We start from the raw sequence: 52,157 nt of genomic DNA on the forward strand, positions 1-52,157 counted from the left end.
TTTTAAAATACGAGCCATAAAACGCACCATCAACGCTACCTCTCTATTATATGCAACTTCACATAAAATTGGTATCAGCTAAGTAACAAATAGCCGACTGAGTGCCACCCAAAGGTTTGCAGTAAGGAGTTTCAATGTTGTAATCCCAAGTATAAGTATCGAGAAATCCGATTTTCATTGTGGCAATTATCCGCCGATTTGTGAACTAGATTTATTCTCTTTAACTGCAGAGGACGCAGAGTACCCAGAGAAAAAAGAGAGAAATTCCCACTTGAAATAATTTGCGAGTTACCTCTCTTCTGCTTCTTCCTCTCTGCGTTCTCTGCGTTCTCTGCGGTTAAATAAATCCATAATAAATGGTATAATCTTAAAACTATTGAGGAGTACCGAAGATGACCACAGAACAAGATCCCGTAAAATTGATGAAACAGCAAGTCGGCTTTGCTGCCGCCGATCGCGTACAATCTGGTATGATTGTCGGACTCGGCACCGGGTCAACTACAGCTTATACTATTCAAGCATTGGGCGATCGCATAAAATCAGGTCAACTCAAAGATATCAAAGGAGTGCCCACATCTTTTCAATCAGAAGTGTTAGCCAAACAGTACGGAGTACCGCTGACAACACTAGATGAAATTGACAGAATTGATGTGGCTATTGACGGCGCTGATGAAGTAGATCCCCACCTCAACTTAATTAAAGGTGGCGGCGCAGCCCACACCCGCGAAAAAGTAGTCGATTACCTCGCAACTCAGTTTATTGTAGTAGTTGACAGTTCCAAAATCGTAGATAAATTGGGTTCGACTTTTCGCGTACCCATCGAAGTTATACCGATGGCATTAACGCCAGTGATGCGCGCCATAGAAAAATTGGGTGGCCAACCCGAACTCCGCATGGGCGTGAAAAAAGCTGGCCCGGTAATTACCGATCAAGGTAATATGGTAATTGATGTCAAATTTGATGACATTGCCAACCCCGGAGAAATGGAAAAAAGCTTGAATAACATTCCCGGTGTGTTAGAAAATGGTTTGTTTGTAGACTGTACAGATTTGGTTTTAGTCGGCGAAATCACAGACGGCAAACCAGTAGTACGGGAGATTTCTAAATAGTCAAAACTGCCCCAGTGGTGGTCAAAAACTCTTTGTGGAACAGGCATCTTGCCTGTTCAGGACAATGCTGCAATATGCGAGTTAAGCTGTTGGGCATCTAAATTGTATTTTTAGGGCGGGCTTTCTGGCCCAACCCCTACTCCCCACAAGACTTTTCTTAAATTTGACTATACAATTTAAATGCACTTGGGCTTACCTTGACTTTGATTGTCAAAATTCAGGGGTTTAAACTCCTGTATGACGGAGGAATATTTTTAGGGTGGTTTATAAATCTCTATCCTAAAAACCAGGCGATTCAACTGTCAACTGTTAACTGTCAACTGTCAACTGTCAACTGTTTATGATGCAATATCGCCGATTCGGTCGCACAGAATTATCCATGCCCGTCTTTTCCTGCGGTGGCATGAGATATCAGTACAAATGGCAAGACGTGCCAGCCAATGAAATTCCCCCAGACAATCAACAAAATTTAGAAGCGACGATTCGCTACTCGGTTGAATGCGGCATTAATCATATAGAAACTGCTCGCGGTTACGGCACTTCTGAGATGCAATTGGGGCAGATTTTGCCGAACTTTCCCCGCGAAAACTTGATAGTGCAAACAAAAGTTAGTCCCAAACCGAACTCCCAAGAGTTTCGCGAAGACTTTGATAAATCCTTAGCTTATTTGCAACTAGAATACGTCGATTTACTGTCGCTACACGGCATTAATACGTGGGAATTGCTAGAGGAGTCTATGCGTCCGGGTGGCTGCATGGATGTGGCGAAAAAATTGCAAGCAGAAGGCAAAGTTCGGTTTATTGGTTTTTCAACCCACGGCCCGACGGATGTGATTGTCAAAACAATTGAAACTAATCAATTTGATTATCTGAACTTGCACTGGTACTACATTAATCAAATTAATTGGCCGGCTATTGAAGCTGCTAAACGTCACGATATGGGCGTTTTTATCATCAGTCCTTCCGACAAAGGCGGTCAACTTTACAACCCGCCGCAAAAATTGGTAGACTTGTGCTATCCGCTGAGTCCGATGGTGTTTAATGATTTGTTTTGTTTGTCGCATCCGCAAGTACACACTTTAAGTTTAGGCGCAGCGAAACCTGAAGATTTTAACGAGCATCTGAAAGCTGTAGAATTGTTAGATAGAGCCGATGAAATTTTGCCTCCGATATTAGAAAAGTTAGAAAAAGCAGCAATTGATAAATTAGGAGAAGATTGGTTTAAAACTTGGCACGTAGGTTTACCAACTATCGAAAATACTCCCGGAGGTATTAATATTTATGTGATTCTGTGGCTGTGGAATTTGGCGCAGGCTTACGATACGATCGACTATTGCAAGATGCGCTACAACCTTTTAGGTAATGCCAGTCACTGGTTCCCCGGCCAAAAAGCCGATCGCCTCAATGAATTAGACTTGCGCCGCCCTCTAGCCCACAGTCCCCACGCTGCTAAAATTCCCGGTATTCTTCAAGCAGCCGATCGGCTTTTTGGAGGCGAAGCCATCCAACGCTTGTCCCAAGAATAATCAAAAAAAACCCGGTTTCGAGACAGAAACCGGATTGGTGAACCGGAGCACGTGAGTTAGTTACGCGCACACAATTAGCCTATACTTGAGAAACTCTCACAACCATCGCCCATCCGTCTCATCCATTCGGGCGATACAACTTTTTTTCTCAACTCACTCCCATTTTGCTTTAATCTGAGATAAAACAGTTAATAATTCACTTAGGTACTTTTTATGACTCTCAAACGCCGAGATTTCTTGTATTTAGTGACAGCAACCGTCGGAGCTATTACCGCAGGTGCTTGCCAAGCGTCAGGAAATAATGTATCGCAAGCAAGCCCAGTTGCAGAAAGTCCAAAAATAGCCCAAACTCCGGGGCCTTTTACACTGCCACCTCTGCCCTACGAATACAATGCTTTAGAACCGCACATCGATGCGCGGACAATGCAATTTCACCACGACAAACACCACGCTGCTTACGTTAAAAACCTCAACGATGCTGTCAGCAAATATCCGCAACTCAAAAATATGAGTGCTGAAAATATGCTGCGAGATTTGAGCAAAGTGCCGGAAGATATTCGCACAACCGTGCGTAACAATGGCGGCGGACACCTAAACCACACTATGTTTTGGGAAATCATGGGTCCCAACGGCGGCGGCGAACCCACAGGGGCAATTGCAACAGCAATTCAGCAAAATTTCGGCAGTGTTGACGATTTTAAAACAAAATTTAACGATGCCGGCGCCAAGCGTTTTGGCAGCGGTTGGGTTTGGCTAGTCCGCAATAAAGCTGGCAAACTTGAGATTACAACTACGGCAAATCAAGACACTCCTTTGATAGATGGCAACTATCCAATTATGGGTAACGATGTTTGGGAACACGCTTATTATCTCAAATATCAAAACCTTCGCGCCGACTACTTAAAAGCTTGGTGGAATGTTGTTAATTGGGCAGAAATTAACAAGCGCTACGAAAAGGCGATATAATTTTTTACAACCGCAGATAAACGCAGATAAACGCCGATGGAATTTTATCTGCGTTCATCTGTGTTTATCTGCTACTATCTGCGGTAACAAAATCCCAATCTAATAACTACAAATTTATTCAACTTTCCGCAAGTAAACGCAGTGCCGCGCCCCCTGACTCGTCGGCGTTGTGAATGCTTCGACTGACTCAACTGTGCCGCCCAAATGCTCGATCGCCCTTTGCAACTCTGTTTCTTCCTCCACCGTCCAATTCCCACGGTAAAGTACAGCCAAACCGCCATTTTTAAGGAATGGCAGCGCGTATTTAGCACAAATAGAAGCTGCTCCAACTGCTCTAAGAAGTGCTAGATCGTAAGCTTGTTTGTGATGCGGCCCTCGGGCCATTTCATCAGATCTACCCAACAAAGTCGCCGCATTTCCTATCCCTAAAGACGGCACAACTGTTTCCAAAAAAGCAATTTTTTTGCGCGTAGAATCGAGCAAGGTAACTGATAAATGCGGCAGGGCGATCGCGATCGGCAACCCCGGAAAACCCCCTCCTGTCCCAATATCGATCGCTTTCTGCACCGACTCGGCGGACAATTCGGGATTTTCCGCCAAATTGTGATTAGTTGGCAGCAGTCTGGCAATTCCCCGCAGAGAATCCCACAAATGTTTTTCCCAAAACTCCATCGGCTCAGTAATTCGAGTTAAATTCAAGGAGCGATTTCCCTCGACAATTAACTCATAAAGTCGCTGAAATAGTTGTTGCTGCAACTCATCCGGCTGCCAATTCAGCGTTTTTTGCCACAACTCGTTCATCTGGGGCAACACAGACATTTTAACCTCATTTATCATCTAGTTCTATTCTCACTTTTTTCTTGCTGTCTGCTTAGGCGGACTTCGTTTGTATAGACGCGAATTCTATTCGCCGGGAAACCATTGGAAACGCCAAAAAACTCAAACGCAACTCGTTTCCTTAGCTTCTAACTTAGCGCGATCGACCTCTTGCAAATCGCCGTGATCTAAAGTCCAAAATCGATCGGCAACGCTCAACAAATCGCTAGCATCGTGAGTTACAATCAACAAAGTCCAGTGACTTTTCAACTTACTCAACAAGCTTACTAACTGCCGCCGCATCGACCAATCCAAACCCGCTGTCGGTTCGTCCAATAGTAGCAAATGCGGCTGCCGAATTAGCTGCACCGCCAGGGCTACCCTGCGCTGTTGTCCGCCGCTCAAAGCGTGGGGAGAAGCGCGCAGCGGCAAATGTCCGAGCCCCACTTCTGCCATTGCTGAGTTAATTTGTTCTTGTCCCAATTCAGGATGCCCCAACCGCAATTCTTCTAAAATTGTGCCCCCGCAAAAATGCCTTTCTGGAAACTGAAACACTAAACCTCCTAACTGTTGCAAGTGTTCCGGTGTTAATTCCTGTTCCCGCCAACGGATGTCGCCGCTAGTTTTTTCCGCTAAACCTGCTAATATTTCTAATAGCGTACTTTTGCCTGAACCGCTGCGACCCACAATCAGCCCCATTTGCTGCGAGGGCAGTTCTAAGTTAATATTTTTCAGAATAGGATTCGGACAGGCGGTAGGATGATATACTAAGTTTTTTAGATAAAGCATTAACGCAATTGGTAATTGGGGAGAAGGAAGGCACTACACGAATTTTGACACGGATACACCGATTAATTATCCAGCCTCAGCGATTTGTTTCTAGGTTGGGCCGATCGCACACAATTATTTTACATAAATCTTTACAAAAATTTCCTTCTTTTTCAGGATAGGTGTTTGATTTTTAGGTTTTTTCATGGTATATTTTAATAATGGGAATCTGTCCTTTAATATATTACAAGTCACACTTCCATTATTAAAATATACCTCAACAACCACAAAAAATCAAGCAAATTTCACTCGTTTTTTGGTCGCGGCCCGAAAGTCTGAAAATTTAACTCTCTTGTTTCTAGTTTACAGTATATTACATTGAGAGAATTGACGATGAGGAAAACCCCTTTAGCATCGCTTGGCAAGCAAATGTTAAGTTCTAAACAGACAGTGCGGGCGATCGCCAGTGCAGGAGCGATCGCCCTGGGCCTCTGCATTAACTCAGCAGTAGCGGGCGATCCCTTTCGCACCAGCAACCCGCAGGCGATCGGGCCCAACACCGAAACCGCTTTCAAAACAATGTTTCAGCAAGGAAACTACAAACAAGCAAAAACTCAAATTCAACAAGCACTATCAGCCGAACCAAACGAACCGCTAGCCTATGCAATGGCAGCCTCCCTATCCTACATCGAAAAAGACTTCAACTCGATGAATTCGTACGCGCAAAAAACCCGCGAAGTCGGAGAAAACTTGACTAAAACTAATCCATTGCGCGGCAACATCTACACAGCAGCCGGTCACTTTCTAGAAGGGGCGAACATTATAGCCAAAGAAGGAACAGCCAAAGGCGCGCCCCAAGCTTTGAGTAAATTGCGAGTAGTATTTCAATACCTAGAGGCCGCCGATAAAATAGCGCCCAACGACCCCGAACTCAACCTGATCAAAGGCTACATGGACTTAATGCTAGCCACAAACCTGCCATTTTCAAACCCCAACGAAGCAATTCAAAGACTCGAACAAAAAGCCTCTCCCCGCTACTTAGCTTATCGTGGCATGGCAGTAGGCTATCGAGACTTGAAAAAGTACGATCGCGCTTTAGAATTTGCCAACAAATCTTTAGCAGAAACGCCAAATAATCCAGAAGTTCTCTATCTAAAAGCACAAATCTTGTTTTCCCAATCCCAGGGGAAAGACGGCAACAAAACCTTACTTGAGGAAGCCCGAAAAAACTTCGATGCAGCCTTAGCACAACCCGACCAACTGCCACGCAGTTTAGTAGCCGAAATTTTCTTTCAGCAGTGCAGAACCCGCAACCGTCTCGACAGCCAATCTCGCGCCTGTGACCCGATGCGCGATAAAATTAGAGATGCAGATGGGATCTGGGGGCCCGCGGCCTTACCACCACTATAAAAACACCAAAAAACGATGCAAGTAGAGTTTCGCGAGTTTAACCCCTTTGACCTCTGGATTTGGCTGAAGTTCAGCAACGTGCCTTCAAACGGTGAAAAACAGTATGTTGAAGAAGTGTTTGACTCTTGGTTTTTCTTGGGAAAACTGGGAGGATTTAATGCGGAAAATTTGCAAGTTCAAGATGAAGGCTTAGATATCAGTCAGATGAATTACGATGTTAATCTAGCCGACCAAAGTATGATGGCTTTGATGCACAATATGGGAGACATGGAGTATCAAGGTTCTTGGGCTCGCTGCTGGTTTGATTTGGGCACTAGCGATGCGATAGGCCTCGATGTTTTGATTAATGTTTTCCAGCAACTCAGCAAAGAATTCGTAACGATTGAAAAACTCATTATTGGGGGGGAAAATACAGACTGGCCCGTTGATAACAGTCGCCGTCGAGAGGCTTTTGCTGCTGATAATTAAACGTTGGCACGACACGGATGACACGGATACACGAATAATGAGTGATTAAAAGGGCGGGTTTTTGAGATTGTCAATTATTAGCAGGTATTGTTCGTGAACCCGCCCCTACCTGATTTCGGGTAATCGACCGGACATAATATCAATGGCAAAAAACCTGCTGATTGGGCGAAGTCGAAACCCGGTTTTTTTTGTTTTGGTGTTGATGCTTCATGACTGATGACTAATGATTGATGACTGATGACTAATGATGCAAGGTACAATTCGCGTAATTGTTTTAGGATTAATTCAATCGGGCGATCGCATTTTCGTGTCAGAATGCGAAGATCCGGTCAAACAAGACACATTTTACCGAGCTCTGGGCGGTGGTATAGAATTCGGAGAACACAGCATCGACGCTTTGCAAAGAGAGTTTCAAGAAGAAATTCAAGCCGAGTTAACAAATATCAAATATTTAGCTTGTTTGGAAAATTTTTTTATTTTTAATGGTCAGGCCGGACACGAACTAATACAACTCTATCAGTGCGAATTTGTCGATCCCAAATTTTATCAATTGGAGAGTCTAGCCTTTACAGACGGAGAGTGGGTATTTACCGCACTTTGGATGCCGGTCGAGCGCTTTCGATCGGGCGAATTGCGCCTCGTTCCAGAGCAATTTATCGACTACTGCGAAGGCTAAAAACTCAACCAATCCCAAAAAACAAATACCTGATATGGGGGAATTAAATCTAAAATATTTGCCCTAGGGGCGTGTTTCACCTGAAATATTGGCGATAACTAACAGGATGAATAAACCCGCCCCTTCCTTCCGTCCCCCGCATTACTCCGAGCTACCTTACCTTACACTAGGCAGAGTCCGCAACAGCTCATAGAGCAAAGAGTTAATAAAACCGAGGGCTATAGCACCCAGCAAAGCACTCCAAATTCCCCACCGCAAGCGAAATCCATCCACTAGCCAAGCCGCCAATCCAAAGATAACAGCGTTGATAACTATTATCCACAAACCAAAAGTTACCAACAGCAATGGAAAACCCAAAACCACAAAAAGCGGCCGCACCAAAGCATTCAGCAATCCAAAAACCGCCGCCGAAATCATCGCTCTTTCAAAAGTGTCAATGTCCACCCCGATGGGCAACTTGGAAATGATAAAAAAGCTCACAGAAGTAACGAGCCAAGCAATTACCAGCGAAATGATATCCATGTGCCAATCTCCTTAAAAAAGCTAAACATTAAATCGGAACAACAGCACATCCCCCTCTTGTACAATATACTCTTTTCCTTCACTGCGAACTAACCCTTTTTCCTTAGCCGCATTCATCGCGCCCGTAGCAACCAAATCTTCATAACTCACAGTTTCGGCCCGGATGAAACCCCGTTCAAAATCCGAGTGAATCACCCCCGCAGCTTGCGGTGCTAACATTCCCGCGATAATCGTCCAAGCGCGAGTTTCCTTGGGCCCGCTAGTAAAATAAGTCCGCAAACCCAATAATTCGTAAGTAGCTCGAATCAGAGATTTCAAGCCACCTTCTTTTACCCCCAGAGATTCTAGGAAATCCGTTCGTTCTTCCTCCGATAACTCCACCAATTCTGACTCAACTTGCGCCGAAACTATGACAACCTTAGCATTTTCTGCTTCTGCTACTTCCCGCACTTGTTCGACATAGCTATTTCCCGTTGCTAAGTCGTCCTCAGACACGTTAGCAGCATAGATAATTGGTTTGTTGGTGAGTAATTCCAAACCTTTAACTAATTCAGCTTCTTCATCTGTGAAATTGTACTGCCGCGCCGGTTTCCCCGCATTCAAAACCACGACTAATTTTTCGAGGACATCCACTTCGGCCTGAGCTTCCTTATTGTTGCGGGCGAGCTTGCGAGTGCGATCGAGCCTGCGTTCAATTTGAGCTAAATCTGCTAAAATTAATTCGAGATTGATAATGTCAATATCTCGGATCGGATCGACAGAACCCGCAACGTGAATGATATCGTCATTCTCAAAACAGCGGACAACGTGGACGATCGCATCTACGGCCCGGATGTGAGATAAAAACTGATTTCCCAGTCCTTCCCCCTGACTCGCCCCCTTCACCAAACCCGCAATATCCACAAATTCCATCCGCGTCGGCACAGTTTGCACGGAATTGGAAATATTGCTCAGCACCTTCAACCGTTCGTCTGGCACTGCCACGATACCCGTATTTGGCTCGATCGTACAGAAAGGAAAATTAGCAGCAGTCGCCTTGGCATTAGCAACCAGAGCATTAAACAAAGTAGATTTGCCAACATTAGGCAGTCCGACAATTCCGGCAGTAAGCATAGCTATTTAGAAACATATCACTGTTTCAAAATATCATAAGGAATAGCAATATATCTGACTTGTGTGTTATAACTTCCACAGCTAAGCTTGAATAAATATACAACTTGAGGTAGATGGCTCAATGGTTAACCAGTGGTTAAGCAAAGTAACGATCGCTGTGGGGCTGTCGCTACCCCTGTTAGCGCTCACAGCAGCTAGCGTTTTCGCTCAGATGGTCAAAATTTCGGTGATTAACAACAGTGGCAAGACGATGACAGCCATCTATATGTCTCCTCCCGATAAGGAGGCTTGGGGAAAAAACGAGTTAGACGCCCCGATTGCCGATCGGGAAAAGGCAGATTTTGAGTGGAATCAAGCTGACTACGAGGGTTCGGATGCGGGCTGTGTTTTTGATGTCATGGCCGAATACGATGACGGCAAATGGACTGCTTTGGGTGCTGTTGACCTTTGTAAAGAGACTGCCCTTAACTTCAAGTAATCGATAATTTACGCAAAAACCGAGTTTTTTCAAGTCTGATATTCATCAAAAAGATTGGGGACTTGGTAGAAAGTCGGTTTTTGCGATCGGCCTGACAAACAATCTTAAATTTCGCGATCGACTAAAACATAATTTAAACAGGTTCAGGGATTGTCTGAGGAATAGGTTCCGGCACTGTCTGAGGAATTGGAGAGGGTACAGTTTCCGGCACCGGTTCGGGAATTGGCTGGGGAATTGGCGCAGGTACCGGTTCCGGTACTATCCCGGGAATCGGTTCGGGAACGGGGCCCGGCACTGGTGGGGATGCGGGTATAGTCGGCAGCCCCGGTTCGGTACTGGGAATCTGCGGGCCTGGAAATGGAGTAGGGTTGGGAAAAATCACGGCAATTCTATTAATAACTCAATACAATCATCGTATATAAAAAACTAAAAATACGACATCTATCTAAATAGTTAAAATTTATTAAAATTGATATTTTGCACCCTTTTAATCAGCTTTTTGGAGTAGACGATAGCAACCGGATTTATCTGTATTTAATTTTTTATCCTAACCGAAAGCAATTTGGTCACAGCCCCCCGCTACAGGCCGTGAACCCTTGAAAAAAGCGTAGCGTATTCATCACCTGCGATCGCTACAGCCCGTGGGAGCAATTCTAAAATCTAAAATCTAAAATCGCGCAATCGCCCTCCGAAAAGCCTTGCCAGCCTGTAGTTTTGGACGACACCTAGCCAAAAGTACAGGTTCTGTCCTGTACTTACCGCCAGTTAGGAGGTAGCCTTTTGGCTAATTTAAGACTCAACTAAAAGCTAGGAACTTTTTAGGGATGATTCTCCTACTATTGAACCTACGCTGTCACAGATTTTGAGGATTAAGCAAAAAGTTTCTCCCAATCCAAATCTGTTTCGGCCTATGCAACAATGAAAACCGAGGCATAAAGGATGCATCTCCAAGATTTTGTCGATACAAATATTAAATACGATGTCAGCCAAATAGTAGCAGATCGAGAGTTAAGCTTGGAAATCCAAGAGATTCTGATAGCTCAAGGGCTACTCTCTCCCACAGTAGAAGATATCTTTGGCCCTGTTTCTATTGCAGTTTTAAAACGCTTCCAAAAACTAAATCGCTGCTATGAACCAGGATTTATGGGGAAAAGAACAGCTACCGAACTCCTCGAACTTGATAAAGTAGCAACGCGAGGAGCCGAAGGTGTTCCCTCAATTCTGGTTAAAATTATCCAAGATACTCTCCTTAAAAATAAACCGTTGCAATCCGATGCTTTGTTGCCCGCAGAAAAACAGAATCTCAAAGCCGATGTCACCCTCAGAGTTGCCTCATTTGAAGTTGAGCGCGGTCATTTAAAAATCACCTTAGCTGATACTCCAGTTGAAAATACTTGGACTGGATATATTTTTGGAGAACACGCCGAAGTTTTTGAAGGCACTAGCATAATTTATCCAAAACGCGATGAAGTTAAATTGCCGGTTCCTTACAAATCTCAGAGAGATAATGAAATGAACCCTGATGGTTCTTGCAATGTTACTTCAATAGCGATGTGTTTGGAGTATCTAAAAATTCCTCGTCGGCATAGTGAGGGGTACTTTGAGGATGAGCTTTACAACTATGCCTTAGATCAAGGATTAAGTCGGCATAGTGGTTATGATCTTGCTCAAATTGTTCGCGACTATGGAGCCAAAGATAACTACAGTGAAATGGCCACCATTGAACAACTTAAAGATTGGTTAGCGACTGGAAACCCAGCAGTTGTACACGGTTACTTTACTCAAAGTGGCCACATTATCGCAGTAGTTGGATATGACAGCGCCGGCTTCATTGTTCACGATCCTTATGGGGAATGGTTCGCCGATGGCTACGATCGCAATGAGCCAGACGGCAACGATGAAAAGGGTAAATTCCTGCATTACTCCTACGGAATGATTAAAGATAACTGCATCCCCCCCGATGGCAGCTTTTGGGTACATTTTATTTCCCGCTAGTGAGAGTTAGTGTCATTTCTCCATTTCCTAGAATCGTTAATAGCTAGAAAATCTTAGGTATTAACGATTAAAACCCATTTAAACAGTTTAATAAAACAAGGCAGTTATGGCAAAAAACATTTACGCGCTGTTAGTTGGTATTGACAACTATTCTCCCGCATCTAATCCTCTCGTTCCTCCCTTAAAAGGTTGTGTTAACGATATTAAAGCTATAGAAGCTTATCTGGGAGAGCGAATTACTCAAGATAGCGAATGGAAACTGATAGAGCCTACAGACCAACCTTGGATACTGCTCAATCAAGATGCCACTCGTCAGGCAATTATCAACGGTTTCCAGCAGCATTTGTGCAACGCTGACAGCGAAGATGTGGTCTTATTTTACTATTCCGGTCATGGCGCTCAAGAGAAATCACCAGAGGAATTTTGGGAATTAGAGGCAGACCGCTTAGATGAAACTTTAGTGTGCTATGACAGCCGTGCAGAAAATGGTCGGGACTTAGCTGATAAAGAACTAGCCTACCTCATATCCAAAATAGCCCTAAAAGAACCCCGCATTGTGGTCATTCTTGACTGCTGCCACTCCGGTTCGGGAACCAGAGACTTACCCCCCGAAACAACAGTGAGGCGCGCCTTAGTAGACTCGCGGGAGCGACCGTTAAGCACGTTTATTTTTGCCGAAGATGCACCAGCAATTCATGAAATACTAAGCACTGCTAAACAATCAGAAAAAAAGACAACAGGTGTGATTTTGCCCAAAGGAAAACACATTTTGTTCTCTGCCTGTAGAGACTACGAACTGGCCAAAGAATACAAAACTGAGGATGGAGAAAATAGAGGAGCTTTCTCTTACTTTTTGCTGCAAACACTACAGCGAACAAATGGCAGCATAACCTATCGAGATTTAGCGAGAAATATGAATGCTCTCGTGACCGGAAAAGTCAAAGAACAGTCGCCTCAAGTAGAAGCAACAGACAGGAACGATTTAGACCAACCTTTCTTGGGCGGTGCTATTAAAGAACGACCTCACTACTTCACCTTAACTCACAGTCAAAACCTTCGGAATTGGGTAATTGATGGAGGGTCTATTCACGGAATTCCTAAACCCTCTAATGGGGGAGATACTCGACTAGCATTTTTTCCCTATGGCAGCAGTGCCGAAAAATTGCGCCAACTTTCAGAAGCTTTAGGCGAAGCACGAGTAACTCAGGTATTGCCACAACGCAGCCAAGTAGAAATTATTAACGGTCAAGACAGCTTATCAGAAACTGATAGCTATTGGGCAGTGGTGACAAGTTTGCCGTTGCCAGCGTTGAAAATTTACATTAAGGGCGAGGAAAGTGAAGTCCAAGGCATCAAACACGTCGAACAAGCACTGTCAAAAGCAGCAATTGGCAACAAACCTTCCTTGTATGTGCAGCAGGTAAATGAAGCTAAAGATGCCGATTACCATCTGTTAGTCAGTCAGGGTCAGTATTGGATTTTACAGCCTGATAATAACCGCCCTTTAGTTGCTCCGATTCCCGAAGAACAAAATCAGCCGGGATACACAGAGGAAATTGCTTTACAGGTGATTTATCGTTTAGAACATATTGCCCGTTGGAATAACATTTTACAACTCTCCACTCCTGCGACCAGCCGCATTAAAACCGACGATGTGGAAATGGAAATAATCCTGCTTTGCGGCCAGCAAGAATCTTCGCCAGGGGACAGAGACGGAAACATCTCGTCATCTGAAATGCGTGTCGATTACGCCTATGATAATGGGGAGTGGCAAGCCCCAAACATCCAAATAAAACTGACCAATAAAAGTGACAAAAAATTGTATTGCAATGTTATCGATCTTTCCGAAAGTTTTGCCGTAGACACTCCATTTTTTGACAGAGATAGCAGTATCTTGCTCCCACCAAACAATTCAGCAAATTCCTCTAGTATTACCAGCTTTGATGATATTATATTTCAAGTTCCCGACGCATATTTTGAACAAGGCATTACTGAATACAAGGATATTCTCAAGCTAATTGTGTGTACCACAGAATTTGATGCTAGCTTGCTAAAACAAGATGGACTAGCGCCCCCTAAAGTGACTCGTTCTGTTGGAGAAACAGAGGGAACTCTGAATAGCTTGATGGCACAAGTTAATACTCGCGAAGCCGTGAGAGCAAAGGGAAATTATGATGATTGGATGACAAAGGAAGTCACGATTACAATTGTCCGACCTCAAGATGCTCAACCAATTAAGGCTAATCGCAGCACTGCCTTACAACAGGGTGCCGTCGAAGTTCAAGCTCATCCAACTTTAAAAGCGAAAGTGAATCTCACCACTGTACCCCAAGCGAGTCGAGATTTAGGGAATTTGATTTTACCTGCGATTTTGCGGCAACAAAATCGCGTGAGTGAATCTTTCCAATTTACAACCAGCCGAGGCACTGATCCAGGGTTAAGTGCTTTGGAGTTAAGTGATGTAGAAGATTATGAAGCGGTGACGCCAACAACCCCTCTCAACTTGTTGGTAAATCAAGAATTAGCGGAAAATGAGCATATCTTACCTTTTGCTTATGATGGAGAATTTTTCTTGCCATTAGGAAGAGGGGCGAGAACTGAAGATGGCAAAACAGAGATTACGCTGGAACGCTTACCCAAACCAACAGTTAGCAGTCGCAGCCTTCACGGGTCAATCCGAATTTTCTTTGAAAAAGTCGCCCATCAAAAATTGGGAAGACCTTATGAATATCCTATTTTAGCTGTAGCAGAGGCCAGCGAAAAAGGTGATGTCAGCTACGAAAAAAATCCAGATCAAGTTAAAGCTAAAGTTGCCAAAGCCCAGCGAATCATTCTCTACATTCACGGGATTATAGGGGACACGCAAAGTATGGTTCCTAGTGTCAGACAGACGGTAGTAAAAGTGGATGGACAACAGCGACAGATTGCAGAACTTTATGACTTAGTTTTGACTTTTGACTACGAGAATATCCAAACAACCATCGAGGAAAATGCCCGCCTATTAGGCCAAAGATTGCAAGCAGTTGGTTTGGGAGGAAATCACGGCAAGCAGTTGCATATTGTGGCTCACTCAATGGGGGGTTTGGTTTCTCGCTGGTTTATTGAGCGAGAAGGTGGGAATCAGGTTGTCCAGCACTTGGTGATGTTAGGAACACCTAATGGGGGTTCTCCTTGGCCTACAGTACAGGATTGGGTTTTCACAGCGCTTGGGATAGGGTTGAATCAACTTTCAAAAATTATTTGGCCGACCAAAATAGTTGCTCAATTACTGGAGTTTTTAGAAGCAAATGATTACTCGCTAGAGCAAATGCGACCCGATTCTCCTTTTCTGAAAAAACTTGCCGAAAATCCCGACCCAGGGGTTCCCTATACAATTATTGCGGGCGATCGCTCAATTGTTTCAAAAGCTTTAGAATTTCAACCAGATAAGGAATCAACTCCCTTACAGCGGTTATTGAGCAACCTTTTTGGTTCAACTAAAGACAGAGTTGTAGAATTGGCATTTTTCAGTCAACCCAATGATATTGCTGTTGCTTTAACTAGCATCAAAAATGTCAGTGCTAACCGCTATCCTGTGCCCAAAATCCTATTACCGGATACTGCGTGCGACCATCTTAGCTACTTTACAGACCAAGCTGGGTTAGATGCTCTGGCAGCGGCTCTTTTCCCAAGTCCAAATGGCAATAGCCAGTTATTAGTAAAGTCTTTGGCTACCTTAAAAGTAGATGATGAGCGAGAGAGTATGAATTCTCAGCCTGTGGTTAAAAATACAGTCAACCATTTACCTGTTGCAGAACAGCTTGCCAAAAATCCCGTAGAAAGTCCCTCTCCAGCCTCGAACAATCTCACCAGTTCACATTCAGTTGGCTCGGATACGCTAAACGTTCAACCACAAAATAATTCCAGGATAACAGGTTTAGTAATTGGGCTAGTTGGGTTTTTAATTGCAGCCGCTATTGGCTTAATTGGTCTCTGGCCTCGTTCTCCCGTGCAACAACCAGTGAATCAAAAATCAACGAGTCAGTCAAAGGAAATCTATCAGTTTAAAAAAACTAGCAATTAGTTTTTGGTTGACAATTTTGTCCGAATTAAACTGAAACTTGAAATAAATTAGTCGGGGGAATTAAAGAATGTCGGAGATTAAACGCAGTCTGGCAGTGGTGATTGGTATCGATCGCTATGTTAACAACATTCCCCCGCTGCAAACAGCAGCCAATGATGCTCAAAAACTGGCCAATCTGATCGAGGAAAAGTATCAATACCAAGTTTTGTTACTGTTAGATACAGATGCCACTCTGTCTAATATCAGCGAGCTCTTGGCAGGCTTTGCCGAGAAAATACTTGTTTTTCCAGATGGAAATAAAGTGCAAGTTGCAGCGGACGATCGCATTTTGTTCTACTTTGCGGGACATGGCATCGCCTTGGACGGACTCGACAATGCAGAGGGGCCGGCTGGCTTTTTGATTCCTCAAGATGGTGAACGAGATGATAGCGACACTTGGCTGTCGATGCAGCGATTGCACGATAGCTTAATCCAACTGCCATGTCGCCATTCGTTAATTATTCTGGATTGCTGCTTTGCTGGCACTTTTCGCTGGGCGGCAGTTCATCGGGAGGCGGTGCGATCGCAAAAAGTATATCGCGAACGGTACGCTCGCTACACATCAGGCTGCGCCCAGCAAGTCATTACCTCAGCAGCGCATGATGAAAAAGCTGCCGACTCGCTGTATCGATTTGGACAGCGAAGCGAAAGTTCCAATCACTCTCCCTTTGCAGAACTTTTACTCAAGGCGCTTGAGGGAGAAGCAGACCTTACCAAAGATGGCGTGATTACCGCAACCGAACTCTATGCCTATTTACAATCAGAATTCGGCAAAATAGCAGCTAAACAAACCCCTGGTTTTGCACAGTTAAAACACCATGATAAGGGCGAATATATTTTTATTCTTCCTGGTTTTGACGTTAATCAATTGCCCCCCGCTCCCAAACTCAATGAAAACACCAATCCCTACAAAGGATTACAATCATTTGAAGAAGCAGATAGCGACAAATTCTTTGGCAGACAGGCTTTAAATGAAAAATTAGTTGAATTCGTCGCAGAACATCCCTTAACTGTGGTTCTAGGCGCATCTGGTTCAGGGAAATCTAGCTTAGTAAAAGCGGGATTACTTCCCCAATTGAAAAAAACTCAACCCAACTGGCGCCTCCTCTCTCCTATTCGTCCGGGTGAGTCTCCTTTCAGTGCTTTAAACTCTGCCCTAGGAAACGAAAATTTTTCAGAATCACTTATCTCTAACGAGCTGGTTTCTGACAAAGACTTACAAGAAGCTAGCAGTAGCTCTGTAGGTTTACAAAAAGGACAAATCTTGCAAAGCTTGTTATACAAACTCAGTGCATGGAAAAACGTTAATTCTCACACCAAATTGCTGTTAGTGATTGACCAATTTGAAGAAGTAGTGACTCTCAGTCAAGATAGCCAAGAACAAGAGAAATTTTTAAATTGGTTAGCAAAAGCCTTAGAAACACTCCCGAATTGGTTGCGAATTGTCATAACTTTACGTTCCGATTTTGAACCTCAATTTAGAGATACAGCCTTAAAACCCTATTGGAAAAAATCACGATTTGTTGTTCCCGCCATGACACGGGAAGAATTACGCCAAGCGATTGTCGATCCTGCTGCTGCTAAGGTAATGTATTTTGAACCCGCCACCTTGGTAGAGCAATTAATTGATGAAGTCGCCCAAATGCCCGGAGCACTACCTTTACTTTCTTTCACTCTGAGCGAACTTTATTTTAACTATATTAAAAACGTCAGAGAAGGGCAAAGAAATAATCGGGCAATTACTCAAGAAGACTATGAAGAATTGGGCGGAGTTACACGCAGTCTCACCCAAAGAGCTGACTCGGAATATGAGGAATTAGTTAAAAGCGATCGTGCTTATGCAAAAACCATCCGCCACATCATGCTGCGAATGGTTGCTGTAGGCGGTGGTGAATTAGCTCGCCGGCGGGTATTAGATGAAGAATTAATTTATCCCCAACCGGAAAATCAGCGAGTCCAAACAGCGATCGAGCAATTTTGTGCCGCACGTCTATTAGTAAAAGGACGAGATACCGAAGGCAAAGGTTATGTTGAACCGGCCCACGATGTCTTGATGCGAGGATGGCAAAAACTAATAATTTGGGAACGAGAACATCAAGAAAATTTAATTTTGCAACGGCGGCTAACCCCAGCAGCTATCGAGTGGAAAAAAAAAGAAAAACCGCTGAAATTTCAAGAAAAAATAGAACCAGTTGTTATTTTTTTAGACCGTAGCTTCGTTTATTGTGAAAACTTGTTTTACCAGATGAATGTAACTTTAACTAAACTATGGAAGCACAAACCCAGCCTCCAAAAACGCAGCCAAGACAAACAAGAAGACTTTCTCTGGGATACAAACCCTTATCTGACAGTATTAGACGAACATCTCAAATACGATGAAAATTGGTTTAACGAAGTAGAGGCAGAATTTTTACAGCGCAGCCTCCGCCGCCGACGTAACAACCTCCGCCGCAAAATTAGCCTGATTGCTACAGCCTTTGCTGTGACATTAGGATTTCTCTTTTATCAATGGAATCAAAATCTACAAGCCCAAAGCAGAAGCTTAGCGCTATCGGCTGAACAACTTTTTAGCTCCGAGCGAGAATTAGAGGCTTTGATAGAAGCTTTAAAAGCCCAAAAAATAATGAAACAGGCAGTTTGGGTTTCTTCAAACACGCAGGAGGAGGTTGTGTCAGCCCTGCAATCTGTTATTTATCGCATCAGAGAATCCAATCGCTTGAAAGGTCACAAAGCTCCTATTTATAACATCACTTTTAGTCCTGATAATCAAATTATTGCCTCTGCTAGTGCAGACAATACGATTAAACTTTGGAAAGCAGACGGCACTTTACTCAATACCCTTTCGGGACATACCAACGAAGTTTATAGCATTAGTTTTAGCCCAGACAGTCAAATTATTGCCTCTGCTAGTGCGGACAAGACGATTAAAATTTGGCAAGCCGATGGCACTTTGATTAAGACGCTTTCTCAGCATAAAAATGAGGTTATTAATGTTAGTTTTAGACGGGATGGTCAGATGTTTGCTTCGGCTAGCACTGATGGAACAATTAAGCTTTGGAAACCGGATGGCACTTTGATGAGAAGCATTCAGGATAAAGCGCCGGTTAGTAGTGTTAGTTTTGGTCGAGACGGACAGATGATTGCCTCTGGGAGCGCAGATGGAATGGTTAAGCTTTGGAAACTCGATGGCAGTTTAGTGAAATTTTTTTCGGGTCATAAAGCGCCCGTTATAAGTGTTAGTTTTAGCCCGGATGGTAAGGTTATCGCTTCATCAAGTCAAGACAAGACGGTAAAAATTTGGAAACTTGATGGCACTTTAGTTAAAACTCTTGAGCATAATACTCATATTTTCAAGGTTAGTTTTAGCCCCGATAATCAGTTACTCGTCTCATCGAGTGCTGACAATATTGTTAAAGTTTGGAAACGCGATGGTACTTTGCTGAACACTTTAACTGGACGGAGCCCTTCTTTTAGCCCGGACGGTCAAATGCTTGCCTTTGCCGGCCTCGATCATAGCATTGAAATCTTGAAGTTAAATAATAGCTTACGCCAAACTTTGACTGGCTCGTCGGATATTGTTTTGGGTGTTAGTTTTAGCCAAACAGGTGACATATTGGCTTCAGCAAATGCTAACAGATTGGCTCAACTTTGGAAACGAGATGGCTCTTTATTTAAAACGCTTTCTGGGCATCAAGCGCCGGTTAATAGCGTCAATTTTAGCCCCGACGGTCAAATGATTGCCTCTGCAAGTTTAGATACGAAAGTGAAACTTTGGAAACAAGATGGCAGGTTGCTGAATACTTTTTCTGGTCATCAAGCTCCTGTTGTTAGCGTTGTTTTTAGCCCCGATAGTCAAACAATTGCCTCTGGAAGTTATGATGGCACAGTTAATCTTTGGAAGCCAGATGGTACGTTGCTTAATACTCTACATAGCCGTTTAGTTACTAGCCTGAGTTTTAGTCCTGACAGTAAAACTCTTGCTTCAGCCAGCCTTGATAAGACGGTCAGACTGTGGAAAATGGATGGAACTTTGCTAAATACTATGAAGCATGAGGCTCAGGTTTATAGCGTTAGTTTCAGCCCAAATGGTGAGACTCTTGCCTCGGCTAGCAATGATGGCATGCTTAAAGTTTGGAAAACAGATGGCACTTTGCTCAAAAGCTGGACGGGGCACAGGGTGGCAGCTAATAGTATCAGTTTTAGCCCGGATGGCAAAATATTAGCTTCGACGGGTGACGATAAGACGGTGAAATTCTGGAAACCGGATGGCACTGGGATCGCTACTCTGCCGGGGCATACTGCGCCGGTTCGCAGTCTTAGTTTCAGCCCTGATGGTAAGACTTTGGTATCGGGTAGCGATGATAGGACGATGATTTTGTGGAATTTGGAGGGATTAGAACTCGATGCTTTATTAAAGCATGGTTGCTTTTGGATGCGCGATTATTTCAATAATCCTAATGTCAATCTTAGTAAAGAAGAGCGCGATTTGTGCGATCGCATAAATCGCAGATTTTAGATTGTCAAAGTAGAAGCATCTAAATATTATTCATGGTTAAGGGAGGCAATCAGCTATGGCATTTAAGGCGATATTTCGCCAACAAAAACGGCACAAGTTTTTCAGGGAATTGACTGGGTTTTATAGTTTAGCATTGATATTAGCGTCTTGCTTGACAGGGTGGCAGTGGCGATCGGTAGAAAAAGCGACAATTAAGATGCGTAGTATTGATGCAAATTTACTTTTTAATCAAAAAACAAGATTGCGGTCTTACAGAATTATTCAAGTTCAGGATGTGGCACAGAGCCACCAGATCGATCCCTCGGCAGAGCAACAGCGTTCTGTTTGGAGTGTCGCTTTTAGTCCCGATGGTAAAACCCTCGCTACTGGGAGTTTCGACCAAAGTATCAAATTTTGGGATGTGGCTACTGGCACAGTTATTAAAACTTTCAGAGGCGCTCAGAAAGGAGCTTTGAGTGTGGCTTTTAGTTCGGATGGCAAAACTCTCGCTTCTGCAAGTTTCGACAACTCGATCGAACTCTGGGACATGGCTACTGGTAAATCTATTGACACGTTAACGGGTCATAAAAATTGGGTTTTGAGGATTGCTTTTAGTCCTGATGGTAAAACCCTTGCTTCTGCCAGTAGCGACAAAACTATCAAACTCTGGGATGTGGCTACTGGTAAACTCATTCACACCTTGACCGGTCATCAGAGTTGGGTTGAGAGTTTTACCTTTAGTCCCGATGGTAAAACTCTTGCTTCTGGGAGTAGCGACAAAACTATTAAAGTTTGGGATGTGGTTACGGGTAAACTGCTCCGCGCTTTGACCGATGGCAAGAATTGTGTTTTGAGTATTGCTTTTAGTCCTAATGGTAAAACTCTGGCTGTTGGCAGTTTTGACAACAAAATCATACTGTGGGATCTGGCGGCGGGTCAAATTTTTGCAAGCTTGAGGGGTCATCACCAAGGGGTTTTGAGTATTGCTTTTAGTCCTGATGGCAAAACTCTCGCTTCTGGGAGTTTTGACAACACGATCGGACTCTGGGATGTGGCGACGGGTAAACCGATTCGGGAGCATCTCAATGAAAGCAGCCAAGCCCAAAATTGGAGTTAGGAGTCAGGAGTCAGGAGCCAGGAGAAAAGAGGAAGAAGGAAGGAGCCAGAAGAAGTGTTTTTACAAATATGAGATGCTCCCAACCGATTCAAACTTTGACCGGCCATCAGGACTGGGTTGAGAGTGTCGCCTTTAGCCCTGACGGTAAAATGCTGGCTTCTGGAAGCTGGGATCGGACGATCGCACTTTGGGATGTTGCGGAGGGTAAGCCTGTTCGCACTTTGGCCGATCGCAATCATCAGCCTGTGGGGAAAATCGCTGGTTTTTGGGCGATCGAACTATAGCAATTCTCAAGGATTCGTGAAATGGGTCAGGTATTTGCACGATCGACAAAGCTGAATTTAGTTTTCCGGGATCTAGGGGTTGCGATCGGCTATTACTCAGGAGTCATTATGTTAACCATTCCGTTACCTTGCCATTGGCATTGGCGAAGATCGCCTTCCTAAAAAGCGATCTTGCAACAGAAAAACACACTCTAAAAAGGAAATTAACAATGGTATTAGAAATCAATCGCAACTTACGCTCTAAAACTTGGCAACATAACCATACCCACTGCACGGCACATATTGGTTTTACAGCAGAAGAAATCGAGCAATTCAGTTGGGGAACACGAGGCTTTTTTGAAGAAATGCCGACTAATGGAGATGGCTATGAATGTTACGGAGACAATTGCTATGGTCGTCCCGAAGTGATTCAGGCTCTCCAATATGTCTGTAATGAGTGGGTAAAAAAATATCCTAGACCCCGTATTGGCATCGGAGACATCAGTACAGCAGAAGGGTTAACTCCAGGCCATAGCTCTCATGACAAGGGACTTGATGTTGATATTGCTCTTGTTGCTAACACTGATGAAGAAATTCCTCTCACCTATTACGATAGTAAATACTCGCGCCAACGCACTCAAGAATTGGTAGATTTATTCTACAATAATCCTATTTTGCCTATTAAAACAATTTTGTTCAACGATCCACAAATTACAGGGGTAGAATTTTGGGATGGACATGACGATCACCTTCATGTGAGTTTCCTTTCCCCTGGAATTGATTCAGCCCCCTATAGCAGCGACCAAGACGGGGAGTTGCGTCTGGTGATACCTCCGATGCAGGGAGAACGAGTCGGCAAACTTCAAGAAGATTTAGCAACTGTTGGAATTTCAGTTACAACAGATGGTATCTTTGGCACCGAAACTGATGCCGCCATCCGAAAATTTCAGGCTGAACAAGGCTTGCAGGTTGATGGAATTGCGGGATTTGTAACGCAAACTAAACTGACACAATTAATTTCGGGACAGTCTCGTGCTGTTTCCAGCGAACCATCCGGCCTGAAACTCCAAGACGTGATTGACCAAAAGCAATCGATTCCTTTTGATGATATTCACTCTGGAGTGTTAGTTGAAGATCCACTATTCTGTGCAGAAATTCAAACCATCTTACGCGCTAATCATCTTTTAGAGGTTGTTGATGGGATTTACGGCCCTCAAACGCAAGAAGCCTTAAGAAGTTTTAAAGCCAGTCGTAAACTTGATGGCCCAGATGTGTTAGGGGCAACAACAGCTAAAGCTTTACTCGATGCCAAACCGGGTGCTGGATTATTACCTGATTGGAAAGGCGGTGATAAAAATGCGACGGTTGAGGCAATTGTTAAAGAAGCTCATCGCCAAGGGATTACGTCTCAATCTCAAATTGCTTACATTCTCGCAACCGTTGAACATGAAACAGCAGACAGTTTCCAACCCGTCAAGGAATCGTATTATTTGGGTGAACCTGAAGGGGAGAACCACCGCCAAACTCTGCGCTATTATCCGTTTTACGGACGGGGGTACGTGCAACTGACCTGGGATTACAATTATCGGAAATATTCTGATGTGTTAGGCCTAGATTTGGTTAACGAGCCCGATCTTGTCATGCGTGCCGAGATCGCACTCTTTATCCTGGTTGATGGTATGAAATTCGGTGTGTTTACGGGTATCACACTGGATGACTGTATTTCTGGCAACGACGTGGACTTTATTAAAGCACGTCAAATCATTAATTGGACTGACCATGCAGAGCTGATTGCACAATATGCAATGAATTGGAAAAACCAATTAGGGTAGAGTTTTGGGCGATCGCAAATCAACAATCTACTTTGAATTTAAGCTTGACTTTGATATCTATTGGGTCAAGCTATTAAAGCGTCTTGGTAGTTTGTGACTGTAGTGCGCGCTCGCCCAAAACTTCCTCACAACAGTAAGCTGAAAAATAGCCGCAGACTATGGTAGGATTTTGTGCTGTCACTGAAACCACAGCCGCTACACAAACCATAAGTAAAGCAGTAGCCAGGATTTTCAACTGTTTGGGATCATACTTAAGCAGTCGATGTTAAGTCATTTTAGAGAAGTTTGAAATTGAGACGGTGTTGCTTGTGGGCGAGTGCAAGGAAAAAGGAAGCAGTCGATGCGATCGCAAAATTTCCAGCAATGGTTTCAGCAATTAATCACGTCCCGTGAAACCTCGGCAGTTGCTATAATTCCAAATATTCAAATCAGGATTAAGCGTGTCACCAGCAAACTCTCAACCACAAACGCCTCTATTAGATGCCTTGCGCGATCGCACAAATCACCCGCACGCCCCATTCTATGCCCCCGGACATAAACGCGGACAAGGAATATCTCAACCCCTAATTGACTTATTCGGTGCAGCAGTATTTCGATCGGATTTGCCGGAATTGCCGGAATTAGATAATCTCTTTAACCCAGAAGGTGCAATTGCCGAATCTCAAGAATTAGCCGCCGAAGCTTTTGGAGCCAAATCAACTCGGTTTTTGGCTAACGGTTCGACTTGCGGAATTATCGCCGCCATCTTAGCAACTTGCGGCCCAGGAGATAAAATTATCCTACCTCGAAATATCCACTCCTCGGCGATTTCTGGTTTAATTTTATCGGGTGCAATTCCAATTTTTGTCAATCCAGAGTACCACCCTGATTGGGATATTGCCAACAGCATCACCCCAGAAGCCACAGCCGCAGCCCTAGAACAACATCCCGACGCGAAAGCAGTAATGATAGTTTACCCAACCTATCACGGCGTCTGCGGAGATTTGCGGGCGATCGCCCAAATTACCCATCAATACAACATACCGTTATTAGTAGACGAAGCCCACGGCGCGCACTTTAACTTTCATCCAAACTTGCCAGAACCGGCACTATCAGCCGGCGCCGATTTAACAGTACAATCAATCCACAAAACCCTCGGTGCAATGACACAAGCATCGATGCTGCACGTCAAGGGCGATCGCATAGATATCCAAAAATTAAATAGAGCATTGCAGCTAGTACAATCTACCAGTCCGAGTTACTTATTATTAGCATCCCTAGACGCAGCCCGCCAACAAATCGCACTTCACGGCAAAGAATTAATGGCGCAAACTTTACAGCTAGCAGAAAAAGCGCGATCGCGCATCAGTCAAATTCCTGGCTTATCAGTTTTAGAACCGTTAAATACACCGGGTTTTGCAGCATTAGACCGAACGAGGCTAACCGTAAAAGTATCCGATTTAGGAATCACAGGATTTGCAGCCGATGAAATTTTGCACTCTCAACTCGGTGTCACGGCAGAATTACCAATGCCGCAACATTTAACATTTATTATCAGCTTGGGAAATACAGAATCAGATATTGACAATTTAGTTAAAGCTTTTACGATTTTAGAAGGAAGAAGGAAGTTCGGCAACGGATTCTGTAACGGATGTAACGGATGTAACGGATGTCAGGAAGAAGGAAGTTCGGCAACGGATTCTGTAACGGATGTAACGGATGTTAGGAAGAAGGAAGAAGTCCGAAAGAAGAAGTCCGAGAGAAGAAGTCCGATGTCCGAGGGAAGATTTGCCCAATCTCCCACTCTCCCACTCTCCCCCTCTCCCCCTCTCCTCTCCCCCCGCGAGGCTTTCTTTTTCCCAGCGGAAACAGTACCTGCCGACAAAGCAGTCGATCGCCTGTGCGCCGAGCTCATCTGTCCCTATCCCCCAGGAATACCAGTCCTGATGCCCGGTGAAATAATTACCCCAGCAGCCGTTGACTACCTGCAACAAATCCTGGCCGTCGGCGGAAAAATCACAGGTTGCAGCGATCCCGGCCTCCAAACTCTCAAGGTTGTGCGACAGTAAATATTAAGGCTTGGGGGAAATTGGGAGAATTTCTACTTCTTCCGCGAGTTCCAACTGCCGTCTTGCTTCAATCAAAAATCAAAAATCAAAAATATAACTATGCTTTGGCCCTACGTCACTCCAGGCATCCCGGATGACTTATTTGAACGTTTACCGGGAATTCCCATGAGTAAGCGAGAAGTCCGACTGCTGTTAATCTCCCACCTACGGCTGCAAGCAGATTCAGTGGTGTGGGACATCGGTGCAGGTACTGGTACGATCGCCGTAGAAACAGGTTTGCTGTGTCCCAAAGGTCGGATTATCGCCGTCGAAAGGGACGAAGAAGTAGCAAGCTTGATTCGCAGAAATTGCGATCGATTCGAGCTCAACAACGTAGAAGTCATAGAAGGCAGTGCCCCGGAATGCCTTGCCAACCTGCCCCAACCCCCCCACCGAGTCTGCATCGAAGGAGGTCGCCCGATTAAAGCGATTCTCCAAGAAGTCTGGCGGTACTTGCAACCCCACGGTAGAGTTGTCGCCACAGCCTCGAATTTAGAAAATCTTTACGCCCTTTCTGAAGGGTTCGCCGAGTTGCAAGTCCGCAACATCGAGGTAGTCCAGTCCGCCGTCAACCGCTTGGAGACTCGCGGCCTGAGTCAAACCTTTGCCGCCGTCAATCCCATATTTATTCTCAGCGGCGAAAAGCTGGATTAGAAGTTAATTGACAGTTGACAGTTGACAGTTGACAGTTAACTTTAACCTGGTTCCTCGGCAGAGCCTGGGAATACATACCCAATGCCCCATGCCCTATGCCCTATGCCCCTTCCTAAATGTAATTCTTAATCTTTTTTAAGTTCACTTAACCTTCATACTTAGAATAAGGGCGACCATAGCTGGATTGACCCCCTGAGTTGAGATTTTGGCTCATCGCCAGTTGGGTATTCGGCTTGGCTGTGCAAGGGAGGAAACCGTACCATAACAATCCTTACATCCTTGCGTCGAATGACACCGCCCAAAAACGGGTACAAGCCGCCGACAATCGTCGTGAACCACCCAAAATTTTAGACCCTACTTCAATCTCCCAGATTCATCTGTGGAGTAAATCTAGAATCTAAAATCTAAAATCTAAAATCTAAAATCGAGTGATCCACCGCCGTCTGCAAGAGAAATTCATTTTATGCCTTGGTCTCGTATCCTGAGTGGAATAGTTGCGATCGCCCTTGCTTTGGGAATGATTATTCTGGGCGGATGGTACTTCACCGTCGGCTTTGGAGTCATCGTCTACCTAGGTCAATTGGAATATTTTCAATTAGCCAGGGCTAAAGGCATTGCACCCGCTGCCAAAACTACCTTAGCAGTCAGTCAAGGTCTGTTAATTACTGCTGCCCTAGCACCGCAACTCGTAGATGCCATGTTCCCCTTAGCGGGAACCTTAATCTGTTTCTACCTGTTATTCCAACCTAAATTATCGACGATCGCCGATATTGCCTCCTCAGTTTTAGGATTGTTCTACGGCGGTTATTTGCCCAGCTATTGGGTACGGCTGCGAGTCGGCCTCGACCCCGGCAATCTTGCTACAACCCAACTTTCGCAAGCAGTAGCAAGCAATTTGCCGGTTAACATTTACCCCTCCCCGTCTTGGACAAATTCCAGCCACATATCTTTAGGATTGACTTCGCTGCTGCTGGCTTTCTTCTGCATCTGGGCCGCTGACATTGGGGCTTATTTTGTCGGCAAATTCTTCGGGCGCACTAGCCTATCCCACATCAGCCCCAAAAAGACCGTTGAAGGTGCTGTATTTGGAGTTTGCGGCAGCATCGCCGTGGCCGTCGCTGGGTCTTGGTATTTACACTGGCCGGGGTGGCCGTATACTGGGGCTGCTTTTGGTCTGTTGATTGGGGTTGCTAGCCTGTTGGGAGATTTAACTGAGTCGATGATGAAGCGAGACGCCGGTGTTAAGGATTCGGGACAGTTGATCCCCGGTCACGGTGGCATTCTCGATCGCACCGACAGTTATGTTTTTACCGCGCCGTTAGTCTACTATTTTGTCACTTTACTGTTGCCCGCGATCGACTCTTTTTTAATTAATCGGTAATTGGGAATTGGGGATTGGGAATTGGGCGTGGGGAATTGGGCGTGGGGTATGTATTCCCAGGCTCTACCGAGGAACCAGGTTAAAGTCAACTGTCAACTGTCAACTGTTAACTGTTAATTAAGGCAAAACTCTAATACCTCCCCGACAAACAATCTCCCCCGGACTCAAAATCAACTCTTCTATCTCAACTTCCGGCCCAAAATCAATTTTAAAACCATTGAAATCACTGCTCTTTAATTCTCCATCCATTTCTATTTCTGGTGATTCAAACATCAATTCGCGACCGCTGGCTATCCGCAAACCAGTCCGCAATACCAAAGGAATTTGCCTACCGCCAGCGCGCAAAATTGTCGCCGAAAGCGTTAACAAACCCGCCTCTATTACAATCTGCGAATTTTGCAACTTCAGCGACTGTTCCCTATCTGCCAGTGGCAGCATTGGCAGCAGAAATTCGCTTAAAGCCTCAGCAAGTAAAGGCGCTTTCAGCGACGCATTCAAATCCGCTTGGCTAAGCCTCAAAACGCCTGCCACGGGAACGGATTCCAGGAGGCGCAGGGGTTGGCCTTTGAGAGCTTGACCGAGGTTGATGCGAATGCCACAGCCCTCTATGGCAACTTCAGTTAGGTGTAATCCTTTATACACAGCACCGCTCGCGGCAGCCGTGACTTTGGGGATCGCACCGCTAAAGATTTGTCGATCGCTCCCCTCAATTTTCACCTTCAACTCGTCCACCTGCTGAACTTGCGATCGCAGCCACAACTGCACCGCCGGAGACAGCACCGCACTCGCGATCCGGCTGCCTGGACTCGGCGAAGGTTTCCCCGGCTCCTCGCCAAGATTAACAGTCCCACCAGAGCCACCAGCCCCATCTCTATTGTCAAATTGAAGAGAGTTTCGATCGACAGTCATAAACAATTTCAGAATATAAACCTTAATATTCAAGCACAGAAATTTAACTAAAACTTGCACATCCTCCCTCAAAAACCCGGTTTCTGCACAGATATACGGCTGTCAACCTCTGATTTTCCTGAGAAACCGGGTTGATGAAAACAAGTCCGATTAACTCGAAAATCAAGCAGAAATTTGCCATCAGCAACGCCAGAAGCAGAAAAAATCTCACCTTTCGCCCCTTGGGATCTTTGGGTAGTTCACGAGTTGTGCGATCCCGATGAAAAATTCGCGATCGAGCGTATAAATTTAACCAGGAGTACGGGATTTATGGTAGTGTTGGTTTATGGTCGGGTCAGACCCACACCTTTCAAACCGGGCGCAAACCAACGGTGCAAACCTGTGCCTGCCACGAGTCTTTTCCTCGTAGTTTTTGCACAGCATTCAGGGTAATGCCATCAGGACAATCTGCACCGGGCACAAGGAAAATCTGTGCCAGGCTGGGCGTCCTGTAATAATTGGTCAGCATTATAATTTATTCCCAATCAGGAATTGAGCATTGCTAGTACGGTTAATCAATTAACCGTGTCGTGTTTCCTCCCCACCGTTCGCTCGTTGGGGATTTCCACACTCCCGTCATGTCTGATGAAAGGCTGCAAAAAATCCTCGCCCAGTGGGGCATTGCCTCTCGCCGTCTTGCAGAACAGATGATTGTAGCTGGACGAGTCCGAGTTAATGGCAATATTGTTCGCTTAGGAGAAAAAGCGAATCCCGATCGCGATCTCATCCAAGTCGATGGAGTCCCGGTAAAGCCAACGGATCGACCCGCAAAGGTCTATCTGTTGCTCAACAAACCGGCAGGCGTAGTTTCTACTTGCAGCGATCCAAGATCCCGATCGAAAGTTCTCGACTTGCTGCCACCCCAACTGCGCTCCGGTCAAGGCATCCACCCCGTAGGACGCTTAGATGCAGATTCCACCGGCGCCCTCTTGCTGACCAATGATGGTAAGCTGACATTTTGTTTGACCCATCCGCGTCACTCGATCGCCAAAACTTATCAGGTTTGGGTACTGGGCGATCCCCCGGAACCCATACTACAAAAGTGGCGTCACGGCATCATCTTGTCCGGCAGAAAAACTTTGCCCGCGAAAGTTAAAGTTATCGATCGCGCGCGAGACGAAACTCTGTTAGAAGTCATTCTATCAGAAGGCAGAAACCGACAGATTCGGCGAACAGCCGAGCTGTTGGGATATCCCGTGGTGCGCCTGCACCGCACAGCCATTGGCCCGATTCAATTGCAGCGGCCCGGTGCGCCAATATTGCCACCAGGCTGCTGCCGACCCCTAGAAGATGCGGAAATTATTTATTTATGGAATCTAGTCAACCTAACATCAATAAGCGTGCCAGTAAATTCCCAGGAGCACAGCATATGACAAAGAATTTATTGTTTTTATTCTTCAAAACCACTAAGCAGAAACGGCACTCCCAAGAGCCAGAAACAGCTCAGAAGAAGCTAGAGGAAATTGGAACTCAACTCCGTCAGTACCGCGAACAGCAGTCGATTTGTTTGGACAAAGTAGCCGTGGTAACAATGATTCGGCGGAATCTGCTGCAAGCCATCGAGGACGGTCAACTCGACCAACTTCCCGAACCAGTCTACACTCAGGGTTTGATCAAGCGCTACGCTGAAGCAATGGGTTTGGACGGAACTCAGTTTGCCGACTTTTTCCCGATCGAACCGCCGGCTCGATCGAGAACCAAGCTATCCTGGCAAGATGGGCCTCAGTTGCGGCCGATGCACCTATACCTCTTTTACACATTTCTAATTATCTGTTCGGTCAATGTCTTATCTCAGTTGATGAGCGGTTCTGTTACGGCAAAAAACGGTGTCGGCACCGAAGAACTAGCGCTTGGGCAGCAAGAACAAGCCCGTTTAGCTGCTGAGGCATCGAGTTCCTCAAAAAATCAGAAACCGGATAGTTACGAGGCTGTCGAAGCAGCAAGAACCGGTCAAAATTTAAATCAATCTGGCAATAAACCAGTGATGGTTAGCGTCACTTTTAAAGCAGAATCCTGGATGCAGGTTGAAGTCGATGGTAAAACAGAGTTTGAGGGAACTTTGCCGAGCGGGACTGTTCGCACCTGGGGGGCTCAAAAGCAATTGGTAGTGGTAGCAGGTAACGCCGGCGGGGTAATGGTTGCTGTTAATAACGGACAAGCCGAACAACTCGGAGCTCCTGGAGTCGCCAAAGAAGTTGTTTTTAAAGCAAGCGAACTCAAGCCTTCAGCACCGCCCAAGAATGAAGGTTGAGTGTTAATGGGTAATTGTTAAGGGATAATAGGTAATAGCGGGCAGCCCCCAGCTTTTAATTAGAATGTCCCTCTTGATTCACTCATTACCAATTACCCCTTACCCATTAATAATTACCAATTAGCTCAATTCCCGTTGCATCGGAATAGTCAAATCCAGTCAACAGTCAACAATCAGGGATGGATAATGCAACCGGAATTGAGCTAATTCATCTGCGTTAATCTGTGTTTATCTGCCCTCATCTGCGGTTAAAAAAAGAGAATTTATCGGGCTGCAGATGACAAGGGATTGACGCTGATTCACGCGCTTGTCGAGAATAGAGATAGGAATAATTCCGATGCTAACAGATTTGATATTACCCATTAACAATTACCAACTACCCCTTACCGACGATCAATTTTTATGGGGAGCGCGGCCTGAAATGTAAGTCATGCTTTTGAGCTGATCGCGCACTTCCCAATTCAAAGCTTCGGGTCGATACCGCCATCCCCAATTTCCCTCTGGTTTCCCCGGAAAATTCATCCGCGCGTCTGTACCCAAACCCAACAAGTCTTGATACGGCACAATTGCCAAATTAGCAACAGACATCCAACCCATGCGGATTAAAGACCAGTGAATTCCTTGGGGATCGATGCAGCCCAAATAACGATAAACGTCATCTCTTTCGTAGTGTTGCAGTTGATTGAACCATCCGACAGTGGTGTCGTTGTCGTGAGTGCCGGTGTAAACTACACAGTTGCGATCGTAATTGAAAGGCAAAAAAGGCTCGCCCGGGCCTGAGTTAAAAGCAAACTGCAAAATCTTCATTCCCGGAAACTCGTATCGATCGCGCAAAGCTTCCACTTCTGGAGTAATTACCCCTAAATCCTCAGCGATAATCGGCAAGTTGCCAAACTTTTCGTTAATTAGATCCAACAAAGCTGTTCCAGGCGCTTTAATCCACTCTCCGTACATAGCAGTTTCTTGCCCGCGCTTCACCGCCCAGTAAGCTTCAAATCCTCGAAAGTGGTCGATCCGAGTCACGTCTACATAAGAGAAAATTGCTTCAAAACGCTGCACCCACCACTCAAAATTAGTTGCTTGCAACTTCTCCCAATTGTATACCGGGTTGCCCCACAATTGACCTGTATTGCTGAAGTAATCAGGGGGAACTCCGGCCATTAAAGCTGCTTCTCCGGTGGCTTCATCCAAGCAGAATATTTCTGGATGAGACCACACATCCGCGCTATCGTGAGCTACATAAATCGGAATATCGCCAATAATTTTAATCTCCCGCAGGTTAGCATAGCGTTTCAACTCCGTCCACTGGCGAAAAAACTCAAACTGGACGTATTTGTAGTAATAAATCTCAGCATTTAGCTGCTGGCGCCACTTCTCTAGAGAATCGGGTTCTCGACGGGCAATTTCTGGTTCCCAATTGTTCCAGCTAACACCGCCAAAGTGATCTTTTAGTGCCATAAATAAGGCATAATCTTCCAGCCAATTCTCTTTGCTTTCGCAAAAACCTGAGAATTCTTTTTGCTGGATCGGGGATGCTTTGGCTTTGAAGTTTTCGCAAGCTTTTTTGACCAAAGGCACTTTCAGGGCGATCGCTCGATCGAAGTCTACATAATCCAGGGGAAATTCTGGCAAATTAGCTAAGTCTTCATCTGCGAGCAATTGCTGGTCCCGCAGCAGTTCTGGGTTGATCAGCAGCGGATTTCCCGCCATTGCTGAATAGCACGAATAAGGAGAATTGCCGTATCCTGTCGGCCCCAGCGGCAATACCTGCCAGTATTGCTGGTCGCTCTCAACTAAAAAGTCAATAAAGCGATATGCTTCCATTCCCATGTCCCCAATGCCAAATCGACTGGGAAAGGATGTGGGGTGGAGTAGCATGCCGCTCGATCGGGGAAAAAGCATAATCTATCTAAAGATATAGGAATTTAACATTGACAATTTGACCTATGTTCCCTACCCGTTAAACTTCGCAGTTTTTAGGGCGATTGTTAGGGCAAATACTTTTGTGATTGTCTCATATTTTCTGCGATAACGTGCTTACCCCATATTTTTATGGAACTATACTCAGAAGTTATGAGTAGATTTCAAAACATCAAAATCCGAACTTACACGATCGCCCTGCTTTCACAGCTAGGTTTTTTTACCCAGGCTGGTTTGCTGCAACAAAGTATTTTGCTTGAGGGTACCCGGTTTCTGCTTAATTTTTAAATCTAACTTTTCTTTTGCTTTGGCTCCATCTCTCTGCAGTCGTAAATTGCCCGCCAAAAATCAGCCATCACTTAAGCCGAGCCAATGCACAAATAAGCCGGCTGTTTTTGTATCTCAAAAAACAGTCGGCTGCGGAATTACCTGAAAAGAGGCTGAGTTTAAGTTTAAGCTTGCTTGTTCAACATTTTCTGCACTTGTTTGAGAGCTATACTGCCGATGTTGTAAGCAGCCCAGCCGCCCGCCAACAATACGGGCATCAATACTATTAGTATGCGGAAGTCAAAATCCATGAGTTCTCCTCCTAAAGTTTTTTAACAAATTCTCATAATCTATTTGTATCTCATTTTGTCGCCATTCTCCTGACTCTTTAACCAAATATTGTCGCCTTTAAAAGTTCCTCTGCCACTGGCAGCCGGATACGCAGGAGGACATCGCTCCGCAAGAATTGAGAGCGAAAGCGAAACCCCTGGGCGGGCGATCGGCCTTCGCTGCACCAATTATGCCACAATCTGTTTCGCAATCCCTTCCACAACCTTAGTTAGAGGGTCGTTAGGGAAGTGCAGCGCAAACACTCCCTTGCTGGCGAGCAGCATCATCTGGTCGCTGTGGGGCAGCACCCCTGCAACTGGGATGTTGTAGATACTCTCTACTTGCTGCTTCAAATCCTCGAAATCCAGGGATTCTGGGGCTTTGTTGATCGTCATCAAAATCTTGGGAACTTCTAATTTGCGGGCCACATCTACCGTGACAGCCGTTCCCTGAAAATCTTGCTGATCCGGACGCAGAATCAGCAGCAGGATGTCGGAAATGGTTATGCTGAGGAGGGTTTCTTCGTTGAGCCCCGGGTGCGTGTCTATAAATAGGTAGTCTAAGTCCAGAACCTCGATCAGTTCTTGAAAGCCGTCGGTAAGCAGTCCCACGTCGTAGCCTTCGCGCAAAACTCGCGCTATCTCCCCTGCTTTAATGCTCGAAGGAATCAGGTAGAGGTTGCCGTTAGTGGCTAATTTTGGCAGCAGCGAACTCACATTGTAGGCCGTATCCCCGATCGGACACCGGCCCCACAGGTAATCGTTCAGGCACTGATCCATGTTGCTCTCGCTGAAACCGAACAGCACGTGAATCCCCGGTGATTGAATGTCTGTGTCCACAATGGCGACCCGATTTCCGCCGCGAGCGATAATAGATGCCAGGTTTGCTGTCGTGTTCGATTTGCCAGTTCCGCCCCGGTAAGAGTGGACAGAGATGATTTTGGACATGATCTGCGTATTAGGGTAAGAAACGGCGAGAACCCATTATGATGCAATTCTCAATGATGCAGTCGAGTTGTCTATCATTCTTCCTTGCCCCCCAAATCCTCCTTATCTGTTAAACTATCAATTTTTTCATCTTTTATCATCTTTTGGGCGCCCCTGCGCTGCCGCATCTGTTTGGCTTTGGTTTGCAAATCGCTGAACTCGTCATCAGGTTTAGTTTCGGCTGAACTAGCACTGCCGCCGGCATCGATCGCACCCGTTGGAGAGCCGCTTTCCGATTCAGTCACGGCGGCGCGCTGCTTCTGCTGTTTGGCTTTTTCCTGCAACTGAGCTAGGTATTCGTCTGTCTGACTTTCGGCCTTGGGAAGGTCTGGAGTACTTGCTGTTATTTCTTGGGGTTCGGAAGGTGTTTTTTCAGAGGTTTCTTGTTTGCTAATCCTGAGTTTATCTTTCTTTTGCTGCAATTCTTTAAAGAAATCAGATTCTGTGATTTCTGCGACTTGCTGTTCTTTTTTGGCTTGGTCTATTTCGATTTTGAAAACTTGTTTTACTCGATCGCTAATTGCTTTCCCGTATCCGGCTTTATTAAATCTCTCTGCTGATACAATGCTACCGCCAGTTAAGATTAATGCTAAGGCTGGCGCTGCCACAGGCACCCACCCTCCCAACAGAAAAATCCCAAAGCCGATCGCGCAGCACCCGGACAGCATTGCCGCGAATGTCACCGTCAACTTCGCTGGGTGAGCCATCCGCGATGCCAAGGTTCCTCCGACAATTGACCATCCCGAAATCCACAGGATTTCTGCCCATTCCGGCCAAAACCATAACATCGGTCTGTTGTCTAAAACTGCACTCAAAATTTGGCTGACTACTTGTGCGTGTGCCACGATCCCCGGCATGAATTGGTTGCTTTTCTGTCGCCCACTGTAAGGAGTATAAAATAAATCTTTAACGGTTTCTGTGGTGTAACCGATGAGCACTATTTTATCTTTAACTAAATTAGGGTCAACTTTCCCTTCTAAAACATCCGTAATTCTGACTTGGTTGGCAACTTGTCGCCTGGAACGATAGTTAATTAATATTTGATATCCCCTAACCTCGGTATTTGTGTATCCTCCGTCATTGCTTGCTAGTTGTTTTAATTGGGTTTTTCCCAGCCATAAAGATTGATCGGGTGCCAGGTGGGGATAAATTTTTTGCCCTTGCAGGTAGCGGAGTGCTAGCTGGAGGTTGAAGGAAGCTAAAACTTGAGAATTGTCATTGCAAAGATGTTTTTGGCCCGAGGAGTTGCCCTCAATTGTCGGCGGTTTCATAAATAATAAAGCCTTGCGGAGTATGCCACCGGCATCGACTCCGAAATCTGCAAATCCCACCCGGTTTTGTGGCAGCCCCGGCGCCGGCGGAGAACCGGGATTATCCGGGCTGCCGTCGGTGACTAAACATACCCCGATAATGCGATCGCTTTTTTGTAAAATTTTGGTTAATTCCTCCCGCCCGTCTCCTAAAGGTACGTCTCGCAGTACATCTAAACCGATGACTGCCGGCTGCATTTTGTCAAGTTTTTGTAAGATTTCAGCTATTTTGCGATCGGATATCGGCCACTGTTGCAGTTTCTGAATGTCTGCTTCGGTAATCCCCACAACTAGCAAACGCGGGTCTGGCTGTTCATCGGGACGCCACCTCACCATTTGGTCGTAAGCGCTTAATTCTAATGGTTCGAGTATTCCTAGCTGTCGGGCTCCCATCAAGGATAATGTTACTGCCGCGCTGGCAATTAATACAGACTTAGCCAATGCTAGTGATGGTTTATACATTTGACTCAATTGAGCCACTGCCGATCGAATTTTATTAGATATTTTACTCATAGAAAACTCACGGGAGATTGGAAACGAGCGTGGCTTTAGCCCTGGGAGGAAAAGGGACACGGGGTACCAAGCGTGTCCCCTCAATACTCTTAAAATCCATAGTTATACCCATCTTTTTGATGAATAGAAAAACAATATTTGTGATTGATTCCTTGAATTAATCCCTGGACTGCTGACACATTAAAACTACCAGATGAGCGAACAGCGACCCTACCTGTATAAGTTCCAACCTTCTTGCCCGAAGTAACAACGGCTTTTACAATGTCGCCTGTCTGGAAACCTTTGACGAACTTGAATCTAGGAACATACCGAGAAGGAAGCCCAAACTTATCTGTGCGACACATCTGCCTTGAACCATGCCCCGTCGCTTTGAAGTTTAGGGGCTGATTTGCTAGTACAGAAATAGAGGGCGTATCACCAACGCAAGCAGCATCAAAGAAGTGGGTTTTTGGTAATTCCAACCGTATGCGGTTGAATTTGGTTAACCCACCAGAACCCGTGGCAATCACTTTACCTGTTTCTTCTAGGCGATTAAACAAAGCCCATCGGGTTGAGTTGACAGCAGAGGCATCTTTTAATGGGCGCTTGGCTTGTGGCAAGATTTTCCTCAAAACATCAGGCTTTTTTGCTAGGAATATCTTGATATCCTGAGTACCTTTCTGGGTATTGCAAGGCTCACAAGCTAAACACAAATTAGATACCCTGTTAGTTCCACCCGACGCCCTAGGCTGAATATGCTCGACCTGTAGCGGTACATTTTCTCCGCCACAGTAAGCACATCGCCTGTCCCATTTATTGAGCAGATACTCACGGACTTCGTAACCAGCTAATACAACCTGCTGGTACTCGACCCCTGAGATTTCTGGACTTTGTATCTGCTGTAGATCGAATCTGACTAATTCTTGAAAGATTGTTCTGATTGGTGCAAGTCTTGATAGTTTGTTGGCCCAAGTTAAGGTTGTTTCTACACGGTGTCGAAGGCTAGGAGCCAACCAACCTTTGGGACGTGTCCGGTTTAGAAATCTCGTTTGACGATACCTTGTGTGCCGACTTCTGCGACCGCGCCGTAGGGAACGACGTGAATCTAGCGATGCCTTAATTGCTTGACCGCGATGGGTTAATTGGGCTACCCAAATTAGATCAGAACCTAAAATTATAGCTAATCCAGTAACTTTTGAACCGGGGTCAATTTTTAAGATCATGGCTGGCGGATCGTCAGCTACCTCCTTCCTCAAAATTATTGTGAAAGGGTACAGCCTGAAAACTTTAGCTTTACCAACCTTTAACAGTTTACGTGCTAATGATGGTTTGCATGGTGTTAGTGGTTTGTGTTTGGTATCTAGAACAAAGACGTAGTTGGGTTTTAGGATAGACATTGTTGTGTCTCTTCGATTTCTCGTAATGTTAGCTTCGCCAAAGTGTTGAGGGCTTGTTAGGTTTGCAGCACTGTTCCTGTTACCTTAAAACTGTTTAACTGCAAACGACAGAGCAGGAGACTAGCTACGCATCCACTGGTGTCGTAACCCCCGAAACGGAGTTAATTAAAACTTAGGCTGGTAAGCACGGCTTCAGTTTGTTTGCTGAAGCCCCGTGTCTTTAGACCGGGGTTGCTTACTATCCCAGCATAAAAGTTTGACTCGTTTCTGGAACAGCAGTTGTTTCACCTTTCCCCCCTGCTGGAGACTTCCTCCATCTTAGAACACTCGGAAACTCCGACCGCTTTGTTACAAAAATTTACAGTACGTGGCGAGTAACTGTATCTAATGATACTTGCGATTTAGGCAGCCTGATTTTTCCGACAGAGAATCCCCTTGCCACTCGAATTAATAAATGTTATTGATGATATGTCAAGGTATAAATTGTGTATCTGCGCCCTCGACTAGCATCTCAAAAATATTTGTCGCCATCAGCGAATGCCTGTGTTTGCAATTATAGTGAAAGGTACAACAAAATGAAACGTTTTCTACATCGGGCTACACTTGCGGTCGCCGTATCTGCGATCGCAGCTACTGTACCCAGTTCACTTGCACCGATGCGCGCACAATCCCAGCCGCTTCTGCTGAGTCAAAATGTTAATTTCAAGCCTCCCGACGTAACAGCCCCCCCCAACCGACAAGGAGGGACACATCGCGGCAACAAGCTTTGTCCAGCGGGTTTATCTATTACTCCTTTAGTGCCTCCAACTAATATCGGTTTAACCCTAACAGATTCTCCCACAATTTTTGTCTATATTCCTAACACCTCGCCCGAAATAGAGTTTACTGTACTCAACGAAAAGGAGGACAAAGTGGTCTACGAAAAAACCTTTAAAGTTGACAAATCCGGGATTGTTGGAGTTACCATTCCTGCTACCGTGGACAACAACAAATCCCTTGAAGTTGGTAAGCGATATGTGTGGTCATTTTCGCTCGTTTGCGACCCCGAAGACCGAGCTGCGGATTTAGTTGTTAAAGGTTTCGTGCAGCGAATTGAACCGCAGGCAACTCTCAAGAGCGATTTGGCAAATCCCGACCCGATGACTAGGCTCAACGTTTATGCTCAAAATGGGATTTGGTACGAAACTCTCGCTACTTTAGCCCAAATGCGGCGTCAGACACCGGGGGATGTGAAGCTGACAGCCAAGTGGACGCAATTATTGCAGTCCCAAGGACTGGAATCTGTTGCAGCTCAACCACTGGTTGCGCCTCTTTAAATCTCGCTATTTCTGAAAATTTTGTCGGTCTGCCGATGGGGATGTGAAAATTGACCCATTTACTCGATCGCGCCCGGAGGTAAAACTCCGGGTTAACATTTAGATATGCAATCTATAAATATTTCTACAAGTGGGTGGAAAAATGAAACGTTTTATACATTTTACTGCACTGGCGATGACTGTATTGGCGATCGCCGTTACTCTCCCCAGTTTGCTTACACCGATGCAGGCTGTGCCTGCACCCATTCTGCTGAGTCAGAATGTTAATTTCACACCCCCAGATGTAACAGCCCCCGACAACCGGCAAGGGGGGACGCATCGAGGCTGTAAGTTAGGGGATGGTTTATTCATTACTCCCTTAATACCTGAAAGCAATATTGGTTTAACGCTAACAGAATCGCCAACATTTTTTGTATATATTTCTCAACCCGCAGCTCAAGTAGAGTTTGTTTTGCTAAACGAAGATGAATCAGAAGTAGTCTACGAAACTACTATCAAAAATGACAAAGCCGGAATTTTTGGAGTTAGGCTTTCTGAGAAAGACCAGACAAAAAATATTGAGGTTGGTAAGCGATATGTGTGGTCGTTTGCACTAGCCTGCGATCCTCTGGAGCGTTCTGGAGATTATATTGTTAAAGGATGGATGCAGCGAATTGAACCCCAGGCAAATCTCAAGAAGGATTTGGCAAATCCCGACCCTATGGCTAAGGTGATTGCTTATGCTAAAAATGGGATTTGGTACGAGACTATTGCTACTCTAGCCGAAATGCGGCGCCTCGCACCCAATGATGCGCGGCTGACGACCGAGTGGACGCAATTGTTGCAGTCCCAAGGACTAGAATCGATTGCCGCTCAACCGCTAGTTCAGTCTTTTTAATAACGATTGTTCTCCAATCATTGCTGAGTGTTTGCACAGTCAATTCTTCAATTATTCAATCCAGTGACCGAAAGCAGCCAGGGTACAAGTCCCCGTCTTTATCCTGGCACAACCAAAAAATAATATCCGATAACCAGTCTCCGGATTCATCAGTGATATCGCTTTGTTCAATTCTCAAATTCTTCAATTCTTCAATCCAAAATCTAAAATCTAAAATCTAAAATCAATTGATGGCTAATAACTTTCCGACAATTCTAGCTCTTGATTTTGACGGTGTGATTTGTGACGGACTAATCGAATATTTCCAAACAGCTTGGCGTACCTACTGTCAAATCTGGAAACCAGTCGAAACAGTACCAGATCCAGATTTAGCTTTGAGTTTTTACCGAGTGCGGCCCGCCATCGAAACCGGTTGGGAAATGCCGCTGCTGATCCGCGCACTACTGACCGGAATTTCCCCAGAGCAAATTTTGCTAGAGTGGCCAGATATTGTACCGCATTTGTTGACAGAAAATAATTTAAAAGCGCAGTCTGTCGGTGCTATGTTAGACGGATTGCGCGATAATTGGATTGCTGAGGATTTAGCTGGGTGGCTGTCTTTGCACCGCTTTTATCCAGGGATTGCCGATCGCCTGCACTCGTTGCAGGATAGTTCGGTGAAAGTGGCGATCGTCACTACAAAGGAAGGCCGTTTTGTGCGGGAACTTTTGCAGCTAGCGGGCGTACAAATGCCGTCGGAGTTAATTTTTGGCAAGGAATACAACAAGCCGAAACACCAAATTTTGCGGGAATTTTTGGCAGCGTCTGGCAAAGATTCGACTATTTGGTTTGTGGAAGACAGGTTAAAAACTTTGCTGTCGGTGAAGCAGCAGCCGGATTTATCTCAGGTGAGGTTATTTTTGGCTGATTGGGGTTACAATACTTTGGCTGAACGGGAATCTGTGGCTCAAAATCCACCAGTTCAATTGCTTTCTCTGTCGCAGTTTGCCGGAGATTTTGCAGATTGGCTGCCGATCGACTGTTGATGTTAGGTTTGTTGACAGGTGGGATTTTTTTTCGCTTTTCAGAGTCAAAAAAAATCACAAAATTTTACATTTTTTTTGTTGACTTTTGTGGCGTTGACATGGTATTTTAATATAATGGGATGGTGGCAAAAATAATATTTTTGCCACCATCCCATTATAAGATAAATATAACAGAAATTCCTCAAAAAAGCAAGGCGATCGAAAAAAAAAAATGTGTTTTTTTTAGACTATTGCAGGTACTCTTGACCTCAAAAACCGGGTTTTTTTACTATTTCTGCGGGCTGCTACGAAGTATTTTAGTTTATCAAACCGCGTGTATGACAAAAAAACCAGCTTCGGAACCCAAAATTTGAAAAGTGTTTTGATAATTTCTCAGCTTGAAAGCTTTCTAATATTGAGACTTAAAACCAATGCTCGATTTAACTAAAGCAGCCAAGGCAATGCAGGGAATGAGCCAACATTTGAATGTGGAAGCGGCTGCGGCTCGCCAGCGTTTGGAAGTGGCTCAGAATTTGCTGGTAAAGGCCGCAGCGGAACAGGAAAAATTGGTGGAATTGCAAGAGAATTGGCGCGATCGCACTTTATTCAATGCTGCCACGCCGATCGAGCCCTTAGACGATCGCACCTACATCACCGCACCCCCCGCCGCCCACACAGTCTTTGCCACAGACGGATCGCAAATTTCCCCCAACCATCACGAAATAGCCTACTGCTACCTGCTAAACGTCGGCACAGTCATGCTGCACTACGGGCAAAGCCGCCACCCAGTTTTAGACAGCGTACCCGAAGTTTTCTACAAACCCGAAGACTTGTACGGTTCCCGTCAGTGGGGAATCAGAACCGAAGAATGGATGGGATACCGGCGCGCAGTTTCCGAAGCAATTGCCTTAGCAGAAATGGGCTGCAATTGGGCAAAAGTTAACGACAATAAATTGCCCGCGCCAGCTTTAGCAATGGTAGACGGTTCCCTGATTTATTGGTTTTTGGAACAGTTACCCACCGATGCGCGCGATCAAATTTTGCTGCCAATTTTAGAATCTTGGGACAAGTTGCGTTTAGCAGGAATTCCGCTGTTAGGATACTTAAGCGCTTCTCGCAGCAGCGAAAGCTTATCTTTTTTACGGTTTGAAGCTTGCACTCACGAAGTACCAGACTGCATGACGAATTGTCCGAACGTTGGATTTGCCGCGACAATTTCTTTCGCCGAAAAAGCACCGTGTCAAGAATTTGAACCTTTGCGGGATGCCATATTGTGGGCAACAATCCTGTCCCCCGGACAAAGGAGTCCTTTGTGGAAATCTCAAGCTCGAATTTTAGATTTGTACGGCCTCAATTCAGTTTATTTCTGTTACGTTCACGTTGGCACAGAAATTGCTAGAATAGAAGTGCCGGAATGGGTAGCACAAGATACAGCACAGCTAGATTTAGCATTAGGAATGATGCTGGCTCAAGTACACAAAGGCGGCGGGTATCCGGTGACGCTAGCAGAAGCTCACAATCAAGCGGTAGTCACGGGGGGCGATCGAAGTCGCTTTTTCGCTTTGTTAGAGCAGCAAATGATTAAAGCCGGCTTAAAAAATGTTGGAATTTCTTATAAAGAAACACGGAAGCGCGGCAGTATTGCTTAAAGTAATAAGTAGAGTAGTCTTGGACGCAGAAACCGGGTTTTTACCGAAATACTGCATTTGAACCTTTAACATAGATAAAGAACCCGGTTTCTTTGGTATTGCTGCGTAAGTTATGTAGAGTTTAAATAGAGTTAAAAATGTTATATGCCAATAGAACTAATTATCTTAATTGCTTCGTTACTTGTATCTTGGCTAGTCTTTAATTGGGCGTTTAAAGTGTTGAAAGCCAGCATCGGGACAGCGATTGGTTTAGCAGCAATTGTGCTGACGATGCAGTTATTATTTGGCATTGGCCCCAATCAGCTTTTCCAACATACAATTCACTTGCCGGAAACCCTGGGGAAAATGATTTCAGGCAAATGATCCGATTTTAGATTTTAGATTTTAGATTTTAGATTCTTTTAGATACCCGACTTCTTGAAGAAGTCGGGTATCTGGGTATTCCGAGAATTTTACCCTCTTATCGATAATTCATCCGTGTATCCGTGTCAAAATCCGTGTCGTGCCTTCCTTCAGGTATTAACTTCCCAGCATTTGCAACTTGTACAAACTGGCATACAAACCTTCTAGCTGCAACAACTCTTCGTGGCTACCCGACTCTACTAACTGCCCGCGTTTGAGCACTAAAATACGATCGACATTTCGGATAGTCGAGAGCCTGTGGGCAATAATTATCGCCGTTCTGTCCGCCATCACACGCTCTAGAGCTTCTTGAATTAAAGCTTCCGTCCCCACATCCAAACTAGCAGTTGCCTCGTCTAGAACTAAAATACTGGGATTGCGAATAGCGGCGCGAGCAAACGCTAATAATTGCTTTTGTCCCCCCGAAAGATTGGTTCCCCGTTCCCGCAATTGCGTATCATAACCTTGAGGCAACTGTTCGATTAACCGGGCAACATTTGTCTTTTCTGCTGCTGCTTGAATTTCCTCAATCGAATAACTTTCTCCCAGGCTGATATTGCTCTTCACGTCACCCGCAAATAGAAAGCCATCTTGGATAATTACGCCTATGTGCCTGCGTAACTCTGCTTGAGGCAAATCCCGAATATCGACATGATTAACCAGAATCCGTCCTCGGCTAGGTTCGTAAAGGCGGCACAGGAGACGGATAATCGAACTTTTGCCCGCACCGGTGGGGCCAACTAATGCTACTTTTTCGCCGGATTTGATGGTGAAATTGAGGTTTTGCAGGACATATTCGTCTTGTTTGTAAGCAAACCACACGTTGTCAAATTGGATTTCTCCCGATTCAGAATTCTGCGATTTGGCATTTTCTCCCCCCCGAAGCTTGGTGGGGTTGGCGGGGGGTGATTGGGGATTGTTAGGCAATAAACGATATTCTGAACTTGCTAGATTTTGATGATTATCTGCCAATCCTCGATCGAACGGAGACAAGTTGTAAGCAGTTGCCTCTGGATGTCCAGTTATCAACAACGGTGAATAAACTGCCCTTTTTCCTTCTTCCCTCTTCCCTCTTCCTTCTTCCCTCTTCCCTCTCCCTTCAAACATCCGTGTATCCGTGTCAAAATCCGTGTTGTGCCCTTCCTTCTTGCCGCTAGTTGGATCTTTAATTTCGATCGGTTCGTTGAGAATATCGCTAATCCGTTCGACGGCGGTAAAGCCTGCTTGAATTGCAGTAAATTTCTCAGCAAATTGCCGCAGCGGATCGAAGAGACGCTGAGCGAATAAAATAAATGCCGAGAGAGTACCGAAGTTAAGATTACCGGCTAAAACCCTTTGACCACCCATCCACAAAACCCCTGCAATTGCTACTAAAGCAATCCATTCTAATGTTGCAGATACGGCTGAGTCGTAAAAAATAGTTTTGTCAACTGCTTTAATGTAGCGTTTATTGGTGACACGAAACAATTGTGAATTGAAGCTTTCGCGGCGGAATAGCTGCACTACGCCAATACCAGTCAGGTTTTCTTGCAGTTGGGCGTTGAGTTCGGAAAGTTCTTCTCTGGTATTGTAATTGGCTATGCGATATTGGTACTGGAAATAAATTATGACTGCGGTAATTGGTATCATCATCAGCACCAACATTAAAGCTAGTTGCCACTGCATGGTAAACATGAAAATGGCAATTACTAAAATTGAAAAGAGATCGCTGACAATGCCGATCGCCCCTGAAGAAAAAACCTCTCCCAAAGCTTCTACATCGCTGGTGAGGCGAGTCATCAATTTACCGACAGGAGTGCGATCGAAAAATCTCACTGCTAGCGATGTGACGTGGACGAACAAATCATTTCTAATATCTGTAGTAATTATTTGCCCTACTTTCGTGACTAAATAGCCTTGAACTGATTGCAGTGCTAATCTAAGTGTTATAGTTAGCATCAGCAAAATAGCCAAAATATTCAATGCAGCAGATAGAGGCACTCCCCGCAAGAATTCGTAGGTAGGTTCCGAGCGAATTACCGAAATTGCCTGTCCGATGAGAATGGGTTGAATGGCTCCTGAGACTGCTAGCGGTACTAATAGTGCGATCGAAATAATCAGCAAGCGTTTGCTGCGGGTTGCGTAAGATGCCAACCTCATGAATAACCGCCAGTCTGTTTCCTGGCCGGATTTGTTTTTGGTATCTGCTACTGGTGAGGAAATTGTCATTGATGGCAAAAAGTGTACAAAATATCTAGTTAATAATTGTAACAAATAAAATGAATATTTGGCGCTACTATCAGTAACAGGCAAGATGCCTTTTTCACAAAGACTGTTTTCTTGTAACAGCAGGTTGGGTGGAGGAACTAAACCCAACCCAAATGTTTGTAGGCCGACAAAACTGGTATTATAATCTACTGGTAGAAGTTATATTTTTCATGCAAGAGATAGAGACAGCCCGATTGTATCTGAGACAATTTACGCCAGACTACTTAGATGAGCTGTACCGCATCTACAGCGAGCGGGAAGTGATGAAGTATCTGAGCGAAGGCGTCAGAAATAGAGAAGAAACAGCAGCAGATTTATTGGGGATAATAGCAGACTGGGAAAAACATGGTTTCGGTTTGTGGGCTGTTGTCAATAAAGAAAATAACCAATTGATCGGGGACGGGGGGCTTCGCTTCTTAGGCAAAATACCTGAAATAGAAGTCGGTTACGTGTTAGCAAAAGCGTATTGGGGAAAAGGTTTAGCATCGGAAGTTGCAGCGGCCAGCATCAAGTATGGATTTGAAGTATTGAAACTAGAAAAAATTTTAGCTGTTGCCCATACCGAAAACAGATCATCGCGGCGGGTAATGGAAAAAGTGGGGATGAGATACCAGCATAGCTTGGACGATTTCGATCGAGTATATTATTCAATCTCGCGAAAAATCTACCAGTCTAAAGTAGTTGAGTTGAGTTGAGTTGAGAAAGGAAATCCAACCAAAATGTTTGTAGCAAGACTTATCAAAACTGGTATCATAATTTAGTGATATTAATTATATTAATCATGCAAGAAATAGAGACAGCCCGATTGTATATGAGACAATTTACACCAGACGACTTAGATGAACTTTACCGTATTTACAGTGATGCAGAAATAATGAAATACTTGAGAGGAGTTAAAACTAGAGAAGAAACAGAAAGCGCCATTCATACCATGCTCAAACTTTGGGAAGAAAACCACTTTGGAATGTGGGCTTTAGTACATAAAATAGACCGTAAAATGATTGGCCGCTGCGGACTGGCTTTTCTGGATCGGACACCGGAAGTTGAGCTGGGCTATACCCTCGACAAAGTTTATTGGAATCAAGGATTGGCGACAGAAGCATCTTTTGCTAGTCTAAATTATGGATTTGAAACATTAAAGTTAGACAGGATAGTTGCGATCGCCCGCCCAGAAAATATCGCCTCTCAGCGGGTGATACAGAAAGTTGGCATGAAATATGAAAAAAATGCTCATTACTACGAAACAGATGTAGTGTATTATTCTATATCGCGAGAAATTTACCAGTCCCAAGTATTTTCGTAGGGTGCGCATTGCGCACCTTACTACATTTAAACTACTGACATCGCAAATTGGCCTTATTGTCGATTGACAACTACGAAGTCCTTTGCAATTGCTTGTTAACTTTTTGAATTTTCTTAGCAAAATACTCTTGTCTGTGTCCCAATTTTTTAGCCACGTCCAACCCTTTTTGATAGGATTCCAAAGCTTTATCGTAAGCCTTCATCTCCTGATAAACTTGACCGATATTGTCGTAAGTGGTCATCAATCCGTAGAAATTGTAAGCCCGCTCTTCTAACAGCAACTGCATTTGATAAATCCGCAAAGTCTGCTCCCATTGCTTTTGCGCTCGATAAAGCAATGCTAATTTATCCAAAGCTTCGCTAGCTTGGGCATACTGTTGAATGGGGACGGCTAAATTGTATGCTTCCTGATAGTATTGAGCTGCTAAATTGATTTGGCCTATGGTTTGATAATCGCTGGCGATCGCAATTTTGAGCGGTGGTATAGCACTGGGATTTTGCAGGTTGACATACACCGATGCTAGTTTTTCCCTGGCTGCGATCGCCTTTAGGGGTTGTTTCGACTGCTGGTAAACGTAAGCCAACTGTCTGAGAGTATCTACCTCAGTTGGAGGAGTTACAGGCTGCGGTGGCGCGCCGTTTCCCGCAACTACAGCAGAAGTTGGAACAGCAGAATTAGCAGCAAATAAATCGCGGTTTTCCTGAATTAAAGTTGCCAATTCCTCATAGACGGGAGCAGCTTTATCGTAACTCAACCAATTGACGTGAATTAGCGCGATCGCCTTCAATATCTGACCTTCAGCCAATATATCTTGGTTTTGGCGCGCATTTTCGAGAATTTGTTGGTAAACTTCTACAGTTGGGCCTTTAGCGCGCACCTGCTGAAAAGCAGCAGCGAAGGCAGGGAGCAGCTCAGTATTAAGTGGTACTTGGGACTTGACTTCTTTTTGAATTGCTTGCAACCGTTTGGTAATAAGCTGTAGTTCGAGGTTTTTACCGTTACTCCAAGCAACACTTCCCACCCGACTCAAAGCAGCAATTTCCGCCGCCGGCCCTAGATACCTCCGCAGCCGTAATTCTCGGAACCAAATTTCAAAAGCACCAGCCCCATCTCCAGCTTCCATTTTAGCGGCTGCTTCTAAGTTTAACTGCTCCAAAGCCGCTGTCAGTTCGTCCCGCTGAGTGCTGCTCAAAGATTCGTTAGCGGGAGCTAGGGGATCGGGTGTGGTAATTTCTAGAGGATTAGGAGAAAATTGATCGAGGCCTGGTGGATTAGTTTGGGCGCTAGCAATAGAACCAGCACACAGCCACAAGAAAAGCAAGCACCCAATTGGTACAGAACTTCTCATTCTTAAAATTTGGTTGCCGCGATTCGGCATTCCTTCTCGAAACATCAAGTTTTGCATATCTACAAAACGGTATAAATTATGTCACAAAGATGGCACAAAAGCAAACTGTTCAACAAGAGCAACACAATAAAAATTACCGCACTGAGCAATTATGGGGATTTAAAGACGCTGGGCGATCCTCTTCGTTGGCGTAGCCCCCGTAGGGGCGGGCTTCGCCAACGTATTTTACGCTTATTCAGTCTAGCCCTAATTCTGTTAACTGTTTGCACAGCTTGCGCCCCCCCTCCCGCAGTTGCAAAGGACCGCTCTTTTCCAGAAATGTCTCTAGAATTTTTGGGCGAGTACGAATTGCCAAAAATCAATTTTGAAGGAGTACCAGTCGGCGGTTTGTCAGGAATTACCTACGACCCCAAAGGTATTAGCGCAGTCACTTCCAAAGCTTACCGCTTTTACGCTCTTTCCGACGACCCCAGCGAAAACGGAGAAGCGAGATTTTACAGTCTCAGACTCGACCTCACATCAAGCGATCCAGCAAATATTCGCCTAAAAAAAGTTACCGTTGAAGGCGTTACATCCCTCAAAAAAGCAGACGGTGAAACCTTCTCTTGGGGTTCCATCAATCCCGAAGGCATCGCCCTTTCTCCTCGCAAATCAGTATTTGTCGCCAGCGAGGGTGTTACTCATGTTGGCATCCCTCCTTTTCTCGGTGAATTTGACATCACAACCGGGAAATTGCGGGGACAATTGCCGATACCCAAGCGCTATATTCCCGATACCAGCGATGAAAAACAGCAGCAAGGAGTGGTGGACAATTTAGGTTTTGAATCTTTAACCATCGACCCAGAAACCTTTAGTCCGGGCGGTCTAGATCCGTTTCGTTTGTTCGCAGCTACGGAAGCGCCGTTAATGCAAGATTTAGACCCGGAACAGGCAAGCAAACTCCGTCTTTTACATTATATTATCGTCGATAAAACGCCGCAATTAGTCTCAGAAAATCTTTATACCCTCGACCAATTTCCCATGACTATTTTGAACGGTTTAACAGAATTAGTAACTGTCGGTGGCGGTCAGATTCTGAGTTTAGAACGTTCTTTTGGGCTGTCGGGATACGGCGCTAGGATTTATCAAGTAGCAGTTGGGGCGGCTACAGATACTTCGAGAATCCAGAGTTTTAAAGGGCGAGTGGCAGTCGAACCTGTTAAGAAAAAGTTGCTGCTAGACTTAAGCCAACTCGGAATTCCGCTGTACAATTTAGAAGGGATGACCCTCGGCCCGCGCTTGCCAGATGGCAGCCAGAGTATAGTTTTGGTCAGCGATGACAATTTTGATGAAGCGCAGAAAACTCAGTTTATCTTGTTGAGTTTGAAGGGCAAAGGTTAAGTTAGAAGGGCGGGCTAGAAGCCCACCCCACCCCACAAGAAGATTGATTCTTTGTGAAACAGGGATATTGCCTGTTAATGAAAACTGTCGAAGAAAATTCACTTTTTGTGGAACAGGCATTTTGTCTGTTAATAAAAAAGTTAAATCAACTTTATGCAACTATAAAACCCCTAATTATGCCAAGTCGTAACACTTTGCACCTGCCAGGAATGGAACTTTCATACCTAGAATGGAAGCCAGAAACAGGTAAAAAAGTTCCGCGTTTGCTGTTGTTACACGGTTTAGCAGATAGTTCGTGTGTCTGGAATAGCTTGGGCAATTATTTCTCCAACCGCTATCATATTGTAGCGCCAGATATGCGCGGTCACGGAGAGAGTAGCAAACCGAAAACAGGCTATACTTTTGAAAGTGCGATCGCAGATTTAGAAGCTTTGATGGCACATCTCAACTGGCCAGACGCCCACATTTTAGGACATTCTTGGACGGGAAAACTAGCAGCGATTTGGGCGAGGCAAAATCCCGATCGCTTTTGCAGTATGATTTTAGTAGACCCCATCTTCATCACCAAAATGCCCGCCGCGATGAAACTCACCCTGCCAATTGTTTACCGAAAATTAGACTGTCTCAAATGTGTGGGCCCGTTTGCGACTTTAGCCCAAGCAGAAGCAGCAGCAAAACAATCGGGAGAATACGCAGATTGGAGTGACTTGCAGCAAATGGTATTCCAACACCAAATCGAACAAAAATCAGACGGAACTTGGGGCAGTAAATTTGCGATTGCAGCCAGAAATCAGATATTTGCAGAAGTGATGAAAGTTGCAGGTTTAACTGAAAATATTGAGATACTGACTTTGTTCGTACAGCCGGAAAAAGGCGTAAATCGCATGGATTGGCAAATGCAGCCATACAAGAGATACTTGAAAAATCTTACTGTTGCAAAACTACCCGGGAATCACTGGTCTTTTTTGACTGAACCGGAAACTTTTAATCAAACTGTGGCAGATTTTTTAGAGGGCACAAGACAGTGAATGTAGAAATTATCGCACATCGGGGATTTTCGGCGATCGCCCCCGAGAATACTTTAGCAGCTTTTGAACTGGCGATCGCCCGTGGAGCTCATTCGATCGAATTTGACATCCAGCTATCCGCCGACAACGTACCAGTGATTTTTCACGACGCAACATTAGATAGAATCACTGGAGTTTCTGGCAAAGTTAGGGAAAAAACTCTTTCTCAATTGCAGACACTTAATGCGGCAAAATGGTTTAGCGATGAATTTTCACAAGAAAAAATTCCTACCTTAAAAGAATCATTAGCTATCCTTAAAAATGTTGACAAATTTCTTTACTTTGATGTCAAGCCGCACTGCGAGTGGTCTGAGGCAGATGTCGCGGATTTTGTCAATACTTTGAAGGGCGCAGAGCTCCAACACAAATGCGTTATTACTTCCTTTAACGATGGATTTCTGGAACAAGTGCGGCGGCAATCTGGGGATTTGGCGATCGGACACATTGTTGCTAATCTAGAAGCATACAAAACTCAATTAGCTCAAGCTGTGACCTATCAGGATAATTTGATTAGCAGTCTGTATCGCGTGTTGCTGGAAAACCCCGCACTAATTCCAGAAAGCCGGAGTCAGGGAGTTGACATTGTGGCCTGGACGGTGGACGATCCAGCAGATATGCACAAGTTACTTGATTTGGGTATAACGCGGATAGTCACTAATTGTTTGATATGATATTTTTAACCGCAGATGAAGGCAGATAAACGCAGATAAACGCAGATAATAGATGAATTACTTTCGCAAAACCATCCACGAAATGTCGGGCTATGTGCCGGGGGAACAGCCACCGCTAGGCACAAAAATTATTAAACTAAATTCTAATGAAAATCCCTATCCGCCTTCTCCAAAAGCCTTAAAAGTGCTTCAGGAAATAGACGGGGAAATGCTGCGGCGCTATCCAGATCCAACTGGCAAAAGTTTCCGCATCGCGGCTAGTAAAGTTTTGGGGGTTCCTAACGATTGGATTTTGGTAGGTAACGGCAGCGACGATTTATTAAACTTGATAGTTCGCGCTGTGGGCGAAGCCGGGAAACAGATTGTTTGTCCCGCGCCTACCTATGTATTGTACCGCACTTTGGCAGAAATTCAAGATGCAGAATTTGTTGAAGTTCCTTATCCAGATGACTACAAGTTACCAGTCGATTTGCTAATCGCAGCCCGAGGTGCAGTGACATTTGTAGCCTCGCCAAACAGTCCATCGGGAACGGCCATATCTGTGGCAGATTTGGAGAAACTGGCTAAAGAGTTATCGGGCATTCTTGTCATCGATGAAGCTTATGTAGATTTCGCAGAAGAAAATGCTTTGGACTTGACAAAGAAGGACAGTAATGTTATAGTTTTGAGGACGCTTTCAAAAGGTTATTCCCTAGCAGGATTGAGGCTGGGTTTTGCCATAGCAAATCCGGCGCTGCTGGCAGAATTAAATAAAATCAAAGACAGCTATAATGTGGATGCTTTAGCCTATGCAGTGGGGGCGGCTGCGATCGCAGATCAAGACCATAAAATAGCCAACGCCGAAAAGATTAAGGCTTCCAGAGCAAAACTAGCCGTTAGCTTCAAGGAATTAGGCTTTGACGTTTGGCCCTCGCAAACCAACTTTTTGTTAGTGCGGCCACCAAACGGCGATGCAGAAAGAATTTATCAAACACTGAAAGTACGGGGAATATTGATTCGATACTTCAATCAGCCACGATTAGAAGATAAATTGCGGATTAGTGTAGGTACGGAGGAACAAAATCAAATATTGGTTAAAACTTTGAAAGAAATCCTATAAATAACGAGCGCCCTAAAATTAGTTTCTAGTGATGACTTTAGTCCAATGGCACTGAAAAAGTGAGCAAAAAAAAATCTGTAAGGCAAGATATATATAGATCGTTGCCTTACAAACCA

The 52,157-nt window shown here is 44.9% G+C and carries 44 protein-coding genes; 31 read left to right on the forward strand and 13 right to left on the reverse strand.

Annotated features, from left to right (window positions below; translation table 11 throughout):
- Positions 1-392: 392 nt before the first annotated feature.
- The 3 genes from rpiA (at position 393) to QUB77_RS26565 (ending at position 3,600) form a co-directional block, all read left to right on the forward strand.
- On the forward strand, positions 393-1,109 hold the full coding sequence (gene rpiA / locus QUB77_RS26555) for a ribose-5-phosphate isomerase RpiA (RefSeq protein WP_333179163.1): 717 nt from the start codon (positions 393-395) through the stop codon (positions 1,107-1,109).
- A gap of 340 nt (positions 1,110-1,449) precedes the next feature.
- Positions 1,450-2,634, forward strand: coding sequence for an aldo/keto reductase (locus QUB77_RS26560; protein ID WP_445251775.1), 1,185 nt, complete (start codon positions 1,450-1,452; stop codon positions 2,632-2,634).
- 213 nt (positions 2,635-2,847) lie between these two features.
- On the forward strand, positions 2,848-3,600 hold the full coding sequence (locus tag QUB77_RS26565) for a Fe-Mn family superoxide dismutase (RefSeq protein ID WP_333179166.1): 753 nt from the start codon (positions 2,848-2,850) through the stop codon (positions 3,598-3,600).
- Positions 3,601-3,714: 114 nt separating this feature from the next.
- Here QUB77_RS26565 and rsmG read toward each other — a convergent pair whose 3' ends face one another.
- Together rsmG and QUB77_RS26575 are read right to left on the reverse strand one after the other, a co-directional pair.
- Positions 3,715-4,419 carry a 16S rRNA (guanine(527)-N(7))-methyltransferase RsmG gene (gene rsmG, locus QUB77_RS26570; RefSeq protein ID WP_333179169.1) on the reverse strand — a complete coding sequence of 235 codons (705 nt, stop codon included), beginning with the start codon at positions 4,417-4,419 and terminating at the stop codon, positions 3,715-3,717.
- Positions 4,420-4,539: 120 nt separating this feature from the next.
- Positions 4,540-5,205, reverse strand: a complete 666-nt coding sequence (locus QUB77_RS26575) for an energy-coupling factor ABC transporter ATP-binding protein (protein ID WP_333179171.1) — start codon at positions 5,203-5,205, stop codon at positions 4,540-4,542.
- Positions 5,206-5,613: 408 nt separating this feature from the next.
- Between QUB77_RS26575 and QUB77_RS26580 the strand changes: the two genes are divergently transcribed.
- The 3 genes from QUB77_RS26580 (at position 5,614) to QUB77_RS26590 (ending at position 7,738) form a co-directional block, all read left to right on the forward strand.
- Positions 5,614-6,594, forward strand: coding sequence for a Sll0314/Alr1548 family TPR repeat-containing protein (locus QUB77_RS26580; protein ID WP_333179172.1), 981 nt, complete (start codon positions 5,614-5,616; stop codon positions 6,592-6,594).
- A 15-nt stretch (positions 6,595-6,609) separates the two neighbouring features.
- The gene (locus QUB77_RS26585) at positions 6,610-7,062 is read left to right on the forward strand and encodes a DUF3531 family protein (RefSeq protein WP_333179175.1); all 453 of its coding nucleotides are present in this window, start codon (positions 6,610-6,612) and stop codon (positions 7,060-7,062) included.
- A 244-nt stretch (positions 7,063-7,306) separates the two neighbouring features.
- Positions 7,307-7,738 carry an NUDIX domain-containing protein gene (locus tag QUB77_RS26590; RefSeq protein ID WP_333179178.1) on the forward strand — a complete coding sequence of 144 codons (432 nt, stop codon included), beginning with the start codon at positions 7,307-7,309 and terminating at the stop codon, positions 7,736-7,738.
- Between the two features lie 156 nt (positions 7,739-7,894).
- Here the strand turns inward: QUB77_RS26590 and QUB77_RS26595 are convergent, their stop codons facing one another.
- Both QUB77_RS26595 and ychF read right to left on the reverse strand, forming a co-directional pair.
- The gene (locus tag QUB77_RS26595; protein WP_333179180.1) at positions 7,895-8,260 is read right to left on the reverse strand and encodes a phage holin family protein; all 366 of its coding nucleotides are present in this window, start codon (positions 8,258-8,260) and stop codon (positions 7,895-7,897) included.
- Between the two features lie 21 nt (positions 8,261-8,281).
- Positions 8,282-9,373: a redox-regulated ATPase YchF gene (gene ychF / locus QUB77_RS26600; RefSeq protein ID WP_333179183.1), complete on the reverse strand. Its 1,092-nt coding sequence runs from the start codon at positions 9,371-9,373 to the stop codon at positions 8,282-8,284.
- Between the two features lie 121 nt (positions 9,374-9,494).
- Between ychF and QUB77_RS26605 the strand changes: the two genes are divergently transcribed.
- A complete protein-coding gene (locus QUB77_RS26605) occupies positions 9,495-9,851 on the forward strand; it encodes a hypothetical protein (RefSeq protein WP_333179187.1) in 357 nt (118 codons plus the stop codon).
- 133 nt (positions 9,852-9,984) lie between these two features.
- Here QUB77_RS26605 and QUB77_RS26610 read toward each other — a convergent pair whose 3' ends face one another.
- Positions 9,985-10,233 carry a gamma-aminobutyric acid A receptor, epsilon-like protein gene (locus tag QUB77_RS26610; protein ID WP_333061712.1) on the reverse strand — a complete coding sequence of 83 codons (249 nt, stop codon included), beginning with the start codon at positions 10,231-10,233 and terminating at the stop codon, positions 9,985-9,987.
- 557 nt (positions 10,234-10,790) lie between these two features.
- On the opposite strand from QUB77_RS26610, the gene QUB77_RS26615 reads away from it, so the two are divergent.
- The 9 genes from QUB77_RS26615 (at position 10,791) to QUB77_RS26655 (ending at position 27,777) form a co-directional block, all read left to right on the forward strand.
- Positions 10,791-11,846, forward strand: coding sequence for a C39 family peptidase (locus tag QUB77_RS26615; RefSeq protein WP_333179190.1), 1,056 nt, complete (start codon positions 10,791-10,793; stop codon positions 11,844-11,846).
- 106 nt (positions 11,847-11,952) lie between these two features.
- Positions 11,953-15,909 carry a caspase family protein gene (locus tag QUB77_RS26620; RefSeq protein WP_333179193.1) on the forward strand — a complete coding sequence of 1,319 codons (3,957 nt, stop codon included), beginning with the start codon at positions 11,953-11,955 and terminating at the stop codon, positions 15,907-15,909.
- Between the two features lie 67 nt (positions 15,910-15,976).
- Positions 15,977-20,464 (forward strand): nSTAND1 domain-containing NTPase, encoded by a 4,488-nt coding sequence (locus tag QUB77_RS26625; protein ID WP_333179196.1) that lies wholly within the window; start codon positions 15,977-15,979, stop codon positions 20,462-20,464.
- Between the two features lie 55 nt (positions 20,465-20,519).
- Entirely contained in the window at positions 20,520-21,560 is a 1,041-nt protein-coding gene (locus QUB77_RS26630; RefSeq protein ID WP_333179198.1) for a WD40 repeat domain-containing protein, read from the forward strand.
- A 68-nt stretch (positions 21,561-21,628) separates the two neighbouring features.
- Positions 21,629-21,844 carry a WD40 domain-containing protein gene (locus QUB77_RS26635; protein WP_333179201.1) on the forward strand — a complete coding sequence of 72 codons (216 nt, stop codon included), beginning with the start codon at positions 21,629-21,631 and terminating at the stop codon, positions 21,842-21,844.
- Between the two features lie 140 nt (positions 21,845-21,984).
- Positions 21,985-23,655, forward strand: a complete 1,671-nt coding sequence (locus QUB77_RS26640; protein WP_333179204.1) for a penicillin-insensitive murein endopeptidase — start codon at positions 21,985-21,987, stop codon at positions 23,653-23,655.
- A gap of 440 nt (positions 23,656-24,095) precedes the next feature.
- Positions 24,096-25,703, forward strand: a complete 1,608-nt coding sequence (locus QUB77_RS26645) for an aminotransferase class I/II-fold pyridoxal phosphate-dependent enzyme (protein ID WP_333179207.1) — start codon at positions 24,096-24,098, stop codon at positions 25,701-25,703.
- A 99-nt stretch (positions 25,704-25,802) separates the two neighbouring features.
- A complete protein-coding gene (gene cbiT / locus QUB77_RS26650) occupies positions 25,803-26,396 on the forward strand; it encodes a precorrin-6Y C5,15-methyltransferase subunit CbiT (protein ID WP_333179209.1) in 594 nt (197 codons plus the stop codon).
- 463 nt (positions 26,397-26,859) lie between these two features.
- The gene (locus QUB77_RS26655; protein WP_333179211.1) at positions 26,860-27,777 is read left to right on the forward strand and encodes a phosphatidate cytidylyltransferase; all 918 of its coding nucleotides are present in this window, start codon (positions 26,860-26,862) and stop codon (positions 27,775-27,777) included.
- Between the two features lie 117 nt (positions 27,778-27,894).
- Here QUB77_RS26655 and QUB77_RS26660 read toward each other — a convergent pair whose 3' ends face one another.
- Positions 27,895-28,686 (reverse strand): DUF2993 domain-containing protein, encoded by a 792-nt coding sequence (locus QUB77_RS26660; protein ID WP_333296146.1) that lies wholly within the window; start codon positions 28,684-28,686, stop codon positions 27,895-27,897.
- Positions 28,687-28,860: 174 nt separating this feature from the next.
- On the opposite strand from QUB77_RS26660, the gene QUB77_RS26665 reads away from it, so the two are divergent.
- From QUB77_RS26665 to QUB77_RS26675, 3 genes are all read left to right on the forward strand, one after another.
- On the forward strand, positions 28,861-29,118 hold the full coding sequence (locus QUB77_RS26665) for a hypothetical protein (RefSeq protein WP_333179215.1): 258 nt from the start codon (positions 28,861-28,863) through the stop codon (positions 29,116-29,118).
- A gap of 185 nt (positions 29,119-29,303) precedes the next feature.
- Positions 29,304-30,098, forward strand: coding sequence for a pseudouridine synthase (locus QUB77_RS26670; protein WP_333179218.1), 795 nt, complete (start codon positions 29,304-29,306; stop codon positions 30,096-30,098).
- Positions 30,095-30,976: a RodZ domain-containing protein gene (locus QUB77_RS26675; protein ID WP_333179221.1), complete on the forward strand. Its 882-nt coding sequence runs from the start codon at positions 30,095-30,097 to the stop codon at positions 30,974-30,976. The genes QUB77_RS26670 and QUB77_RS26675 overlap by 4 nt, the downstream gene beginning before the upstream one ends.
- Before the next feature lie 393 nt (positions 30,977-31,369).
- Here the strand turns inward: QUB77_RS26675 and malQ are convergent, their stop codons facing one another.
- The gene (gene malQ / locus QUB77_RS26680; protein ID WP_333179224.1) at positions 31,370-32,878 is read right to left on the reverse strand and encodes a 4-alpha-glucanotransferase; all 1,509 of its coding nucleotides are present in this window, start codon (positions 32,876-32,878) and stop codon (positions 31,370-31,372) included.
- 171 nt (positions 32,879-33,049) lie between these two features.
- Here malQ and QUB77_RS26685 point away from each other — a divergent pair, with 171 nt between their 5' ends.
- Positions 33,050-33,184 carry a hypothetical protein gene (locus QUB77_RS26685; protein ID WP_333179227.1) on the forward strand — a complete coding sequence of 45 codons (135 nt, stop codon included), beginning with the start codon at positions 33,050-33,052 and terminating at the stop codon, positions 33,182-33,184.
- 164 nt (positions 33,185-33,348) lie between these two features.
- On the opposite strand, the gene QUB77_RS26690 is transcribed toward QUB77_RS26685, so the two are convergent.
- The 4 genes from QUB77_RS26690 to iscB all read right to left on the reverse strand — a co-directional run bounded on the left by QUB77_RS26690 (position 33,349) and on the right by iscB (position 37,678).
- Positions 33,349-33,474: a photosystem II protein Y gene (locus QUB77_RS26690; RefSeq protein ID WP_333179230.1), complete on the reverse strand. Its 126-nt coding sequence runs from the start codon at positions 33,472-33,474 to the stop codon at positions 33,349-33,351.
- A 207-nt stretch (positions 33,475-33,681) separates the two neighbouring features.
- Positions 33,682-34,440 (reverse strand): MinD/ParA family protein, encoded by a 759-nt coding sequence (locus QUB77_RS26695; protein WP_333179232.1) that lies wholly within the window; start codon positions 34,438-34,440, stop codon positions 33,682-33,684.
- Between the two features lie 74 nt (positions 34,441-34,514).
- Positions 34,515-36,302, reverse strand: a complete 1,788-nt coding sequence (locus tag QUB77_RS26700) for a CHASE2 domain-containing protein (RefSeq protein WP_333179234.1) — start codon at positions 36,300-36,302, stop codon at positions 34,515-34,517.
- 89 nt (positions 36,303-36,391) lie between these two features.
- Positions 36,392-37,678 (reverse strand): RNA-guided endonuclease IscB, encoded by a 1,287-nt coding sequence (gene iscB / locus QUB77_RS26705; protein ID WP_333179237.1) that lies wholly within the window; start codon positions 37,676-37,678, stop codon positions 36,392-36,394.
- Between the two features lie 575 nt (positions 37,679-38,253).
- Between iscB and QUB77_RS26710 the strand changes: the two genes are divergently transcribed.
- The 5 genes from QUB77_RS26710 (at position 38,254) to QUB77_RS26730 (ending at position 42,887) form a co-directional block, all read left to right on the forward strand.
- Positions 38,254-38,994 (forward strand): DUF928 domain-containing protein, encoded by a 741-nt coding sequence (locus QUB77_RS26710; protein WP_333179240.1) that lies wholly within the window; start codon positions 38,254-38,256, stop codon positions 38,992-38,994.
- Between the two features lie 142 nt (positions 38,995-39,136).
- A complete protein-coding gene (locus QUB77_RS26715; RefSeq protein ID WP_333179242.1) occupies positions 39,137-39,871 on the forward strand; it encodes a DUF928 domain-containing protein in 735 nt (244 codons plus the stop codon).
- A gap of 230 nt (positions 39,872-40,101) precedes the next feature.
- Positions 40,102-40,896, forward strand: coding sequence for an HAD family hydrolase (locus tag QUB77_RS26720; RefSeq protein ID WP_333179244.1), 795 nt, complete (start codon positions 40,102-40,104; stop codon positions 40,894-40,896).
- Between the two features lie 410 nt (positions 40,897-41,306).
- Entirely contained in the window at positions 41,307-42,524 is a 1,218-nt protein-coding gene (locus tag QUB77_RS26725; RefSeq protein ID WP_333179247.1) for a DNA double-strand break repair nuclease NurA, read from the forward strand.
- A gap of 144 nt (positions 42,525-42,668) precedes the next feature.
- Positions 42,669-42,887, forward strand: a complete 219-nt coding sequence (locus QUB77_RS26730; RefSeq protein WP_333179249.1) for a hypothetical protein — start codon at positions 42,669-42,671, stop codon at positions 42,885-42,887.
- Positions 42,888-43,043: 156 nt separating this feature from the next.
- Here QUB77_RS26730 and QUB77_RS26735 read toward each other — a convergent pair whose 3' ends face one another.
- Positions 43,044-45,134, reverse strand: a complete 2,091-nt coding sequence (locus QUB77_RS26735) for an ABC transporter ATP-binding protein (RefSeq protein ID WP_333179251.1) — start codon at positions 45,132-45,134, stop codon at positions 43,044-43,046.
- A 128-nt stretch (positions 45,135-45,262) separates the two neighbouring features.
- On the opposite strand from QUB77_RS26735, the gene QUB77_RS26740 reads away from it, so the two are divergent.
- Both QUB77_RS26740 and QUB77_RS26745 read left to right on the forward strand, forming a co-directional pair.
- Positions 45,263-45,868: a GNAT family N-acetyltransferase gene (locus QUB77_RS26740; RefSeq protein WP_333179254.1), complete on the forward strand. Its 606-nt coding sequence runs from the start codon at positions 45,263-45,265 to the stop codon at positions 45,866-45,868.
- A gap of 116 nt (positions 45,869-45,984) precedes the next feature.
- Positions 45,985-46,476, forward strand: a complete 492-nt coding sequence (locus tag QUB77_RS26745; RefSeq protein WP_333179257.1) for a GNAT family N-acetyltransferase — start codon at positions 45,985-45,987, stop codon at positions 46,474-46,476.
- Between the two features lie 70 nt (positions 46,477-46,546).
- On the opposite strand, the gene QUB77_RS26750 is transcribed toward QUB77_RS26745, so the two are convergent.
- Positions 46,547-47,881 carry a tetratricopeptide repeat protein gene (locus tag QUB77_RS26750; RefSeq protein WP_333179260.1) on the reverse strand — a complete coding sequence of 445 codons (1,335 nt, stop codon included), beginning with the start codon at positions 47,879-47,881 and terminating at the stop codon, positions 46,547-46,549.
- Positions 47,882-48,142: 261 nt separating this feature from the next.
- Between QUB77_RS26750 and QUB77_RS26755 the strand changes: the two genes are divergently transcribed.
- From QUB77_RS26755 to hisC, 4 genes are all read left to right on the forward strand, one after another.
- A complete protein-coding gene (locus tag QUB77_RS26755) occupies positions 48,143-49,204 on the forward strand; it encodes an esterase-like activity of phytase family protein (RefSeq protein ID WP_333179263.1) in 1,062 nt (353 codons plus the stop codon).
- A 176-nt stretch (positions 49,205-49,380) separates the two neighbouring features.
- On the forward strand, positions 49,381-50,232 hold the full coding sequence (locus QUB77_RS26760) for an alpha/beta hydrolase (protein ID WP_333179274.1): 852 nt from the start codon (positions 49,381-49,383) through the stop codon (positions 50,230-50,232).
- Positions 50,229-50,942, forward strand: coding sequence for a glycerophosphodiester phosphodiesterase family protein (locus QUB77_RS26765; RefSeq protein ID WP_333179266.1), 714 nt, complete (start codon positions 50,229-50,231; stop codon positions 50,940-50,942). The genes QUB77_RS26760 and QUB77_RS26765 overlap by 4 nt, the downstream gene beginning before the upstream one ends.
- Before the next feature lie 52 nt (positions 50,943-50,994).
- Positions 50,995-52,041 carry a histidinol-phosphate transaminase gene (gene hisC / locus QUB77_RS26770; RefSeq protein WP_333179269.1) on the forward strand — a complete coding sequence of 349 codons (1,047 nt, stop codon included), beginning with the start codon at positions 50,995-50,997 and terminating at the stop codon, positions 52,039-52,041.
- Positions 52,042-52,157 lie beyond the last annotated feature (116 nt).

Source organism: Microcoleus sp. AT9b-C3 (genome assembly GCF_036705485.1).
Taxonomy (GTDB): domain Bacteria; phylum Cyanobacteriota; class Cyanobacteriia; order Cyanobacteriales; family Microcoleaceae; genus Microcoleus.

Bases quoted from the DNA above. Each gene is read 5' to 3' on its own strand.
- QUB77_RS26750 (WP_333179260.1), bottom strand. From the start codon at position 47,881: ATGCAAAACTTGATGTTTCGAGAAGGAATGCCGAATCGCGGCAACCAA.
- QUB77_RS26655 (WP_333179211.1), top strand. From the start codon at position 26,860: ATGCCTTGGTCTCGTATCCTGAGTGGAATAGTTGCGATCGCCCTTGCT.
- QUB77_RS26735 (WP_333179251.1), bottom strand. From the start codon at position 45,134: ATGACAATTTCCTCACCAGTAGCAGATACCAAAAACAAATCCGGCCAG.
- rsmG (WP_333179169.1), bottom strand. From the start codon at position 4,419: ATGTCTGTGTTGCCCCAGATGAACGAGTTGTGGCAAAAAACGCTGAAT.
- QUB77_RS26615 (WP_333179190.1), top strand. From the start codon at position 10,791: ATGCATCTCCAAGATTTTGTCGATACAAATATTAAATACGATGTCAGC.
- QUB77_RS26685 (WP_333179227.1), top strand. From the start codon at position 33,050: ATGAGTAGATTTCAAAACATCAAAATCCGAACTTACACGATCGCCCTG.
- QUB77_RS26575 (WP_333179171.1), bottom strand. From the start codon at position 5,205: ATGCTTTATCTAAAAAACTTAGTATATCATCCTACCGCCTGTCCGAAT.
- QUB77_RS26560 (WP_445251775.1), top strand. From the start codon at position 1,450: ATGATGCAATATCGCCGATTCGGTCGCACAGAATTATCCATGCCCGTC.
- QUB77_RS26580 (WP_333179172.1), top strand. From the start codon at position 5,614: ATGTTAAGTTCTAAACAGACAGTGCGGGCGATCGCCAGTGCAGGAGCG.
- QUB77_RS26730 (WP_333179249.1), top strand. From the start codon at position 42,669: ATGCCAATAGAACTAATTATCTTAATTGCTTCGTTACTTGTATCTTGG.
- iscB (WP_333179237.1), bottom strand. From the start codon at position 37,678: ATGTCTATCCTAAAACCCAACTACGTCTTTGTTCTAGATACCAAACAC.
- QUB77_RS26695 (WP_333179232.1), bottom strand. From the start codon at position 34,440: ATGTCCAAAATCATCTCTGTCCACTCTTACCGGGGCGGAACTGGCAAA.
- QUB77_RS26595 (WP_333179180.1), bottom strand. From the start codon at position 8,260: ATGGATATCATTTCGCTGGTAATTGCTTGGCTCGTTACTTCTGTGAGC.
- ychF (WP_333179183.1), bottom strand. From the start codon at position 9,373: ATGCTTACTGCCGGAATTGTCGGACTGCCTAATGTTGGCAAATCTACT.
- malQ (WP_333179224.1), bottom strand. From the start codon at position 32,878: ATGCTTTTTCCCCGATCGAGCGGCATGCTACTCCACCCCACATCCTTT.
- QUB77_RS26715 (WP_333179242.1), top strand. From the start codon at position 39,137: ATGAAACGTTTTATACATTTTACTGCACTGGCGATGACTGTATTGGCG.
- QUB77_RS26585 (WP_333179175.1), top strand. From the start codon at position 6,610: ATGCAAGTAGAGTTTCGCGAGTTTAACCCCTTTGACCTCTGGATTTGG.
- QUB77_RS26590 (WP_333179178.1), top strand. From the start codon at position 7,307: ATGATGCAAGGTACAATTCGCGTAATTGTTTTAGGATTAATTCAATCG.
- QUB77_RS26745 (WP_333179257.1), top strand. From the start codon at position 45,985: ATGAGACAATTTACACCAGACGACTTAGATGAACTTTACCGTATTTAC.
- QUB77_RS26700 (WP_333179234.1), bottom strand. From the start codon at position 36,302: ATGAGTAAAATATCTAATAAAATTCGATCGGCAGTGGCTCAATTGAGT.
- QUB77_RS26625 (WP_333179196.1), top strand. From the start codon at position 15,977: ATGTCGGAGATTAAACGCAGTCTGGCAGTGGTGATTGGTATCGATCGC.
- QUB77_RS26630 (WP_333179198.1), top strand. From the start codon at position 20,520: ATGGCATTTAAGGCGATATTTCGCCAACAAAAACGGCACAAGTTTTTC.
- rpiA (WP_333179163.1), top strand. From the start codon at position 393: ATGACCACAGAACAAGATCCCGTAAAATTGATGAAACAGCAAGTCGGC.
- QUB77_RS26670 (WP_333179218.1), top strand. From the start codon at position 29,304: ATGTCTGATGAAAGGCTGCAAAAAATCCTCGCCCAGTGGGGCATTGCC.
- QUB77_RS26605 (WP_333179187.1), top strand. From the start codon at position 9,495: ATGGTTAACCAGTGGTTAAGCAAAGTAACGATCGCTGTGGGGCTGTCG.
- QUB77_RS26620 (WP_333179193.1), top strand. From the start codon at position 11,953: ATGGCAAAAAACATTTACGCGCTGTTAGTTGGTATTGACAACTATTCT.
- QUB77_RS26565 (WP_333179166.1), top strand. From the start codon at position 2,848: ATGACTCTCAAACGCCGAGATTTCTTGTATTTAGTGACAGCAACCGTC.
- cbiT (WP_333179209.1), top strand. From the start codon at position 25,803: ATGCTTTGGCCCTACGTCACTCCAGGCATCCCGGATGACTTATTTGAA.
- QUB77_RS26690 (WP_333179230.1), bottom strand. From the start codon at position 33,474: ATGGATTTTGACTTCCGCATACTAATAGTATTGATGCCCGTATTGTTG.
- QUB77_RS26710 (WP_333179240.1), top strand. From the start codon at position 38,254: ATGAAACGTTTTCTACATCGGGCTACACTTGCGGTCGCCGTATCTGCG.
- QUB77_RS26725 (WP_333179247.1), top strand. From the start codon at position 41,307: ATGCTCGATTTAACTAAAGCAGCCAAGGCAATGCAGGGAATGAGCCAA.
- QUB77_RS26635 (WP_333179201.1), top strand. From the start codon at position 21,629: ATGAGATGCTCCCAACCGATTCAAACTTTGACCGGCCATCAGGACTGG.
- hisC (WP_333179269.1), top strand. From the start codon at position 50,995: ATGAATTACTTTCGCAAAACCATCCACGAAATGTCGGGCTATGTGCCG.
- QUB77_RS26675 (WP_333179221.1), top strand. From the start codon at position 30,095: ATGACAAAGAATTTATTGTTTTTATTCTTCAAAACCACTAAGCAGAAA.
- QUB77_RS26660 (WP_333296146.1), bottom strand. From the start codon at position 28,686: ATGACTGTCGATCGAAACTCTCTTCAATTTGACAATAGAGATGGGGCT.
- QUB77_RS26760 (WP_333179274.1), top strand. From the start codon at position 49,381: ATGCCAAGTCGTAACACTTTGCACCTGCCAGGAATGGAACTTTCATAC.
- QUB77_RS26720 (WP_333179244.1), top strand. From the start codon at position 40,102: ATGGCTAATAACTTTCCGACAATTCTAGCTCTTGATTTTGACGGTGTG.
- QUB77_RS26755 (WP_333179263.1), top strand. From the start codon at position 48,143: ATGTCTCTAGAATTTTTGGGCGAGTACGAATTGCCAAAAATCAATTTT.